Origin of the sequence: Streptomyces sp. NBC_00669 (genome assembly GCF_036226785.1) — a bacterium.
Taxonomy (GTDB): domain Bacteria; phylum Actinomycetota; class Actinomycetes; order Streptomycetales; family Streptomycetaceae; genus Actinacidiphila.
In genome coordinates this window covers 7763025-7819104 of sequence record NZ_CP109018.1, presented here as the reverse complement: position 1 = coordinate 7819104, position 56080 = coordinate 7763025, and the positions used below count along the sequence as shown (strand labels likewise).

Annotated in this window: 50 protein-coding genes, 1 tRNA gene and 2 riboswitches (2 of these 53 only partly in view); of the genes, 20 read left to right on the top strand and 31 right to left on the bottom strand. The window is 73.8% G+C overall.

Features of this window, described 5'->3' with window-relative positions:
- Nucleotides 1–1194: the 3' portion of a glycerol-3-phosphate dehydrogenase/oxidase gene (locus OG896_RS33045; RefSeq protein WP_328461971.1), read on the top strand. Its footprint begins 420 nt before the window's first position; the window shows 1194 of its 1614 coding nt (coding positions 421–1614); the start codon falls outside the window, past its left edge; it ends in the stop codon at nucleotides 1192–1194.
- 15 nt (nucleotides 1195–1209) lie between these two features.
- Here the strand turns inward: OG896_RS33045 and OG896_RS33040 are convergent, their stop codons facing one another.
- On the bottom strand, nucleotides 1210–1998 hold the full coding sequence (locus tag OG896_RS33040) for a nucleotidyltransferase domain-containing protein (protein WP_329371250.1): 789 nt from the start codon (nucleotides 1996–1998) through the stop codon (nucleotides 1210–1212).
- Nucleotides 1995–2591 carry a TIGR03086 family metal-binding protein gene (locus OG896_RS33035; RefSeq protein WP_329371248.1) on the bottom strand — a complete coding sequence of 199 codons (597 nt, stop codon included), beginning with the start codon at nucleotides 2589–2591 and terminating at the stop codon, nucleotides 1995–1997. Before OG896_RS33035 ends, OG896_RS33040 begins: the two co-directional genes overlap by 4 nt.
- A gap of 79 nt (nucleotides 2592–2670) precedes the next feature.
- Here OG896_RS33035 and OG896_RS33030 point away from each other — a divergent pair, with 79 nt between their 5' ends.
- Nucleotides 2671–3465, top strand: coding sequence for an AraC family transcriptional regulator (locus OG896_RS33030; RefSeq protein WP_329371246.1), 795 nt, complete (start codon nucleotides 2671–2673; stop codon nucleotides 3463–3465).
- Nucleotides 3466–3583: 118 nt separating this feature from the next.
- A complete protein-coding gene (locus tag OG896_RS33025) occupies nucleotides 3584–4255 on the top strand; it encodes a FadR/GntR family transcriptional regulator (protein ID WP_329371244.1) in 672 nt (223 codons plus the stop codon).
- A gap of 156 nt (nucleotides 4256–4411) precedes the next feature.
- On the opposite strand, the gene OG896_RS33020 is transcribed toward OG896_RS33025, so the two are convergent.
- The 7 genes from OG896_RS33020 to OG896_RS32990 all read right to left on the bottom strand — a co-directional run bounded on the left by OG896_RS33020 (nucleotide 4412) and on the right by OG896_RS32990 (nucleotide 12294).
- The gene (locus tag OG896_RS33020; protein WP_329371242.1) at nucleotides 4412–5251 is read right to left on the bottom strand and encodes an amidohydrolase family protein; all 840 of its coding nucleotides are present in this window, start codon (nucleotides 5249–5251) and stop codon (nucleotides 4412–4414) included.
- 8 nt (nucleotides 5252–5259) lie between these two features.
- Complete coding sequence (locus OG896_RS33015; RefSeq protein WP_329371240.1) at nucleotides 5260–6237, bottom strand: aldo/keto reductase; 978 nt, start codon at nucleotides 6235–6237, stop codon at nucleotides 5260–5262.
- A 134-nt stretch (nucleotides 6238–6371) separates the two neighbouring features.
- Nucleotides 6372–7409, bottom strand: a complete 1038-nt coding sequence (locus OG896_RS33010) for an ABC transporter permease (protein ID WP_328461978.1) — start codon at nucleotides 7407–7409, stop codon at nucleotides 6372–6374.
- A complete protein-coding gene (locus OG896_RS33005) occupies nucleotides 7406–8980 on the bottom strand; it encodes a sugar ABC transporter ATP-binding protein (RefSeq protein WP_329371237.1) in 1575 nt (524 codons plus the stop codon). Before OG896_RS33005 ends, OG896_RS33010 begins: the two co-directional genes overlap by 4 nt.
- Nucleotides 8981–8983: 3 nt before the next feature.
- Entirely contained in the window at nucleotides 8984–10024 is a 1041-nt protein-coding gene (locus OG896_RS33000; protein ID WP_328461980.1) for a sugar ABC transporter substrate-binding protein, read from the bottom strand.
- Between the two features lie 144 nt (nucleotides 10025–10168).
- Nucleotides 10169–10981 (bottom strand): SDR family NAD(P)-dependent oxidoreductase, encoded by an 813-nt coding sequence (locus tag OG896_RS32995; RefSeq protein ID WP_329371235.1) that lies wholly within the window; start codon nucleotides 10979–10981, stop codon nucleotides 10169–10171.
- Nucleotides 10978–12294, bottom strand: coding sequence for an L-fuconate dehydratase (locus tag OG896_RS32990; RefSeq protein WP_329371233.1), 1317 nt, complete (start codon nucleotides 12292–12294; stop codon nucleotides 10978–10980). Before OG896_RS32990 ends, OG896_RS32995 begins: the two co-directional genes overlap by 4 nt.
- A 154-nt stretch (nucleotides 12295–12448) precedes the next feature.
- Here OG896_RS32990 and OG896_RS32985 point away from each other — a divergent pair, with 154 nt between their 5' ends.
- Nucleotides 12449–13471 (top strand): hypothetical protein, encoded by a 1023-nt coding sequence (locus OG896_RS32985; protein ID WP_329371231.1) that lies wholly within the window; start codon nucleotides 12449–12451, stop codon nucleotides 13469–13471.
- A gap of 92 nt (nucleotides 13472–13563) precedes the next feature.
- Entirely contained in the window at nucleotides 13564–14544 is a 981-nt protein-coding gene (locus OG896_RS32980) for a PAC2 family protein (RefSeq protein ID WP_329371229.1), read from the top strand.
- 81 nt (nucleotides 14545–14625) lie between these two features.
- Here the strand turns inward: OG896_RS32980 and mshC are convergent, their stop codons facing one another.
- The 4 genes from mshC to OG896_RS32960 form a co-directional block, all read right to left on the bottom strand.
- Nucleotides 14626–15855, bottom strand: a complete 1230-nt coding sequence (gene mshC, locus OG896_RS32975) for a cysteine--1-D-myo-inosityl 2-amino-2-deoxy-alpha-D-glucopyranoside ligase (RefSeq protein ID WP_329371227.1) — start codon at nucleotides 15853–15855, stop codon at nucleotides 14626–14628.
- A gap of 105 nt (nucleotides 15856–15960) precedes the next feature.
- Nucleotides 15961–16926 (bottom strand): SCO1664 family protein, encoded by a 966-nt coding sequence (locus tag OG896_RS32970; protein WP_329371225.1) that lies wholly within the window; start codon nucleotides 16924–16926, stop codon nucleotides 15961–15963.
- Nucleotides 16890–17480, bottom strand: coding sequence for a DUF3090 domain-containing protein (locus OG896_RS32965; RefSeq protein ID WP_329371223.1), 591 nt, complete (start codon nucleotides 17478–17480; stop codon nucleotides 16890–16892). Before OG896_RS32965 ends, OG896_RS32970 begins: the two co-directional genes overlap by 37 nt.
- Nucleotides 17481–17618: 138 nt before the next feature.
- Nucleotides 17619–18377: a histidine phosphatase family protein gene (locus OG896_RS32960; protein ID WP_329371221.1), complete on the bottom strand. Its 759-nt coding sequence runs from the start codon at nucleotides 18375–18377 to the stop codon at nucleotides 17619–17621.
- A 460-nt stretch (nucleotides 18378–18837) separates the two neighbouring features.
- Here OG896_RS32960 and OG896_RS32955 point away from each other — a divergent pair, with 460 nt between their 5' ends.
- Nucleotides 18838–19425, top strand: coding sequence for a hypothetical protein (locus tag OG896_RS32955; RefSeq protein ID WP_329371219.1), 588 nt, complete (start codon nucleotides 18838–18840; stop codon nucleotides 19423–19425).
- Nucleotides 19426–19564: 139 nt separating this feature from the next.
- Here the strand turns inward: OG896_RS32955 and OG896_RS32950 are convergent, their stop codons facing one another.
- Nucleotides 19565–20620, bottom strand: a complete 1056-nt coding sequence (locus OG896_RS32950) for an LLM class F420-dependent oxidoreductase (RefSeq protein ID WP_329371217.1) — start codon at nucleotides 20618–20620, stop codon at nucleotides 19565–19567.
- 133 nt (nucleotides 20621–20753) lie between these two features.
- Here OG896_RS32950 and OG896_RS32945 point away from each other — a divergent pair, with 133 nt between their 5' ends.
- Together OG896_RS32945 and OG896_RS32940 are read left to right on the top strand one after the other, a co-directional pair.
- A complete protein-coding gene (locus OG896_RS32945; protein ID WP_329371215.1) occupies nucleotides 20754–21734 on the top strand; it encodes an aldo/keto reductase in 981 nt (326 codons plus the stop codon).
- Nucleotides 21735–21777: 43 nt separating this feature from the next.
- A complete protein-coding gene (locus OG896_RS32940; RefSeq protein WP_443057191.1) occupies nucleotides 21778–24219 on the top strand; it encodes a helix-hairpin-helix domain-containing protein in 2442 nt (813 codons plus the stop codon).
- Between the two features lie 64 nt (nucleotides 24220–24283).
- On the opposite strand, the gene OG896_RS32935 is transcribed toward OG896_RS32940, so the two are convergent.
- A complete protein-coding gene (locus tag OG896_RS32935) occupies nucleotides 24284–24892 on the bottom strand; it encodes a hypothetical protein (protein WP_329371213.1) in 609 nt (202 codons plus the stop codon).
- A 48-nt stretch (nucleotides 24893–24940) separates the two neighbouring features.
- On the opposite strand from OG896_RS32935, the gene OG896_RS32930 reads away from it, so the two are divergent.
- Entirely contained in the window at nucleotides 24941–25129 is a 189-nt protein-coding gene (locus tag OG896_RS32930) for a DUF5703 family protein (RefSeq protein ID WP_328462000.1), read from the top strand.
- Nucleotides 25130–25428: 299 nt separating this feature from the next.
- Here the strand turns inward: OG896_RS32930 and OG896_RS32925 are convergent, their stop codons facing one another.
- The 3 genes from OG896_RS32925 to OG896_RS32915 all read right to left on the bottom strand — a co-directional run bounded on the left by OG896_RS32925 (nucleotide 25429) and on the right by OG896_RS32915 (nucleotide 28109).
- Entirely contained in the window at nucleotides 25429–26067 is a 639-nt protein-coding gene (locus OG896_RS32925; RefSeq protein ID WP_329371210.1) for a chaplin, read from the bottom strand.
- A gap of 184 nt (nucleotides 26068–26251) precedes the next feature.
- The gene (gene chpH / locus OG896_RS32920) at nucleotides 26252–26485 is read right to left on the bottom strand and encodes a chaplin ChpH (protein WP_329371208.1); all 234 of its coding nucleotides are present in this window, start codon (nucleotides 26483–26485) and stop codon (nucleotides 26252–26254) included.
- 286 nt (nucleotides 26486–26771) lie between these two features.
- Nucleotides 26772–28109 carry a M20/M25/M40 family metallo-hydrolase gene (locus tag OG896_RS32915; protein WP_329371206.1) on the bottom strand — a complete coding sequence of 446 codons (1338 nt, stop codon included), beginning with the start codon at nucleotides 28107–28109 and terminating at the stop codon, nucleotides 26772–26774.
- 241 nt (nucleotides 28110–28350) lie between these two features.
- Here OG896_RS32915 and OG896_RS32910 point away from each other — a divergent pair.
- Nucleotides 28351–28438 (top strand) — tRNA-Leu (locus OG896_RS32910).
- Nucleotides 28439–29006: 568 nt separating this feature from the next.
- Here the strand turns inward: OG896_RS32910 and OG896_RS32905 are convergent.
- The gene (locus OG896_RS32905; RefSeq protein WP_329371204.1) at nucleotides 29007–29423 is read right to left on the bottom strand and encodes a helix-turn-helix domain-containing protein; all 417 of its coding nucleotides are present in this window, start codon (nucleotides 29421–29423) and stop codon (nucleotides 29007–29009) included.
- Between the two features lie 374 nt (nucleotides 29424–29797).
- Here OG896_RS32905 and OG896_RS32900 point away from each other — a divergent pair, with 374 nt between their 5' ends.
- A complete protein-coding gene (locus OG896_RS32900; protein ID WP_329371202.1) occupies nucleotides 29798–30982 on the top strand; it encodes a type III polyketide synthase in 1185 nt (394 codons plus the stop codon).
- A 193-nt stretch (nucleotides 30983–31175) separates the two neighbouring features.
- Here OG896_RS32900 and OG896_RS32895 read toward each other — a convergent pair whose 3' ends face one another.
- A complete protein-coding gene (locus tag OG896_RS32895) occupies nucleotides 31176–33338 on the bottom strand; it encodes a SpoIIE family protein phosphatase (protein WP_329371200.1) in 2163 nt (720 codons plus the stop codon).
- 450 nt (nucleotides 33339–33788) lie between these two features.
- Here OG896_RS32895 and efeU point away from each other — a divergent pair, with 450 nt between their 5' ends.
- The 4 genes from efeU to OG896_RS32875 all read left to right on the top strand — a co-directional run bounded on the left by efeU (nucleotide 33789) and on the right by OG896_RS32875 (nucleotide 38856).
- On the top strand, nucleotides 33789–35975 hold the full coding sequence (efeU, locus tag OG896_RS32890) for an iron uptake transporter permease EfeU (RefSeq protein WP_329371198.1): 2187 nt from the start codon (nucleotides 33789–33791) through the stop codon (nucleotides 35973–35975).
- 163 nt (nucleotides 35976–36138) lie between these two features.
- Complete coding sequence (efeB, locus tag OG896_RS32885; protein ID WP_329371196.1) at nucleotides 36139–37425, top strand: iron uptake transporter deferrochelatase/peroxidase subunit; 1287 nt, start codon at nucleotides 36139–36141, stop codon at nucleotides 37423–37425.
- Between the two features lie 106 nt (nucleotides 37426–37531).
- Nucleotides 37532–38347, top strand: coding sequence for a phosphatase PAP2 family protein (locus OG896_RS32880; protein ID WP_329371194.1), 816 nt, complete (start codon nucleotides 37532–37534; stop codon nucleotides 38345–38347).
- An 83-nt stretch (nucleotides 38348–38430) separates the two neighbouring features.
- Nucleotides 38431–38856 carry a DUF6210 family protein gene (locus OG896_RS32875; RefSeq protein WP_329371192.1) on the top strand — a complete coding sequence of 142 codons (426 nt, stop codon included), beginning with the start codon at nucleotides 38431–38433 and terminating at the stop codon, nucleotides 38854–38856.
- Between the two features lie 171 nt (nucleotides 38857–39027).
- Here the strand turns inward: OG896_RS32875 and OG896_RS32870 are convergent, their stop codons facing one another.
- The gene (locus OG896_RS32870; protein WP_329371190.1) at nucleotides 39028–39444 is read right to left on the bottom strand and encodes an SH3 domain-containing protein; all 417 of its coding nucleotides are present in this window, start codon (nucleotides 39442–39444) and stop codon (nucleotides 39028–39030) included.
- Between the two features lie 333 nt (nucleotides 39445–39777).
- Nucleotides 39778–39996, top strand: a riboswitch (cobalamin riboswitch).
- Nucleotides 39997–40159: 163 nt separating this feature from the next.
- On the opposite strand from OG896_RS32870, the gene metE reads away from it, so the two are divergent.
- On the top strand, nucleotides 40160–42478 hold the full coding sequence (gene metE, locus OG896_RS32865; RefSeq protein WP_329371188.1) for a 5-methyltetrahydropteroyltriglutamate--homocysteine S-methyltransferase: 2319 nt from the start codon (nucleotides 40160–40162) through the stop codon (nucleotides 42476–42478).
- 168 nt (nucleotides 42479–42646) lie between these two features.
- Here metE and metF read toward each other — a convergent pair whose 3' ends face one another.
- From metF to OG896_RS32820, 9 genes are all read right to left on the bottom strand, one after another.
- Complete coding sequence (metF, locus tag OG896_RS32860) at nucleotides 42647–43558, bottom strand: methylenetetrahydrofolate reductase [NAD(P)H] (protein WP_329371186.1); 912 nt, start codon at nucleotides 43556–43558, stop codon at nucleotides 42647–42649.
- Between the two features lie 164 nt (nucleotides 43559–43722).
- Entirely contained in the window at nucleotides 43723–44586 is an 864-nt protein-coding gene (cobF, locus tag OG896_RS32855) for a precorrin-6A synthase (deacetylating) (protein WP_329371184.1), read from the bottom strand.
- A gap of 170 nt (nucleotides 44587–44756) precedes the next feature.
- Nucleotides 44757–45593, bottom strand: coding sequence for a DUF1684 domain-containing protein (locus tag OG896_RS32850; protein WP_329371182.1), 837 nt, complete (start codon nucleotides 45591–45593; stop codon nucleotides 44757–44759).
- Nucleotides 45590–46435: a flavin reductase family protein gene (locus OG896_RS32845; RefSeq protein ID WP_329371180.1), complete on the bottom strand. Its 846-nt coding sequence runs from the start codon at nucleotides 46433–46435 to the stop codon at nucleotides 45590–45592. Before OG896_RS32845 ends, OG896_RS32850 begins: the two co-directional genes overlap by 4 nt.
- Nucleotides 46432–47565, bottom strand: coding sequence for an LLM class flavin-dependent oxidoreductase (locus OG896_RS32840; protein WP_329371178.1), 1134 nt, complete (start codon nucleotides 47563–47565; stop codon nucleotides 46432–46434). The genes OG896_RS32845 and OG896_RS32840 overlap by 4 nt, the downstream gene beginning before the upstream one ends.
- Nucleotides 47566–47579: 14 nt before the next feature.
- Nucleotides 47580–48755: an LLM class flavin-dependent oxidoreductase gene (locus OG896_RS32835; RefSeq protein ID WP_329371176.1), complete on the bottom strand. Its 1176-nt coding sequence runs from the start codon at nucleotides 48753–48755 to the stop codon at nucleotides 47580–47582.
- Nucleotides 48752–50137, bottom strand: coding sequence for an NtaA/DmoA family FMN-dependent monooxygenase (locus OG896_RS32830; RefSeq protein WP_329371174.1), 1386 nt, complete (start codon nucleotides 50135–50137; stop codon nucleotides 48752–48754). Before OG896_RS32830 ends, OG896_RS32835 begins: the two co-directional genes overlap by 4 nt.
- 38 nt (nucleotides 50138–50175) lie before the next feature.
- A complete protein-coding gene (locus OG896_RS32825) occupies nucleotides 50176–51381 on the bottom strand; it encodes an LLM class flavin-dependent oxidoreductase (RefSeq protein ID WP_329371172.1) in 1206 nt (401 codons plus the stop codon).
- Between the two features lie 329 nt (nucleotides 51382–51710).
- On the bottom strand, nucleotides 51711–51866 hold the full coding sequence (locus OG896_RS32820; protein WP_328462045.1) for a putative leader peptide: 156 nt from the start codon (nucleotides 51864–51866) through the stop codon (nucleotides 51711–51713).
- Nucleotides 51867–51904: 38 nt separating this feature from the next.
- A riboswitch (SAM riboswitch) is annotated at nucleotides 51905–52020 on the bottom strand.
- Between the two features lie 220 nt (nucleotides 52021–52240).
- Between OG896_RS32820 and OG896_RS32815 the strand changes: the two genes are divergently transcribed.
- From OG896_RS32815 to OG896_RS32800, 4 genes are all read left to right on the top strand, one after another.
- Nucleotides 52241–52369 carry a hypothetical protein gene (locus OG896_RS32815; protein WP_329371169.1) on the top strand — a complete coding sequence of 43 codons (129 nt, stop codon included), beginning with the start codon at nucleotides 52241–52243 and terminating at the stop codon, nucleotides 52367–52369.
- Nucleotides 52370–52833: 464 nt separating this feature from the next.
- Nucleotides 52834–53877, top strand: a complete 1044-nt coding sequence (locus OG896_RS32810) for an amino acid ABC transporter permease (protein ID WP_329371167.1) — start codon at nucleotides 52834–52836, stop codon at nucleotides 53875–53877.
- Nucleotides 53874–54647, top strand: a complete 774-nt coding sequence (locus OG896_RS32805; protein WP_402451716.1) for an amino acid ABC transporter ATP-binding protein — start codon at nucleotides 53874–53876, stop codon at nucleotides 54645–54647. The genes OG896_RS32810 and OG896_RS32805 overlap by 4 nt, the downstream gene beginning before the upstream one ends.
- A gap of 86 nt (nucleotides 54648–54733) precedes the next feature.
- Nucleotides 54734–55741, top strand: a complete 1008-nt coding sequence (locus tag OG896_RS32800) for a transporter substrate-binding domain-containing protein (protein ID WP_329371165.1) — start codon at nucleotides 54734–54736, stop codon at nucleotides 55739–55741.
- 25 nt (nucleotides 55742–55766) lie between these two features.
- Here the strand turns inward: OG896_RS32800 and OG896_RS32795 are convergent, their stop codons facing one another.
- Nucleotides 55767–56080 carry the final stretch of an SMP-30/gluconolactonase/LRE family protein gene (locus tag OG896_RS32795; protein ID WP_329371163.1) on the bottom strand. It continues 538 nt past the right edge of the window, so only the last 314 of its 852 coding nucleotides appear in the window; the start codon falls outside the window, past its right edge; its stop codon occupies nucleotides 55767–55769.

Here is a 56080-nt window from a genome sequence, read left to right as displayed (position 1 = left end):
TCCGCGCTGTCCGCCTTCCGCGACGGCGTCGGGCACGTCATCAGCCCGGCCAGGGCCGCCCGCGACGTGCCCGAACTGCGCACCGACGACCTGCGCGCGGTCGCGGTCTACGAGGACGGGCAGATGAACGACGCCCGGATGGCGCTGATGACGGTGCGGGCCGCGGTCGGCGCGGGCGCGACCGTGCTCAACCACGCCGAGGTCACCGGGCTGCGCTTCACCCGCGGCCGGGTGACCGGCGCGGATCTGCGCGACCGCACCGACGGCACCGAGTTCGGCGTGGACGCGCGGCTGGTGCTCAACGCGACCGGCCCGTGGGTGGACCACCTGCGGCGGATGGAGGACGCGGCCGCGGACCCGTCGATCCGGCTGTCCAAGGGCGCCCACCTGGTGCTGAAGCGGACCTCGCCGTGGCGGGCCGCGCTGGCCACGCCGATCGACAAGTACCGGATCACCTTCGCGCTGCCGTGGGAGGGCATGCTGCTGCTCGGCACGACCGACGAGGCGTACGAAGGTGATCCGGGCGAGGTGGCGGTCACCGAGGCCGACATCGCCCAGATCCTGGACGAGGCGGCCTTCTCGGTCCGGGACCGGCAGCTCACCCGGGACCTGATCACGTACTCCTTCGCCGGGCTGCGGGTGCTGCCCGGCGGCCCCGGCGACACCGCGAAGGCGAAGCGGGAGACGGTGGTCACCGAGGGCCGCGGCGGCATGCTGTCGGTCGCGGGCGGCAAGTGGACGACCTTCCGGCACATCGGCCGCACGGTGCTGGCGAAGCTCGCGGAACTGCCCGGGCACCCGCTCGCCGACGACATGGAGCCGCTGGACCGGCTGCCCAGGCACGCCCCGCTGCCCGGGTTCGCCAGCCCCGGCGCGGTCGCGCACCGGCTGGTCGTGGACGGCATCGCGCCCGGCCCGCGGATGGCCGGCGACACCGCGGGCCACCTCGCCGGGCACTACGGATCGCTCGCCTTCGACATCGCCCGCCTCGCCAACGAGGACCCGGCGCTGGCGACGCGCATCCACCCGGACGCCCCGGAGATCTGGGCGCAGGTGGTCTACGCCCGCGACCACGAGTGGGCGTACGACGTGGACGACGTGCTGCGCCGCCGGACCACCCTCACCATCCGCGGCCTGGACACCCCGGAGGTACGAGCAGGGGTCGAGCGCATCCTGCGGGCGCGCAGGGACTGAGCGCGCGGCCCTCGTTCAGCCGTTGGCGGGCGGGAGCGCGGACCCGGGGGTCAGCAGCGCGTCGAGTTCCGCCAGGAGGGCGGCGGGGCGCGGGTGGCCGATCCGCTCCAGCAGGGTCAGCCAGCGCTCCCGGCCCTCCCGCCACAGGTCGGCGAGGGTGCCGGCGGCGACCGCGTCGACCGTACGGCGCGGCAGTTCGGCCTCGGCGGCGCGGGACGGGGTGAGCCAGTGCGCGGTGCTGTGCTCGGCGAGGCGGGCCATCCACAGCAGGTGGCGGGCGGCGTGCGCGAGGGCGTCCTGGGCGCGCAGCCGCTCGCCGCGGGCGGTGACGTGGGCGGCGAGCACCATCCAGTTCGCGAACCGCCCGCACAGGTCGGCGATCTCGTCGGCCCCGGCGGGCAGTACCGCCTGCTCGGGCAGCCCGGCGAGCACCGGGGTCAGCGCCCCGTCGCGGTCCACCACGACCATCGCGTCGACCGCCGCGCCCCGGGCCGGCCACTCCCCCACCGACGCGATGTCCTCGGTGGTGGCGAAGTGGAACTCGCCGCGCACCGGCCCGGGGAAGAGCGCCACATGGGTGCCGAACTCGTTGCGCAGCACGAGGTGGACCGGGGCGACCTCGGCGCACCAGGCGGCGGGGTCGAGGGCGGCGCGCGCCTTCGGGTCGAGGAACAGCCAGAACTCGACGTCGCTGTGCGGGTCGCCCTCGCCCGCCGCGAAGGAGCCGTACATCAGGGCCGCGCGGATGGTCTCGTCGGCGCGGCACAGCGCCCGCACCCGGTCGATCAGTTCGTACTGGATCACGCGCGCCAGTATGGGTCCCGGCCGGATGCCGCGACAGCGATTTCCAGCGCGGTGGCGCCGGGCCGGGTCGTGGCCGGCTCGGCGAACCCCTTGTACTGGCGGTACATGTCGGCGAACTCCCCGACCACGTCGCGCAGCAGCCGCGCGGTGGCGTCGCCGGCGCGGTAGTCCTGGCCGGTGGCCCTGGCGAGGTCCCAGCCGTGCAGGGCGAGTTCGAGGAAGAGCATGCGCGCGGTGGCGTCGGCCGGCATGGCCGCCTCGCCCATCGGGATCTCGCCCTCCCACGCGGCGGGTTCGGCCCACGCGGCCACCGCGCGGTCGAGCTGCCGCGCGTACGCCGCGGCCCACTCCGGTTCCGCGGTGAAGTCGCGGGTGGCCAGGTCGTCGGGGTGCGGCTCGCGGCGTGCGCGCAGCTCCATGCCGAGGCCGGTGTACGCGACGAGGTGGTTGGCCAGGGCGCGGGTGTCGTACTCGGGGCAGGGCGTGGGGCCGGTGAGCTGCCCGGGCGTGACCGCCGCGGTGATCCGGGCGGCCTCGGCGGCGGCGTCGGCGAGCCGCGGGTGGACGGTGCGGTGCGAGTCGATGGCGTTCATGGCTCCGACGCTAGGACGCGGCGCGCGGCCGGTCTTGAACAAACGCGACAGGCGGCCCGCGGCTTCCTAGGCTGGGGCCATGAGCAGGCACGGGATGGGGCGCGGGGTGCTGCGGCCGGCGACGGCCGCGGCCCACCTCACGGTCCCGCTGCACCCGCCGGCCGCCGCCCTCGCGCCGTACGTCGAGTACTACTGGAACCCGCGCTGGGACCTGCGCGGCCGGCCCGACCATGTGCAGGACGTGCTCGCGCACCCGAACGTGCACCTGGTCTTCGAGGAGCCGGTGCCGCTGGTGTACGGGGTGCAGCGGGCGCTGTACCGGCGGGTGCTGCACGGGCGGGGGCAGGCGTTCGGGGTGCGGTTCCGGGCGGGGGCCTTCCGGCCGTTCGCCCGGGGGCCGGTGGCGGAGCTGGTGGACCGCTCGGTGCCCGCCGCCGAGTACTTCGGGGCCGAGGCGCGGGCGCTGGGCCGGGAGGTGCTGGCGATGGAGGACCTGGACGCGATGTCCGCGGCGGTGGACCGCTTCCTGCTCGGGTTCCTGCCCGCGGTGCCCGATCCCCGGGTCGCGCGGGCGGGCGCGCTCGTGGAGCGCCTCACCGCCGACCCCGGCACCCTGCGGGTGGACGCGGTGGCCCGCGAGTCGGGACTGCCGGTGCGGCGCCTCCAGCGGCTGTTCGCCGAATACGTCGGAGCGTCGCCGAAGTGGGTACTGCGCCGGGCCCGGCTGCACGAAGCCGCCGCGCGGGCCGACGAGGGCACCCGGCTCGACTGGCCGGCGCTCGCCGCCGAGCTCGGCTACGCGGACCAGTCGCACTTCATCCGCGACTTCACCGCTGCCACCGGAGTACCGCCGACGCACTACGCCGGGCGGTGATCCGCGGAACTGGTGGGGGCGACCGTTAGGACGGGGCGGGGTTGTGGCTCATAATGGAGATACATCGGAGGTCTGGCACGGCGTGGTGCCAGGAGATGTGGAACTGGGGAGGGCCCGGATGGCGGTCACGGATGAGGCGATCGAGAAGATCAAGGACATGATCGTCTCGGGGGCGCTGCGGCCGGGAGACCGGTTGCCCAAGGAGAGCGAGCTCGCGGCCGAGTTGGGCCTGTCCCGCAACTCCCTGCGCGAGGCGGTGCGCGCGCTGTCGCTGATCCGCATCCTCGACGTGCGCCAGGGCGACGGCACCTACGTCACCAGCCTCGACCCCCAGCTGCTGCTGGAGGCGCTGAGCTTCGTGGTGGACTTCCACCGGGACGACACGGTGCTGGAGTTCCTCGCGGTGCGGCGCATCCTCGAACCGGCGGCCACCGCGATGGCGGCGGTACGGATCACCCCGGAGGCCCTCGACGTGCTGGAGGGCAAGCTGGACGCCCTCGGCCCCACCCCGTCCGTGGAGCAACTGGTCGCCTCGGACCTGGACTTCCACCGCGGCATCGTGCAGGGCTCCGGCAACTCCGTGCTCTGTTCGCTGCTCGACGGGCTCTCCGGTCCGACCACCCGCGCCCGGGTCTGGCGCGGGCTCACCCAGGAGGACGCGGTCAGCCGCACGCTGCACGAGCACCGGGCGATCCTGGCGGCGCTGCGCGACCGCGACGCCGAGGCGGCGCGGTCCTGGGCAACGGTCCACGTCGCCAGCGTCGAGCAGTGGCTCCGCTCCACCCTGTGAAAGCGGTGCCCCTGATGTGGTGCGGCTCCTTCCGCCGAAGGAGCCGCACCACATCAGGGGCGCGTGGGGGCAGCTCCCGGTGAAGGGGGAGAACCGCGCGACCGGCCACCGCGGACCGCGAGGTCCCCAACGGCGAGGACCGGGCACCCCGGGGGTTCAGGCCAACCCGTACGCACGGATGGCGTTGCCGCCCAGCACCGCCTCGCGTTCCTCCGGGGTCAGGGAGGCCGTCGCCTGCTCCGCGAGCGCGAACACGTCGGAGTAGCGGCCGGCGAGGGTGCACACGGGCCAGTCGGAGCCGAACAGCACCCGGTCGGAGCCGAAGGCCGCCAGCACGTGCCGGGCGTAGGGCAGGACGTCCTGGGGCCGCCAGGAATCCCAGTCGGCCTCGGTGATCAGCCCGGACAGCTTGCACATCGCGTTGGGGTGGTCGGCGATGCCGGCGATCTGCTCGGCCCACGGCTCCCACTCCCCCGCCGCGATCGGCGGCTTGCCGGCGTGGTCCAGCACGAAGCGCACCTCGGGCAGTTCCTCGACGGCGGCGAGCGCCGCGGGCAGTTCGCGCGGGGTGACGAGCAGGTCGTAGGCAAGACCGGCGGCGCCCAGGGCGCGCAGCCCGGCGCGGATGTCGGGCCGGTCCAGCCACTGCGGGTCGGCCTCGTCCTGGATCTGGTGGCGGATGCCGACCAGCGGTCCGGCCGCGGCGAGTTCGGTGAGCACCGCGGGCAGCCCGTCGGGGTCGGCGAGGTCGGCCCAGCCGACCACCCCGGCGATCCGGCCGTGCGAACCGCGGGCGATGGCGAGCAGCTCGCGGGTCTCGTCGAGCGAGGAGCTGGACTGCACGACGACGGTCGCGGCGATGTCGTGGGCGTCGAGCAGCGGCGCCAACTCGGGCAGCGCGAAGGTGCGGTTGATGGGTTCGAGGGCGTCGCCCTTCAGCCAGGGCTGCGGGCGGCGGCCGAGGTCCCACAGGTGGTGGTGCGCGTCGATTCGCATGGGTGCGCTCACTTCCCCGTCAGCGGCAGGGGCACGTCCGCGTCGAGCAGTCCCCGCTCGACGAGCGCGTGCCACAGGTCGTCGGGGATCGCGTGGTCGAACAGGGCCGCGTTGTCCCGGACTTCGGCCTCGTTGGCCGCGCCGACCACCGCGCAGACCACCGAGGGGTGCGCGAAGGGGTAGCGCAGTGCGGCCGCCCGCAGCGGCACCCCGAACTCCGCGCAGACCCGCTGAATGTGCTGGGCCCGCTCGATCAGGTCGGTCGGCGCGGCCTCGTAGTTGTAGTGGGCGCCGGGCCTGGGGTCGGCGAGCAGACCGGAGTTGTAGACGCCGCCGACCACCACCTGGGTGCCGCGCCGCTCGCAGACCGGCAGCAGGTCGTCGTACGCGGTGCGCTCCAGCAGCGTCCAACGGCCCGCGCACAGCACCACGTCGACGTCGAGATCGGCGACGAGGCCGGCCATCACCCCGCTGTAGTTCATGCCGAAGCCGATCGCCTTGACCACGCCCTGGTCGCGCAGGGCGGCGAGCGCCGGGAAGCCGCTGGTGCGGACCTCGCGCAGGTGGTCCTCGACGTCGTGCAGGTAGACGATGTCCACGCTGTCCACGCCGAGGCGCTTCAGCGAGCCCTCCAGGGTGGCGTTGATGCCGTCCGCGGTGAAGTCCCACTCCCGGGCCCGGGCGGGGCTGTCGACGTAGCCCTGCTCGTCCGGGGACTCGCCGGGGCCGAGGTCGCGCAGCCGCCGGCCGACCTTGGTCGACAGCAGGTACGACGCCCGGTCCCGCCCGGCCAGCGCCCGGCCCAGCCGTTCCTCGGAGCGGCCCATGCCGTAGTGCGGCGCGGTGTCGAGGTACGTCACGTCCCCGCCGAAGGTGTCGAACGCCGCCGCGACCGTGGCCTCGGCCTGCTCGTCGGTGATCGCGGTGTAGAGGTTGGCCAGCGGGGCGCAGCCGAGGCCGAGCCGGGGCAGTGCCGGTACGGGCATGGGGTGGGTCTCTCCTTGCGGTGTGCGTCGGTACGGTGCCGGGGCCGGGCGGGGCGGCCGGAAGCGGCCGGGGGCGGCCTGCCCCCGGCCGACTGCTGACTGCTGACTGCTGACTGCTGACTGCTGACTGCGGGCTAGTCCTCCTGTTCCCCGCTCGCGAACCGGGAGATGATCAGGGCGACGATGATGATCGCACCGTAGAGGAACTGGTTCCACAGCGGCGGCACCCCGCCGAGCGTCATCACGTTCACCACGAGTTGGAGGGCGACCACTCCGGTGAGGGCGCCGAAGAGGGTGCCGCGGCCGCCGTTGAGGCTGATCCCGCCGATCACGGTGGCCGCGAAGACCTGGAAGATCCAGTTCTGGCCCTGGGTGGAGGAGATCGCGCCGTAGTGGCCGACGTAGAGGATGCCGGCGAAGGCGGCGAGCAGCGAGGCGATGGCCAGCACCGACCAGGTGATCAGGTCGACCCGGATGCCGGCCGCGCGGGCGGCCTCCTTGTTGCCGCCGATGGCGTACAGCGCACGGCCGTGCCGCAGGTAGCCGAGGGCGAGTCCGCCGGCCACGAACAGCACCAGGCAGATCCAGATCGCCGCGGGGGCGCCGAGCCAGGACGCGCCGCCCAGGTACGAGAAGGACTTGGGCACCTCGACGATGGACTTGCCCTGGGAGATGCCGACTTGCAGCCCGCGCAGCATGGTGAGCATGCCGAGGGTGGCGATGAAGCCGTTGACTCTCAGTTTGAGGATCATGAAGCCGTTGAACCCGCCGACCACGACGCCGACCAGCAGGCAGATCGGGATCGAGGTCCAGCCGGGCAGCAACCCGATGCCGTGGTAGGTCGCCGAGCCGGTCCTGGGCATCACCAGCCACATGGCGATCACCGGGGCCACCCCGATGGTGGACTCCAGCGACAGGTCCATCCGGCCGAGGATCAGGATCATCGCCTCGCCGAGCACCAGCAGGCTCAGCTCGCTGCACTGCTGGAGGACGCCGATCAGGTTGTCGGAGGTCAGGAAGGTGGGCGAGACGATGAATCCGACCACGCCCACGATGAAGATCACCGGGATCAGGGACAGGTCGCGGTAGTTGGCGACCCTGAGCCGCGCCACGGCCCGCTTCGGCTGGTCCGGGGCGGCCGCTTCCGCGGTCAACTGGCTCACGTCACTCATTCCTCGGTCTCCTCGTGGCCGCCCGCGGGCAGCCCTTCCATCGCCGAGACCAGGTCCCGGTCGCTCCATCCGCTGCCGAACTCGGCGATCACCCGCCCGTGGAAGAGCGCGATCACCCGGTCGCAGACCCGCAGGTCGTCCAGTTCGTCGGAGACGATGACGGCCGCGTCGCCGCGGTCGGCGACCCCCCGCACCACGCCGAGCAGCGCGTCCTTGGACTTCACGTCGACGCCGGCGGTGGGCCGGATCGCCACCAGCACCCGCGGCTCGCGGGCCATCGCGCGGGCGATGACGACCTTCTGCTGGTTGCCGCCGGACAGGTCGGAGACCGGCTGGGCCGGCCCCGAGGTCTTGATGTCCAGCGAGTTGATCATGCGCTGGGCGAAGGCCCTGGTCCGGCCGGGCAACACCGTTCCGTACGGGCCGAGTTGGTCGGTCACCGACAGCGTGGCGTTCTCCGCGACGCTGCGGTTCAGGACCAGGCCCTGGCGGTGCCGGTCCTCCGGTACGTAGCCGATGCCGGCGCCCAGCGCGTGCGGGACGCTGCCGGGCTTGACCGGCTTGCCGCCGACCAGGGTGCGGCCCGTGGTGGCCTTGCGCAGCCCGACCAGGGTCTCGCCGAGCGCGGTGTTGCCGCTCGCGGTGGCCCCGGCCAGGCCCAGCACCTCGCCCGGGCGGACCGCGAAGTCGACCGGCTCGAAGGCGTCCGCCAGGGACAGGCCGTCGGCCCGCAGCACGGCGCCGTCGCCGTCACCGCCACCTTCGCCGCCGCGGCCGTCCTTGCCGGAGACGGCCCCGGACGGTGCCGACTTCGCGTGCCAGGACGCCGCGTTGCCGCCGGGCGCCTCCCCGGTCATCGCCTCCACCAGCGCGTCCTTGCCGAGCTCCGCGACCGGCGCGGTCAGCACGTGCCGCGCGTCGCGGTAGACGGTGACCGTGGTGCACAGGTCGTAGACCTCTTGCAGGTGGTGCGAGATGAAGAGGAACGCCACGCCCTGCCGCTGGAGTTCGCGCAGCTTGGTGAAGAGCCGGTCGATGCCGGCCGCGTCGAGCTGCGCGGTGGGCTCGTCGAGGATGATGAAGCGGGCGCCGAAGGACAGCGCCCGGGCGATCTCCACGAACTGGCCCTGCTCCACGGTGAGATCGCCGGCCCGGGCGTTGGGATCGACGTCGACGCCGTACTCGCCCAGCAGGTCGCGGGCCCGGGTGCGCAGCGCCGACCACCTGATCCGCCCGCCGCCGAAGCGGTTGAGGAACAGGTTCTCCGCGACGGTCAGGTCCGGGACCACCATGGACTTCTGGTAGACGCACGCCACCTTCGCCTGCCAGCCGGCGGTGTCGCCGGCCGCGGGTGCCGGCTCGCCCTGGAACCGGACCTGGCCGGCGTCCGGGTGCTGAAGCCCGGTCAGCACGGACACGAGGGTGGACTTCCCGGCGCCGTTGCGGCCGACGAGCGCGTGCGAGTCGCCGGCCGCGACGGTGATGCCCACCTGGTCGAGGGCCACGGTGGCCCCGAACCGTTTGACGATGCCCTCCGCGTGGACCGCGGCGGGCGGTACGGCCTCGGCCATGGGTCAGCTCTTCCCGAGCTGGTTGGCCCACAGGCTGGGGTCGTCCACGTTGGCCTTGGTCACCAGCGGCGCCGGCAGCTGGTCCTCCAGGCCGTTCGGGATCTTGATGATGTTCGAGCCGTGGTCGGTCGGGCCGGGCTTGAAGGTCTTGCCCGCCATGGCCGCCTTCGCGTAGTACAGCGCGTACTTGGCGTAGGTGTCGGCGGGCTGGGAGATCGTCGCGTCGATCTGGCCGGCCTTGATCGCCTTGAACTCCTCCGGGATGCCGTCGTTGGAGATGATGGTGATGTGGCCCGCGGTACCGGCCGGCTTGAGCAGGCCCTTCTGCTTCAGCAGCGCGAGGGTGGGCTGCAGGAAGACGCCGCCGGCCTGCATGTAGAGGCCGTTGAGGTCCGGGTTGGAGGCCAGCGTGGTCTGCAGCTTGGCCGACGCGGTCGCGCCGTCCCAGTTGGTGACGAGCGGGATCACCTTGATGCCGGGGAAGTTGGTCTTCATGCAGGAGGCGAACGCCTCCGAGCGGTCCCGGCCGTTGATGGAGGACAGGTCGCCCTCGAACTCGGCCACCTTGCCCTTGCCCTTGAGCTGCGCGCCCAGGTACTTGCAGGCGTTCGTGCCGTACGCCTTGTTGTCGGCGCGCACCACCATGTACACCTGCCCCTTGTCCGGGCGGGTGTCGACGCTGATCACCGGTATCTTCTTCTTCGCCATCTGGTCGAGGGTGGAGGCGATCGCACCGGTGTCCTGCGGGGCCATCACGATCGCCTTGGCGCCCTCGTTGGCAAAGCTCTGCACGTTGGCGACGAGCTTGCCGATGTCGTTCTGCGAGTTGGTGCGCGGCAGCGCGGAGACCGCGCCGGCCTTGATGTCCTTCTCGATGTAGCCGTTGTACGAGTTCCAGAAGTCGCTGTCCGAGCGCGGCAGGTCGATACCCACCTTGCCCGAACTTCCTCCTGCCTTGCTTTCGCTGCCTCTGTTGCAGCCCGCGAGCGCGGTGACCGCGAGCAGCGCGGCACAGGCGGCCACGGTCGTCGTGCGCAGTCTCATCGTCGAGTCCTGCCCTTCCGGGTGTGGGTGATGTCGGCTCTGCGAAGGGTGGAGCGGGCGGAGCTGGTGGAGCGGGTCGTGCGGGTCGTGCGGATTGTGCGGATGGAGCGGGTCATGCGGGTGGTGCGAGTGGCGCTGGTGGCGCTAGTCGGCCGCCGGGCGCAGCCGCAGCCCCTGCATGCCGCCGTCCACGGCGAGGGAGGCTCCGGTGACGCTCGCCGCCGCCGGGCTCGCCAGGTAGACGATCGCGGCGGCGACCTCGTCGGCGCTGACCAGCCGGCCCATCGGCTGCCGGGCGTTGAGAGCGGCCCGCTCGGCGCCCGGGTCGTCGGCCTGGTCGAGCAGCCGGCCGACCCACGGGGTGTCCGCGGTGCCGGGGTTGACGCAGTTGACCCGTACGCCCTCGCGCACGTGGTCGGCGGCCATCGCCAGGGTCAGCGAGAGCACGGCGCCCTTGCTGGCGCTGTACAGGGCCCGTTGGGGCAGGCCCGCGGTGGCCGCGATGGAGCAGGTGTGGGTGATCGAGGCGCTGCCGGGCCGCGCCACGGCGGCCTTGCGCAGGTGCGGCAGCGCGGCGCGCGCGGCCCGCACCAGGCCGAGGACGTTGATGTCCATGACCCGCTGCCACTCGTCGTCGGCGTTGTCCTCGACGGTGCCGACGGCGCCGATCCCGGCGTTGCCGACGAGGATGTGCAGGCTGCCCAGCTCCCCCACCGCCTCGGCCACCGCCGCCTGGACCGCCTGGTCGGAGCTGACGTCGGCACGGACCGGGACGGTGCCCTCGGGCGCGCCGGAGGGGTCGCGGTCCAGGACGGCGACCCGCGCGCCGCGGGCGGTCAGCAGCCGGGCGGTGGCGGCCCCGATGCCGGAGGCGCCGCCGGTGACCAGGGCGGTCAGCCCGGCCAGGTCCTGCGGGTGGAGGGCGGTCGCGGTCTCGTGGGAGGGGGTGTCGGTCATCGGGCGAGCTCCTGTCGGGCCACCCAGACCGGGCCGTCCGGGTAGCGGTAGTCGGTGAGGGTCTCGGGGACCATGCGGGCGGAGAAGCCGGGGGCGGTGGGCGCCTGGTACCGGCCGTTCTCCATCACCACCGGGTCGGTGAAGTGCTCGTGCAGGTGGGGAACGTACTCGATGATGCGGTCGTCCCAACTGCCGGAGACGGCTACGTAGTCGAACATCGAGAGGTGCTGGACGAGTTCGCACAGGCCGACCCCGCCGGCGTGCGGGCAGACCGGCACGCCGAACTTGGCGGCGAGCAGCAGGATCGCCACGTTCTCGTTGACGCCGGCCACCCGGGCCGCGTCGATCTGCACGAAGTCCACGGCGCCGGCCTGGAGCAGCTGCTTGAACACCACCCGGTTGGCGACGTGTTCGCCGGTGGCGACCCGGATCGGCTGGCCGGCCCGCACGGCGGCGTGCGCGAGCACGTCGTCGGGGCTGGTCGGCTCCTCGATCCAGTACGGCTCGAACGGCGCGAGCGCCCGCATCCAGTCGACGGCCTCGGCCACGTCCCAGCGCTGGTTGGCGTCGACCGCGATCCGGATGCCGGGGCCGACCGCCTCCCGGGCCAGCCGCATCCGCCGCAGGTCGTCGTCGAGGTCGGCGCCGACCTTCAGCTTGATCTGGGTGAAGCCGGCCGCCACCGCCTCCTTCGCCAGCCGGGTCAGCTTCTCGTCGGAGTAGCCGAGCCAGCCGGGCTCCGTGGTGTAGGCGGGGTAGCCGCGGCGGCGCAGCTCCTCGGCCCGCGCGGCGCGGCCGGGTTCGGCGCGGCGGAGGATCTCCAGCGCCTCGTCCCTGGTCAGCGCGTCGCTCAGATACCGGAAGTCGACCAGGTCGACGATCTCCTCCGGGGTCATCCCGGCCAGCAACTCCCAGACCGGGCGGCCGGCCTGGCGGGCGGCCAGGTCCCAGGCGGCGTTGACGACCGCGCCGGCCGCCATGTGCATCACGCCCTTCTCCGGGCCGAGCCAGCGCAGTTGCGAGTCGTGGGTGAGCAGCCGGTAGAAGGCGCCGAGATCGCCGGTGACACTGTCCACCGTGCGCCCGACCACATAGGGTCGGAGCGTCGCGATCGCCGCGGCGACGACGTCGTTGCCGCGCCCGATCGTGAAGCACAGGCCGTATCCCGCCAGGCCCCCGGGCGCGTCGGTACGGAGTACCACGTAAGCGGCGGAGTAGTCGGGGTCGGGGTTCATGGCGTCCGAGCCGTCGAGCTGCTCCGAGGTCGGAAAGCGGATGTCGTACACGTCGACCTCGGTGATGGTCGGACTCATGCACACTCCCGTCGCGAGACATCGGATCTTTTTTCGATGATCCGATGTATAGCCGTGCGCGGTGGGGTTCGTCCAGGGGGGAGCGCGAATTTTGTCGATTACAGATCGGATGTCTCAACGCGCGCGGCCGCTGGCGTCGTGGCTGGTGAGACGCATGCCGACCCGGCGTACGGCGCTGCGGTGGCTCCGACGTGCGGTGATCGGCGGCACCGCGCTGGCCGTACTGGCGATGCTCGGCGCGGGCGGCGCGCTGCGGGCGCAGTACGCCGGCGACCCGTCCGCCGCCGGCCGCACCCGCGGCAACGACGCGGTCTGGCTCGGCCACGCCTGGGTGGACGGCACCCGCACACCGGCCGAACTCGCCCTGCTGCGCGACCGGGTGCGCGGCAGCGGCATCCACGACCTGTACGTCCACACCGGTCCGCTCTCGGCCGACGGGAGCCTCGACCCGGCCCTGTACCCCACCGCGGCCGCGTTCCTCGCCGACGTGCGCCGCGAACTGCCCGGCGTACGCGTCCAGGCGTGGCTCGGCGACACCGTCGCCCACGGCGGCACGCCCGGGCTGCGTCTGGACGACAGCGCGGTCCGCGCCCGTATCCGCGACTCGGCGCGGCAGGTGCTCGACGCCGGCTTCGCGGGCGTCCACCTCGACCTGGAGCCGGTGCCGTCCGGCGACGGCGGCTTTCTGCGCACCCTCGACACGGTGCGGGCGCTCACCGTCGCCCGCGGGGTGCCGCTGTCCGCCGCGGTGCCCCAGATCGACCCGCTGCCCGGCCTGCACACCGTCTCCCACCTGCCGTTCAGCCACCCGAAGTGGTGGTCCCAGCGGTACTTCGGGCAGGTCGCCGGGCGGGTCGACCAGATCGCGGTGATGGCCTACGACACCGCGCTGCCCGCCTCGTCGCTGTTCGGCGGCTACATCGCGCAGCAGACCTCCCTCGCGTTGCAGGTCACCCCGAAGGCCACCAACCTCCTGATCGGGCTGCCCGGTTACCACACCGAGGCCATCGGCCACCACGGCTACGCCGAGACCGTCCCGGCCGCGGTGCGCGGCGCCCGGGTGGCGCTCGCCCGCACCGACCGCGACCGCGCCGCCTTCGGCCTCGCGCTGTACGTCGACTTCGCCGCCGACCCCGCCGACTGGGCGGCGTACCGGGCCGGCTGGGGCACGCCGTGACGAGCAGCGGTCACGGCGCGGGCTGCGGCGCACCGTCCGTTACGCCGTAGGCTGGTTCCCGCACGCAGGAGTACGCCGGAAGGAGAAGCTGGGTGATCGAGCTGGAGGGTGTTCCCGAGCTGATCGATCCGGTCATGGTGGCCGCGTTCGAGGGCTGGAACGACGCCGGGGACGCGGCCTCCACCGCGGTCGACCACCTCGACCGGGAGTTCAAGGGCGAGGTCTTCGCCGCGCTCGACGCCGAGGACTACTACGACTTCCAGGTCAACCGGCCCACGGTCTGGATGGACGGCGGCACCCGCAAGATCACCTGGCCGACCACCCGGCTGTCGGTGGTCCGCATCCAGTCGCCCAAGCCGCGCGACCTGGTGCTGGTGCGCGGGATCGAGCCCAGCATGCGGTGGCGCTCGTTCTGCAACGAGATCCTGGGCTTCGCGCACGAACTCGGCGTCGAGATGGTCGTCATCCTCGGCGCGCTGCTCGGCGACACCCCGCACACCCGTCCGGTCCCGGTCTCCGGCGTCACCTCCGACGCCGAACTGGCCACCACCATGAACCTGGAGGAGTCCCGGTACGAAGGCCCCACCGGCATCGTCGGCATCCTCCAGGAGGCGTGCACGCACGCCGGCATCCCCGCGGTGAGCCTGTGGGCCGCGGTGCCGCACTACGTCTCCCAGCCGCCCAACCCCAAGGCCACGCTGGCCCTGCTCAACCGCCTGGAGGACCTGCTCGACCTGCGCATCCCGCAGGGCGAGCTCCCCGAGGACGCCCGCGCCTGGCAGGTCGGCGTCGACCAGCTCGCCTCGGAGGACAGCGAGGTCGCGGAGTACGTCCAGACGCTGGAGGAGGCGCGGGACACCGCGGAGTTGCCGGAGGCGTCCGGCGAGGCCATCGCGAAGGAGTTCGAGCGGTATCTGAGGCGGCGGGACCCCGGGGACTACGCGTCCAGCGAAGGCACTGACGGCGTCCCCCACTTCCGCGGCAAACCCGCGCCCCGGGAGGACCCGAACCCCTCGTCCTCCTCCTCGGACAAGGACGAGGACGAGGACGACGGCGAGGACGACAGCGAGTAAGAGGCCGACGGCGCGTAAGAGGGGCCGCGCCCTGGGGGGTGACCGCCTTCCCGGACGGCGGTCACCCCCGCGCACGCGGTCCTAGAGGGCCACGCCCAGCAGCGCGTCCACCGCGCGGGAGACGAGCCCGGGTGCGCCCGGGTCCGTGCCGCCCTCCGACGCCTGGGTGACCGCCCAGGCGTCGACGGCGGCGAGCGCGCGCGGCGCGTCGAGGTCGTCCGCGAGAGCGGCTCGCACCTCGTCGAGCAGCGCGTCGGCGGACGGCCCGTCGGGGCGGGAGACGGCCTCGCGCCAGCGGCCGAGGCGGGCCACGGCGTCGGCGAGGACGTCGTCGGTCCACTCCCAGTCCGCCCGGTAGTGGTGCGCGAGGAGCGCCAGCCGGATCGCGGCCGGGTCGACGCCGGCCCGGCGCAGCGCGGAGACGAAGACGAGGTTGCCCTTGGACTTGGACATCTTCTCGCCGTCCAGGGCGACCATCCCGGCGTGGACGTACGCCTTGGCGTACGGGTACTCCCCGGTGAGCACCTGGGCGTGCGACGCGCCCATCTCGTGGTGCGGGAAGGCGAGATCGGAGCCGCCGCCCTGGACGTCGAAGCCCATCCCGAGGTGGTCCAGCGCGATCGCGACGCACTCGATGTGCCAGCCGGGGCGCCCGCGCCCGAGGGACGCGCCGTCCCAGCTCGGCTCGCCGTCCCGCTCGGCACGCCACAGCATCGGGTCGAGCGGGTTCTTCTTGCCCGGCCGCTCCGGGTCGCCGCCGCGCTCGGCGGCGAGCAGCCGCATCGCGGCGGCGTCGAGCCCGGACACCGCGCCGAAGTGCGGGTCGCACTCGACCGAGAAGTACACGTCGCCGTCCACGTCGTACGCGGCGCCGGTCTCCCGCAGCCGCTCGATCAGCGGCACGATGCCGGGTATGGCCTCGACGGCCCCGATGTAGTGGGCCGGGGGCAGCAGCCGCAGCGCGGTCATGTCCTCGCGGAACAGCGCGGTCTCGCGCTCGGCGAGCGCGGTCCAGTCGTCGCCGGTGTCCGCCGCGCGCTCCAGCAGCGGGTCGTCCACGTCCGTGACGTTCTGCACGTACTCGACCTGGCGCTTCGTGTCGAGCCACACCCGCTGCACGAGGTCGAACGCGTTGTAGGTCGCCGCGTGCCCCATGTGGGTGGCGTCGTACGGGGTGATCCCGCAGACATAGAGGCGGGCGACCGGACCGGGCTCGATGGGGACGAGTCCACCGGTCGACGTGTCGTGCAGACGAAGAGGGCGTCCGGTGCCCGGAAGGGCGGGGACGTCGGAAGCTGGCCAGGCATGCATGAGACGAGGGTAACCGGGCCGGTGGTCGACCACTTCCGCTGGGATGGGTGCCTTTCCGGCACGGCCGTACCGGGCGGGACGGCGCACCCCCGGGTGGGGAGTCCGTCAGACCGGCGGCCAGGGGATCGAGGGCCAGTCGCCGGACGGGGCCGGGTGGACGCCGGTTTCCAGCAGCCGGTCGACCCGGGAGCGCAGCGCGGCCGTCTCCGCGGGGGTGATCAGGGTGCCCAGCCGCTCGCCGAGGGCGCCGGAGAGGTCCACGGCGAGCCGGGTGAGGACCGCTACCGCCTCGGCCGGCAGGGGCTCGCCCGCCCATCCCCACAGCAGCGTCCGCAACTTGTCGTCGGTGTGGAAGGTCACGCCGTGGTCGATGCCGTAGAGCCGCCCGTCGGCGGCGGGCAGGAGGTGGCCGCCCTTGCGGTCGGCGTTGTTCACCACCGCGTCGAGGACGGCCAGCCGGCGCAGGCGTATGTCGTCGGCGTGCACGAGCAGCGCGGTGCCGCCGCCTTCGAGTCGGGCCTCGACGACGGCCTTCCAGCCCGGCGCCGGCTCGGTGTCCTCGGTCAGCGCGAGCAGCGCGCCCGGCCCGTCCTGGCCGTCGTCGTCATCGCCGTCGGCCCCGTCCTCGCCACTGCCGTCCTCGTTCCCGCCGTCGGCCGCGGACTCGATCCACAGCTGCACCATGCCCTCGCCGTACGGCCCGTCGCGCAGCACCGTGGGCGGGACCAGGCCCCAGCCGGTGGCCTCGGAGACGAGGTAGGTGGCGACCTCGCGCTGGGCGAGGGTGCCGTCGGGGAAGTCCCACAGCGGCCGCTCACCGCGGACCGGCTTGTAGACGCAGGCGACGGTGCGGCCCTGGTGCGTGCTCTCGCAGAGCAGCACGGCGTTGGAGGCGTCACGGATCTGGCCGCGTACGGCCAGTTCGCCGTGGCGCAGCGCCTCGATGTCGCGTGGATCGACCCCGGTGCCGGTGTCCGTACCCGGGGCGGCGGTCGCGTCCGCGCCCACGGCGGCCCGCGGGTCCGTGCCGGTGCTCAGGCCGACCTCCGGTACCCGTTCTGGCGCGGGCATACGTGTCCTTCCGGGTCCAGGGGGAGGCTGCACAGCGGGCAGGGCGGGCGGCCGGCGGAGACCACGTCGAGCGCGCGCTTGGCGAAGGAACGGGCCTGGGCGCCGGTCAGCAGCACCCGCAGCAGCGGCGGGCCGTTCTCGTCGTCCTGGAGCAGTTCCTCCTCGGCGGCCTCCAGGTCCTCCTCGTCCTCGCCGGCCAGTTCGACCAGGGCCTGCGCCTCGATGACCATCCGCTCATGGGCGCCGTCCCACGCCAGCGCCATGGTGCCGACCCGGAACTCCTCGTCCACCGGCACCTCCAGCGGAGCGGCGTCCAGCATCTCGGTCGGGGCGACGGCGGGGACCGAGGCGTTTCCACCGGTCCTGCGCACCACCTCGTCGAGGAGTTCGTCGATCCGCTCGGCGAGCGCGGCCACCTGCGTCTTCTCCAGGGCCACGCTCGTGGTCCGGCCCAACGCGGTGGCCTGGAGGAAGAACGTCCGCTGTCCGGGCTGACCGACGGTCCCGGCGACGAAGCGTTCCGGGTGTTCGTAGAAGAAGACCTGGCGGGGCACGTCCTGCTCCGTTTGCTCGGCTTGATCGACTGTGCTGGTGCTTGACTGCTGCTCGGCTGCTGTGACGGCTGTGCCGCGCCGCGCGTGCGGCGTGTCAGGGCACGGGCCACCGGGCATCCACCCTACTGCGGAAGCCGATCACGAGGTGCCGGTCGAACCGCCGACCACGGCGTCCCCCGGGTCCAGCCGGCCCTTGGAGCGGGCGGCGTCGGCCGAGCCTCCGCCGGGCGTGCTGTCCGCGGCGCCCTCGGCCGGCGGCGGGGGGATCAGCGCGGTGAGGTCGCCGGTGTCGCCGAGCCGCAGCAGGAACGGGCGGTGCGGGGTGTAGCGGACGACGGTGACCGAGCAGGGATCGGCGTTGATCCGCTGGAAGAGGTCGAGGTGCGTGCCGAGGGCGTCGGCGACCAGCGCCTTGATGACGTCGCCGTGCGAGCAGACCAGGTACAGCGCGTCCGCGCCGTGCTCGGCCTCGATCCGCGCGTTCCAGTCGCGTACGGCGTCGACCGCGCGGGCCTGCATCGCGCGCAGCGACTCGCCCTCGGCGCCGGGGAAGACGGCGGCGGAGGGGTGCCGCTGGACGGTGGCCCACAGCGGCTCCTCCGCCAACTCGCGGATCTTCCGCCCGGTCCAGTCGCCGTAGTGGCACTCGCCGACCCGGTCGTCGGTGTGCAGGGGCAGTTCGGGCCGGGTGGCGAGCAGCGGTCCGACCGTCTCCTGGCAGCGCTGCAGCGGGCTGCTCACCACGGCGGCCAGCGGAAGGGCGGCGAGCCGGGCGGCGAGCGCGGTGGCCTGGGCACGGCCGGTGTCGTCGAGGGCGACGCCGGGGCTCCAGCCGGCCAGCACTCCGTCGGTGTTGGCGGTCGAACGGCCATGCCGGACGAGGATCACGGTGGGCATGTCCGCCACCGTAACCCCTTCCGGGGACGCGCGTTGTGCTGGGTGACGGCCGTGGCGGGGAAGATCCCCCCGAGCCCCCACCACGGCCGCGAACGTCACCGGCCGGTCCACGTGCCGAGCCGGGGGCCTGGCGGGCGGGCGGCAGTCGGGCCACGCGAGGGCCGCGGAAGGGCGGGAAGGCCCCGGGAGGCGGCCGCACCCGCCGGGTCCCGCTTTCCGAGCGCGTTTGCTCACCACTTCCGGCGTTTTGCTCGTACCTGACGGCCCGTTGTCTCCGCTTTACATGCAGGGCGAGAGCCGTGCGTCCGGCGGCCGCTTACGGTTTGCTTGTCCTTGCGGTCAGGTCCCGGCCTGTCACTCCCCGTGGGTAGGGTGCAGCAGGGGTCGAGTCGAGACGGCCCGACGTGTCGGGACCGCGAAGCAGGTGGAGATGTTCAGCAAGGCGACGAGGAGCCGCCCGATGACCGAGCCGGGCGTGGGTACCGCGGGAGCGGACTGGTCTCCTTACGCCCGGCTGCAGGACGCGGCGGGGGCGTACTTCCTGCACCCGGACATCGCGATGGACGCGATCACGGGGGTGCTCGGCCGGCGCCGGGTGCGGGGTTTCACGCTGGAGCGCGTGGTGGACCTCACCGAGGCCGGCGCGTCGGTGTGGCAGGAGGCGGCGGTCTGCGACGGGCGGCGGCTGATCCTGTGGCACAGCGAGGAGTTGGCCGACGCGAACGCGCCCGGCGGGACCGTGCTGGACTCCTCCGTGCAAGTGCTCCCGCTGGACGCGATCGGCCACGTCGGCATGCGCACGCTCGTCGGGCGCGACGAGCGCGGGCGCCGCATCGACCGCGGGGTCTACCTGGTCCTCGCCACCGTGATGCCCCACGAACTCACCGCGGCCCAGGCCGATCCGGACTCTCCGCTGCCGGTCGCCTCCGCGAAGATCCGGCCCGAGTCCTTCCGCTTCAGCAAGTCCCTCGACGACGGCGGCCCCGGCCAGATAGCCCGCCTCATCGACTTCGGCCGCCTCCTGGGCCGCCTCGTCCCGGCGGGGTAACGGCAACGGAGAGCGGGAGCCGGCAAGGGGCGCGTGGGGGCACCTCCCAGGCGAAGCTCCGGGGGGACGACCGCGCGACCAGCGCAGCACCGACAGGTGGTCCGGGCACTTCCGCAACCATGCCCCCCGGGCGGTCGCGTTACCCCAGCCCCGCCAGCGAAAGAGCCTCGATCCCCGCCCGCAACCCCGCGACCCGCTCATCGAGGCTGAACCCGGAAGGCGCCAGCGAGAGCGTGGTCACGCCCGCGGCGGCGTACTCCTTCATGCGGTCCGCGATCCGCTCCACCGGCCCCAACAGGCAAGTGGAGTCGATGAGTTCCTGCGGCACCGCCGCCGCGGCGGCGTCCTTCTCCCCGGCCAGGTACTTGTCCTGGATGTCCGCGGCCTGCCGCTCGTACCCCATGCGCTGAGCCAGCTGGTTGTAGAAGTTCTGCTTGCGGCTCCCCATCCCGCCGACGTACAGCGCGGTGTACGGCCGGAAGGTGTCCGCGAGCTTCGGCAGATCCGCCACGGAGCCGAGCGCCAGCGGCAGCGTCGGGCACACGTCGAACCCGTCCATCGTCAGCCCGGCCTTCTCCCGGCCGGCCCGCAGCGGGCGGATCGCGGTGTCCTCCAGGTGCGCGGCGGACGGGAAGATCAGCAGCGCGCCGTCGGCGATCTCGCCGGTCTGCTCCAGGTTCTTCGGGCCGATCGCCGCGATGTACAGCGGGATGTGCTCGCGCTGCGGGTGCACGGTCAGCCGCAGCGCCTTCCCGGGGCCGCCGGGCAGCGGCAGCGTCCAGTGCTCGCCCTCGTATGACAGCCGCTCGCGGGACATCGCCTTGCGGACGATCTCGACGTACTCGCGGGTGCGGGCCAGCGGCTTGTCGAACTTGACGCCGTACCAGCCCTCGGAGACCTGCGGCCCGGAGACGCCGAGGCCCAGCCGGAACCGGCCGCCGGTCAGGGAGTCCAGGGTGGCGGCGGTCATCGCGGTCATCGCCGGGGTGCGGGCCGGGATCTGGAGGATCGCCGAGCCCACGTCGATCCGCTCGGTCTGCGCGGCCACCCACGACAGCACGCTCGGCGCGTCGGAGCCGTACGCCTCGGCGGCCCAGCAGACGGAGTAGCCGAGGCGGTCGGCCTCCTGGGCGACGGCGAGGTTGTCCGCGTCCATGCCGGCGCCCCAGTAGCCGAGGTTGATCCCGAGCCGCATACCGCTCCCCTTAGTACGTACTGGCCAGTAACGTCGTTGTCCCCCCGGACTTTAGCGCCTTGTCCGGCCGAACGCGCCTGTCGGGTACGTCACTGCTCCCCATTTGGAGGGCCGGGCGCTAGCCTCAGCGGTCATGGAGCACAGGCATCTCGGCCGCACCGGCCTGCGCGTGTCCCGGCTCGGACTCGGCACGCTCACCTGGGGGCGCGACACGGGCGAGCGGGACGCCGCCGACCAGCTCAAGTCCTTCTGGGAGGCGGGCGGCTCGCTGGTCGACACCGCGGACGTGTACGCGGACGGAGGCGCGGAGTACCTGCTCGGGCGGCTGATCGAGGACCTGGTGCCGCGCTCCGACCTGGTGATCGCCACGAAGGCGGGCAGCGTGCCCGACCCCGACCGGCGCTTCGACACCTCCCGCGGGCACCTGCTCGCCGCCCTCGACGCCTCGCTCCAGCGGCTCGGCACGGACCACGTCGACCTGTGGCAGGTGCACGCGTACGACCCGGGCACGCCGATGGAGGAGACGCTCCAGGCCCTGGACATCGCGGTCAGCAGCGGCCGGGCCCGCTATGTCGGGGTCTCCAACTTCTGCGGCTGGCAGCTCGCCAAGGCCGCGTCCTGGCAGCTCGCCACGCCCGGCCGCACCCCGCTGGCCAGCACGCAGATGGAGTACTCGCTGCTCCAGCGCGGCGTCGAACGCGAGGTGCTGCCCGCGGCCGTCGACCTCGGCGTGGGCCTGCTTCCGTCGTCGCCGCTCGGGCGCGGGGTGCTCACCGGGAAGTACCGGCACGGCGTCCCCGCGGACTCGCGCGGCGGCTCCTCCGGCATGGCCGCCTTCGTCGCGCCGTACCTCGACGACACCGCCCGCCTGATCGTGGACGCGCTGGCCATAGCGGCCGACGGCCTGGCCGTGTCGCCGCTGCAGGTCGCGCTCGCCTGGGTGCGGGACCGGCCGGGCGTCACCGCGCCCATCCTCGGCGCGCGCAACGCCGCGCAGCTCGGCGCCGCTCTGTCGGTGGAGGGCCTTACGCTGCCGGAAGAGATCTGCTCGGCCCTTGACGACGTCTCGGCGCCGTTGCACCGCTACCCGGACCACGACTGGACCACTCTCTGAGTCCTGCGAGTCGCGGCCGTTCCGCTCCACGGAGGCTTCCAGCGTGACCACCCCCACCCCGCCCGACGACTCCACCGCTCCCGCCGCGCAGGCCGCCGCTCCGACGGCTGCCGGGACTCCCGCGGCCCTCGCGGACGGCGGCGCCGTGCCCGCCGCGCGCCCCGGCCCGGCCGGGAAGCCGGATCTGGCGAGCCTGGCGGCGGCGATGCGGTCCATCGAGCGCGGCGACAACCCGGCGGCGCCCGCCCCGCGCGGCGACGCGGCCGAGGCCCGCCGCAAGCGCCGCGAGGCGATGGCGGAGGAGGCGGCCCGGCTCCAGGCCCTGGAAGCGGCCGAGATGGTGGGCGGGACCACGCCGGGCGCGACCGCGGAGCAGGGCGAGGCGGCGTCCGAGGGCGGGTCCGGCGACGGGCCGGCCGAGCCGGCGGACGCGGGGGGCGAGGGCGAGGCGGGAGACGCGCCGGAGCCGACCGACGGGCCGGAGCCCGGCGACGCGCCCGAGCCCGGCGACGCCGATCTGCCCTCCACCGCGGCGGGTACGACCGGTGAGGCGGGCGCCGAACCCGGCAACGGCCCGGCCGGGCAGGTGACTTCGGCGCAAGGCGGGCCCGCCGGCGTGCGTCCGGCCCGCGCGGAACGCCCGGCCGCGGCGCCCGCGAGCGCCACCCGGGCACCGCTCGACGCCACCGCCGTGGACGCGGCCCGGCAGGTGCTCGCGGGCGGCGGAGCGCCCGGGGAACTGGCCGAGCCGGTCGTACGGGCGCTGGGCGAGGGCGCGGCCGCGCTGGTGCGGGAGGACCCGTGGGGGGTGCTCGGTCTGCCGGGGGTGCGGGTCGGGGTGGAGCAGGTGGACGCGTTCGCCCGGGCGGTGCTGGGCGGGGCGGTCGGCCCGGGCGACGAGCGGCGGGTGCGGGCGCTGGTGGGCCACGTACTGGACCGGGCCGCCGAGCAGGGCCACACCGCTCTCGACGGGGACGCGCTGCGGACCGCCCTGGCGCGCTACTCCGTACCCGACCCGGACACCGCGATCGCCGCCGCCGTCGAGGAGGGCCGGGTGCTGGTCTTCCGCGCGGAACCCGAAGGCGCGGCCGGGGCCCCGGAGGACGACGAGGACGCCGAACCGGCGCCCGTACCCCTGCTGTTCGGCCTGGACCGGTACGCCCTGGCCGAGGAGAGCCTCGCGGACGGCTGTGTACGGCTGCTGCGCTCCTTCGAGGGCGCCCCGGGCGGCGCGGGTGCCGCGGCCGGCGCCGAAGGCGCAGAGGACGGCTCAGGGGACGCCGCGGGGGGTTCGGCGGGCGGGTCGGCGGGGAGTTCGGCGCCCGACTGGGAGGCCGCCGCGGCTGCCGCCCCTTCCCCCTCCGCCGCCGAGCTGATCCGCGCGGCCGCCGGCAGCGGGCTGGTGCTGCACACCGGCGGCGAGGCGGCCCGGGCCGAACCGGCCGCGCTGGTCGCGGCCGCCCGTGCGGCGGGCCTGCGGGCGTACGCCGCCGCCTACACCGACAGCGGCAGGCGGCGGCTGGCCGCGGTCCCCGGGATCGGCGAGGACGGCGCGCTGACCGTCGCGGGCCTGCTGGCGGGCGGCCGGGCCGCCGACGGCAGCCTCCCGCTCGACCTGCTCGCGGTGCTGGACGCGCCCCAACTGTCCGTCGAGGAGGCCGCCACGCTGGTCGAGGCGGTCCCGGACGGCGCGCGGCTGGTGCTCAGCGGCGACCCGCACGCGCTGTGGTCGGCCGGGCCCGGCCGCGCGTTCGCCGACCTGCTGGCCGCGAAGGCGTGCCCCCGGGTCACCTCGCGCACCCCCGACCCGGGGCCGATCGGCGAGCTGACCTCCTGCGTGGCCATCGGCGAGCTCACCCCGGTCGACGCGCCGGACAAGGAGGTCGTGGTGGTCCCGGTGCGCGCGCCGGGCGAGGCGGTGCACCGCGCGGTGCAGCTGGTCGCGGACTCGGTGCCGCGGGCGTTCGGGGTGCCGCCGGAGCAGACCCAGGTGATCACGCTCGCGCACGGCGGCCCGGTCGGCACCCGCGCGCTCAACGCGGCCCTCAAGGAGCGGCTGAACCCCGGCCCCGGCCGGTTCGGCGGCTTCGACCCGGGCGACCGGGTGGTACACGTGCCGGCCCCCGGCCGTACGCACCCGGCCACGGTGGTCGGCGCCGAGCCGGACGGGCTGCGGCTCGCGGGCGAGGACGGCCCGGTGCTGGTGCCGCGCGCGGAGGTCGCCGCGACCGTACGGCACGGGTGGGCGGTCACCGGCCACCAGGCGGCCGGCATCCGCTGGCCCGCGGCGGTCGTGGTGGTGCCCGGCGACGCCGGCCCGCTGCTCACCCGCGGCTGGGTCTACACCGCCTTCGGCCGCGGTGAGCGGCACCTGTCGGTCGTGCAGGGCGCGGACCAGGCGCTGGCCGCCGCCGTGGCCGGGCCGGTGGCGAAGGAGCGTACGACCCGGCTGGCGGCGGTGCTGCGGGAGCTGGCGGCGGAGTAGGCGGGGCGGCGGTACGGCTGCGCGAGCCGCGGCGGGGGCCGTGTGGCGGCCCCCGCCGCCCGGCTCACTCCGGGTCGAGCGCGCCGCCCAGCTCGTCCTCGAAGACCAGGCTCATGTCGAAGCGGCACAGCGCGAGCTGCGGGTCGGCCTGGTCGAACGGCGCGTCCAGCCACTCCCCCGGCTCGGTGGGCTCGGCGGCGCACACCCACAGCGTCGAGTCGCCCTCCTCCAGCCCGAACTCCTTGTGCCGCTGGGCGATCTCGTCGGGTTCGTACTCGCCGAAGACCGCCGCGACGGCCGCGTTGACCGACTCACCGGCCTCCGCGTCGCCCTCCGCGGCCCGCCGGGCCTGGGCGAGCAGCCGCTCCGGCTCGACCACGGTGTAGTCGCGCCGGATCAGGACGCTGATCGCCTCCGGGTCCTCGGGGCCGCGGTACTCCGGCGCCCCGTCGCCCGCGGGCACCTCGAACGGGGTCACCTCGTCGTACCTGTCGTACAGCAGCTCGTCGTACGACTCGGCGGCCGAGGCCAGAGCTTCGAACGCCGCGTAGACGGACGGGTCGTCGTCCCCGGCACGGTTCTCGATCGCGTCGAGGTGGCGGTCGAGCGCGGCTTTGAGCGCTTCTACCGCGGCACGGACCTCGGCAACGGTGGGCTGCACGTCATCAGACATGGAGCAGACGCTATCCGCACAGGGGCGTTGCCCGCACAATAGATTGCGATGCCGGAATACGAATTCAGAGAGATGTACGTGCCGCGCGGTACCTCGCGCAAGGACGCGGCACGTCTGCTGACCGACGAAGCCGAGTACAGGCACTGGGAGCTGGACCGGGTGCGGTTGTACCCGGACGGCAGCCGAAGAGTGCGGTTGCGCCGCCGGATCATCCGCCAGGTGCGGGCCACGTGGTGAGAAGTCCGGGGTGTCAGGTGACGGGACCGCCCGGGTAGCCACGCCCCGTGGATCGCCGGACCTCGCGGTCCGTGGACGGTTGCTCGCTTGGTTCTCCCCCCGCGCCCCTGTGCAACCGCGGCCCGCCGCGTGCTTGCCCCGGGGGCGCCCGCGCTGCCCGCCCTGCCCGCGCTGATCAAGGGGCGCGTGGGGGTGCTTCCCAGGGCCGTCAGGCCCTGGGGGGAGAACGGGGCGAGGGACCACCCACGGACCGCGAGGTCCGGGCTCTGCTGACAGGGGCTGGGCTTGCCGTCCCCCGCTCAGCGCGCGGCGCGTCCGCGGCGGAAGAGCAGGGCACCGCCGAGGAGCAGCGCGCCGGCCGCGCCCGCGATCATTCCCATGTCGTCCGCGCCGGTCTGGGCGAGGGTGGGGGTGGCCGCGCCGGCGGGGGTGCCGGTCTGCGACACGGGGGTGGCTCCGCCCGGGGTGCCCGGGTTCGTCGGGGTGCCCGGGTTCGTCGAGGTGCCCGGGTTCGTCGAGGTGCCGGGATTCCCGGGGGTACCGGGGTTGCCCGGCTTCCCCGGGCGGCTCGGCGTACCCGGGTGACCGGGGTGGCCGGGGTGGCCGGGGTGTCCGGGGTGTCCGGGCTTCCCCGGGTGGCTCGGCGTACCGGGGTGGCCGGGCGTACCCGGGGTGCCCGGCGTGCCCGTACCCGTGTCGCTGTTCCCGCACTCGTTGCCGAACGCCGGGTTCAGCAGGGCCAGCACGTCGACCGTGTTGCCGCAGACGTTCACCGGCACCTGCACCGGGGCCTGGACGGTGTTGCCCGACAGCACGCCGGGCGAGCCGACCGCCGCACCGCCCGCACCCGCGTCCGCGTGGGCGAGCCCGCCGGCCGCGGCGAGCACCCCGCCCGTGGCGACCGCGGTGAGCAGGCCCTTCTTCGTGACCTGACGCATGGATTCGTTCCTACCTTCTTGCGACTCTTCACCGAGCGGTAGGGAACATCCATGCCCCGCACCCCCCGGAAATGGCGAGCGGCCCCGGAGCGCCGTGAGCGGCGTCCGGGGCCGGCCTCCCCCACGCCGTCGGGCATGGGAGGGTTCCCGAACCGCGGCCGGGTGGCGGCCGCGGAGGGTCCTGCTAGCTGTTGACGCAGGTGTTCCCGAAGGCGGGGTTGAGCAGCCCGACCACGTTGACCGTGTTGCCGCACAGGTTGACCGGCACGTGCACCGGGATCTGGACGACGTTGCCCGACAGCACGCCCGGGGACTGCACGGCGGCACCCTGGGCGCCGGCGTCGGCGACCGCCAGACCCGCGCCGGCGAGCACCAGACCACCGGTGGCAGCCGCAGTGGCGACGACCTTCTTGAGCATTTGTTTCCTCCTGGATGGGACCAACGTGGCCCCAGAGCCGCGGACCACACCCGTCGTAACGACGCGGAGGAAACGGGGCTACGAACGAACCCGGTCATTCACTCGTACTGGCGATCCGGGCCGGGGGTACGGGCACAGACGAGCGAGCGTTCGACCGCCGTACGGCCGTGGGTGAGGTGGGCGTGGTGGCCGCCGCCGTACGGCCGCGGGCGGGCGGCTGGCGGGGCCGTGTCCACCGGCCGCCGCCCGCCACCCGCCCGCGCGCTGCTCGATCTCCCGCTGTCGCTCAGCAGTTGTCGATGAAGTGGTCCAGCACCCGCACCCCGAACTTCAGGCCCTCGGTCGGGACCCGCTCGTCCACGCCGTGGAACATCCCGGCGAAGTCCAGCTCGGGCGGCAGCTGCAACGGGGCGAAGCCGAAGCAGCGGATGCCCAGGTCGGAGAAGGACTTGGCGTCGGTGCCGCCGGAGAGCATGTACGGCACGGTGTGGGAGATCGGGTCCTCCGCCTTCAGCGCGGCCCGCATCGCGTCGACCAGCGAGCCGTCGAAGTCGGTCTCCAGCGCCTTGTCGGTGTGGAGCGTCTCGCGCTTCACCCGGGGGCCGAGCACCCGGTCGAGGTCGGCGAGGAACTCCTCCTCGTACCCGGGCAGGAAGCGCCCGTCCACGTGGGCGGTGGCCTGGCCGGGGATGACGTTCACCTTGTAGCCGGCGCCGAGCATGGTCGGGGCGGCGGTGTTGCGCAGGGTGGTGCCGATCATCCGGGCGATGCCGCCGAGCCGGGCGAGGGTCTCGTCCATGTCCTCCGGGTCGAGTTCGACCCCGAACGCGTCGGACAGCTCGTCGAGGAAACCGCGCACCGACTTGGTCAGCCGGACCGGGAACTGGTGCCGGCCCAGCCGCCCGACCGCCTCGCACAGCTCGGTGATGGCGTTGTCCTTGTTGGTCATCGAGCCGTGGCCGGCGGTGCCGTCCACGGTGAGCCGCATCCAGTGCATGCCCTTCTCGGCGGTCTCCACCAGGTACAGCCGCAGGTTCTCGTTGACGGTGAACGAGAAGCCGCCGACCTCGCCGATCGCCTCGGTGACGCCCTCGAAGAGCCCGGGGTGGTTGTCCACCAGGTGCCGGGCGCCGTAGGTGCCGCCGGCCTCCTCGTCGGCGAGGAACGCCAGCACGATGTCCCGCGGGGGCTTGCGCCCGCTGCGCACCCGGTCGCGGATGACCGCGAGGGTCATCGCGTCCATGTCCTTCATGTCGACCGCGCCGCGGCCCCACACGCAGCCGTCGACCACCTCGCCGCCGAAGGGGTGCTGGCTCCAGTCGTCGGCGTTCGCCGGGACCACGTCCGTGTGGCCGTGGATCAGCAGCCCGGGCCGGCTGCGGTCCTCGCCCTCGATCCGCACCACGGTGGACGCCCGGCCCGGGTGCGACTCGAAGATCTCCGGCGCGAGACCCACGTCGGCCAGCTTCTCCGCCACGTACTCGGCGGCGGCGCGCTCCCCCGGGCCCGAGTGGTCGCCGTAGTTGCTCGTGTCGATCCGGATCAGCTCGGCACACAGGTCGACGACCTCGTCCTCGCCCGCGATCCTCCCGCTGTCCGCCCTTGCGGGCCCCGACTCACTCACGCTGTCTCCTCGCTCGTTCCCCGCCGCGGCGACCGCGACCGATGCGTCTCCCATCCTCCCTCGCCGCCCGGCGTCTTCCCACCCCCGCCTGCCTCGGCTCCTCCCGCTCCCCCTCCCGCGCACCCTCACCGCCCCGTCAACGCGCCCTCCCGGCCCCGGCCTCCGGCCGTGATTTCCCGGTCTGGATCTTTGCTATGGTTTACCTCGTCGCCCCGGCCCCGTCGCCGCGGTGACACACCCCGTCCGGGTGGCGGAATGGCAGACGCGCTAGCTTGAGGTGCTAGTGCCCTTTATCGGGCGTGGGGGTTCAAGTCCCCCCTCGGACACCATCACCGACGAAGACCCCTGTTCGTCAGGGGTCGTCGTCGTTTTACGACGGTGGTGTGACAGACGGCACGGCGACTCGTCGCCCGGGTCGGGCCGGGGATGACCGGCCGCATCGGCCCGCCCCGGAGGCTGCCGACCGACGCGCTCCGTCGTCACCCGCCAACACGTGGGACGGGTCGTCCGGCCAAGGGACTTGACGGTCAGCCGAAACGGCGCGGCCGAACCGATGGAAACCGGGTCGCCCCCGCTCCTGCCACCAGCGGAACCCCGCCTCCACCTCGAGAGTCGTGCACGGGCGGTCGGCATGGGCATCCATACGTTCGCTCGTCTCGCGGGCAAGGCCGATACGGTGCCGCGCTTCCTCGTTGTTCCCGGCGCGCGCCGAACCCACTGCCGAACTCACTGCCGCGCGACGTCGCAGGGAACCCCGTGTACGCAGGGCGAGTTGGTCTCCGATGCCGCGCTCGCGCCGGATGGCCGAAAGCGACATGTCGAGGAAGGCGTTCGCGTCGGACCAATCAGCGGTGGCCCACATGTCCCAAGCCCGGAGGCTGTTGGCCACCGCAGGCATCATGGCGTCACCGGACGCGGCCGCAGAGCACGCGGCGCGCTCACAGGCCATGGCGACCAGCTCGGGATGGCCGAGAGCGTGGGCGGCGTCGTGGGCGGTCTTGCAGGAGATCGTGTCGATGGCGAACGCCTCCTCGCGCTCGCGCCCGCCGGCGAGCGGCGCGGGGTGCCGTCGAACACCGGTGCCAGGTCGTACCGTCGAAGCTCTCGCTCGATCGACGCGGCAGAGGTGCGCCAACCGCTTTCGGCTCCCCTGGTCGCGTGAGGCCGTGCCGTCAAGTCCTTCGGATGGCAGTGCAGGGCCGCGGCCAACTCGTCGATCGTGCCTGCCCGATCACGCTCCACGCGCTCGTTCCCGACCTTGGAGACCCGCCCTTGGGTACGCCGCACGGCGGCGGCGAGGTCCGCCTGCGCCATCCGCAGACGAAGGCACCGGCGTCGCACCCTTCGTCCCACCGTCTCGCCCTCGTGCCGCATGCGTCGATGCCGGCACGACGGCGGCAGCCTGCCGACGGAAACGTCAACCAAGGGCGGGGCATCGGGAAACCGCGCGCGGGCCGTCGGGCGGGCGAACCGCCCGTGGTGTGCCCCGGCTCACACGGGGCTCGGCGTGGCGCGGTGATTGCAGTGGCATCGGCCACAGAAAGGCGTTCTCCCGGGCCCATCCCTTCGAAATCGGGTTATAACTTCCGAAGTGGTGCGCAATGGGAGTTACTTGATCATCACTGGCGAAGTGACCGATTTCATACGCTTCGCGGCATTTCATCGTCCTGCGTAGAAAGGTGCGTATTGTGGCCGCTTACCTCTGCCCGCCCGCGGTGATACACGGCGAGCACGCCGTGCAGACCGGCCAGATCCTGGCCGAAGTTCGCGACCGGCACCCCCACGCACCGTGGCTGTCGCGGATCGAGGGCATCGCGGACTCCACAGGGATCGCCTCCCGCGGGTGGATGCTGCCGCTGAGCGCCGCGGTCGCGCCCAGCGCCGAGGGCGGCCTGCGGACGCCGGGCGTCGCCCCGGCCCGGGAGGCGCTGGCCCGCGACGGGTTCGCCGAGCAGGACGTGGACCGGGCGATCGCCGCGCTCGAAGCGATACCCGCACCGCAGACCGTGCAGGAGCGCACCGCGCCCGCCTGGGAGGCCGTGCAGGCGTACGGCGAGCGGGCCGCGCGCGGGGCCCTGCAGAGCGCCGGCCTCGACGCCTCCGACGTCGACTGCCTGATCACCAGCAACTCCACCACCCCGGCGCTCCCGGGCCTGGACGTCACGCTGGCCAACCGGCTGCCGCTGCGCGACGACGTGCTGCTGCTGCCGGCCGCGCAGTGGGCGTGCATCGCCGGCACCCGCTCGCTCGCGCTGGCCGCCGACCTGGTCGCCGCCGACCCCGAACGCGTGGTGCTGGTCGTGATCTCGGAGGCGCTGAGCACCACCTACCAGCCCGCGGACGACACGCTGGAATCCCTGATCGTCCGCCTGCTGTTCGCGGACACCGCCGTCGCCGTGGTGGTGACCGGCCGGCAGCGGCCGCAGTCCGTACTGCGGCTCGACGCCGCCTGGCACCACACGCTGCCCGGCACCCAGGACCTGCACCGGCTGGACACGCGCAGCGACGGCACGCACTTCGTGATGGACCGGCGCGGGCCGCGCGCGGTGCAGAGCACCGTCACCGCGATGTGGGAGTGGCTGGGTCGCCGCCACCAGAACGACGCCACCCCCTGGCACCCCGACCTGCTGCTCGCGCACCCCGGCGGGACCCGGGTGCTGGAGTACATGGAGCAGACGATGCCCGAGGAGTGGCCGGAGGGGATGCTGACCTACAGCCGGGACAGCTACACCACCGGCAACCGCGGGGGCGCGGCCGTGTTCGACATCCTTCGGCGCGCGCACGACGCCGGCCAGAAGCCGGGCAGCCGTACGGTGCTGTACGCGGCGGCGCCGGGGCTCACCGCCACGGCCGTGGAAGGCGAGTGGCTGTAGCGCACGGACGCCCTCCGCGCGGGTCCGCTGCCGATCGGCTGTAGCGCGCGGACGCCTTCCGCGCGGGTCCGGCACCGAGCGGCGCGGGTCGGCTGCCGAGCCACCTGTCCCGTGGCGAGCCCGCGCTCCCCGTACCGAGCCGCGCGTCCGGCGCCACCCGCACCCCGCCCGGCCCTCGCCCCAACCGCCCCCGCTACCAGGCGAGTTCGGCCCAGACGACCTTGCCGGTGTCGGTCCACCGCACCCCCCAGTGCGTGGTGACCTTGTGCACGACGTACAGGCCGCGGCCGCTGTCGTCGAGCAGCCCGGTGCGGCCCAGCCGCGGCCGGCCGTTGCCGGTGTCGCCCACCTCGCACAGCAGGCCGTGACCGTCCTTGATCAGCCGTACGGTGATGGGCCCGGTGGCGAAGCGGCCGGCGTTGGTCACCAACTCGCTGATCAGCAGCAGCGCGTTGTCCCGGGTCTCGTCCTTGGCCTGCCACTGCCGCAGCCGCGTGGTGGCCAGGGCGCGGGCCTGGGCCGCGGCGTCGGCGCGGGCCGGCAGCCGCCAGGTCGCGATGTCCCGCTTGCGACGGCCGGTCATCCGGGCGATCAGCAGCGTCATGTCGTCGCGCAGCCGGCTGCGCGTGGTGAGCTCGGTCACCAGCCGCCGCGTGGCCTGCTGGAGGTCGTCCCACGGGTGCACCCTGCTGACTGTCTCCGCCAGCCGGTCGATGCCCTCGTCGATCGACACCGCCGGGTCCTCCACCAGCCCGTCGGTGTAGAGGGCGATCAGTGATCCGGGGGGCGCGGCGAACGTGTGCGTGACGAACGGCTCGCGCAGGGCGAACTCGGTGCCCAGGCCGGGGTGGGGCGGCACCGCGAGGATCTCCGGGGTCCCGTCGGGCAGCACGAGCACCGGCGGGAGGTGGCCCGCGCTGGACATCACCACCTGGTGGCCGACCGGGTCGTACACGGCGATGCAGCAGGTCGAGCCGAGGGCGCTGTAGCCGGCCGCCAGGCCCGCCTCCGCGTCGTCCAGGAGCGTGACCGTCTCGTCCAGGTGCTCCAGCACCTCGTCCGGCGCCAGCCCCGCCGACAGCAGCGCCCGGGCCTCCATGCTCAGCTGTCCCATCGCCGCCGCGGCCGCCAGCCCGTGCCCCACGACGTCGCCGACCACCAGCGCGGTACGGCCGCCCGGCAGCGGAAAGCTGTTCACCCAGTCGCCGCCGACGCCCGCGCTGTCCGGGGTGGTGGGCTGGTAGACGCTGGCGACTTCGATGGTGTCGCTCCCGGCGCGCGGCAGCAGCCGGCGCTGAAGGGCCAGCACCTGGGCGTGCTCGCGCTGGTGCTGGCGGGCCAGGTCGACGTGGTGGGCGGTCCTGGCCGCCAGTTCCTGCAGGTCGAGCAGTTCGCTCTCCCGGAACGGCCGGTCCGGCCGGCGCCATATCTCCGCCACGCCCAGCACGATGGGCGGCTTGCCGCCCTGGCCCTCCAGGACCAGGGGTATGCACACCAGGCTGGCGGGCCGGTCGCCGGGCACCAGGGCGCGCACCAGCCGCGGATCGCGGAGCGCCCGCTCGATCACCTCGCGGTCGGGGATGACGATCGGCCGCGCGACGTCCTGGCGCCGGACCGCGATGGCCAGCAGGCGGCTCGCCTCGCCGGGGAGGTTGTCGCCGGGCGTCAGGTAGCCGTCCGGCCACGCCCGGTCCGGCACCAGGGCCGCCCGCCGCAGCCGGATACGCCCCAGCGGCTGCTCGGTGACGGCCTCGCCGGTCCACACGGCGTAGTCGAGGTCGACCGCGGCGACGTCCGCCCAGGCCAGCAGGGACTGGGCCAGGGACTGCGCGGTCTCGCCGATGTCCAGCGAGGTCCCGATGGCGGTCTCCGAGGCGTACAGGTGCAGCCGCTTGGCCATGGCGATCAGGGAGACGGTCAGCCCCTCCTGGGGCGCCGCGGCGGGCAGGATGCTCATGGAGACCACCAGCTCCGTGCCGTCGTCCCTGCGCAGCCGCTGGACCCGGGCGACGTGCGGCTCCCGGGTCTCCATCACCTGCCGCAGCCGCCGGGTGACCGTCGGGATGTCCCCGGGGGGCAGCAGGTCGGAGAAGGGCCGGCCGGCAGCCACCGTCAGCCCCTCGAAAGCGGGGGCCTCCAGGTTGCAGCGGGTGATGTTCAGGTCCCGGTCGACGTCGACGGAGCCGAGGATCTGCTCCTGGCTCTCGGTGGCGGGCTCGGCACCGTCGGGCCCTCCCGCGCTCTGCGAAGCGGCAGGACCGACCGCCGTCCGGCCGCCCTGCGGGCCGTAGTTCCCCAGGGCGCGGCTGACCTGATCGGACGGCAACGAAGACGAGGGGGATGGTGTCGAGTCCATACGGCTCTCTCAGCTCGCTCGCCAGCCCCCGGCGCATGACCGGAGGCATACCCGAGTTTCCACGTGCGAAGAAGCCCCGAGATCCCCTACCGCACACCCATTGAATAACACTCGAAGCCGCTCTGCTCGCAAGATCGATCACGCAGCGAAAGCGCGTGGTCACGCCATGCGCGCCGCGCCGCAAAATCCCCGGAGTGGCGCCCGTGAACGCGCCGCGGAATCGGAGGTCGGACCGGTCCGGTCGGGGCCCCGGGTCCACCGGATCGACCCAGCCGACCGGGCTCACCCGGACTCACCCGGACTACCCGGACCACCGGGACCGCCCGGCTCCGGGGCACCGGCGGAACCCACCCGACTACAGGCGTGTAGACGTAAGAGCCTCGTTCTGACTAAGGTATGCCTTCGCTAAGAACGGTCGGACCCGCCGGTCCGCTACGAGGAGCGAGACACATGTGGGACGACGCGTTCCCGAGCTTTCTGATCGGGCTGCGTGAGGGACTGGAGGCGGGCCTGATCGTCTCGATCCTGATCGCCACCCTGGTGCGCGCCGACGCGCGAGCGCGGCTGCCGCAGGTGTGGACGGGAGTGCTGGCCGCGGTCGCCCTGGCGATGAGTTTCGGCGCGGTCCTCACCTTCACCGCCGCCGGCCTGTCGGCCACCGCGCAGGAGGCGTTCGGCGGCACGCTGAGCGTCCTGGCCGTCGCGTTCGTCACGGCGATGGTCTTCTGGATGCGCCGCTCCGCACGGCATCTGTCCGGGGAGATCAGGGAGAAGGTCACCGCCGCGCTCGCCATGGGCTCGGGCATGCTGGTGGTCACCTCCTTCCTCGCGGTGGGCCGCGAGGGCCTGGAGACCGCGCTCTTCCTGTGGACGACGGCGCGCGCCGCGGGCGAGTCCACCGGGCCGATGCTGGGCGCCGGCATCGGTCTGGTCATCGCCGCCGGCCTGTGCTGGGGCCTGTACCGCCGGGTGCTGAAGATCAACCTCACCCGGTTCTTCACCGCGACCGGCGCCGTCCTGATCGTGATCGCCGCCGGGGTGCTGGGCTACGGCCTTCGCGACCTCCAGGAGGGCCGGGTGCTGCCGGGCCGCACCGCGTACGCCGTCGACCTGAGCGGCCACGTCGACGCCGGTTCCTGGTACGCCACCCTCGTCCAGGGCGTGCTGAATCTGACCCCCACCATGACATGGCTCCAAGTCGCCGCCTACGTCGTGTACTTGGCGGTGGTGATGACGCTCTTCGTCCGAGGAGTCAGAGCGCCCCGCGCACCGGCCGAACGGCCGCACGCCGCCGCCGGGTCCACCGCCGCGCCCTCCACCGGCGGCTCCGCTCCCTCCACCGGCGCCTCGCCGCAGCCGAAGGGCGCGAACGCGCCGGAGGAGGCGGGCGCACCGGCCGCCGGCCCCTCCCCCGCCGCCACGGGCCGAACGCGGCGGCGCCCCGCCTGGGCCGTTCCCGTCACGGTGATCGCCGTGCCCACGCTGGTCGCCGGCCTGGTCGTCGCCCTCAGCGACGGCAAGCCCGCCGGCGCCCAGACCGTCGCCGTCTCCGAGTCGGACTGCGGCAAGGGCTTCACCGCGCCCGGGACCGGCCGCCGGACGTTCCAGATGCACAACACCGGCGGCAGGACGTCCGAGGTCTACCTCGTCGACCCGGCCACCAACGCGGTCTACGGCGAGATCGAGGGGCTGGCCCCCGGCACCACCCGGGACCTGGTCGCCACCGTCGGCGCCGGCACCTACGCCTGGCGCTGCGTGCCGACCGGCGGCAAGGCCGTCACCTCGGCCTCGGTACGGGTCAGCGGCAGCGGTACCTCCCGGGCCGTGCTCCCGCTCGCCGAGTCCGACCTGCGACCGCCCCTCGCGGCCTACAAGGCGTACGTGGCCGCCGGTCTCACCACCCTCGTCCGCCAGACGGACACGCTCACGGCCGACGTCCGGGGCGGGCGGCTCGCCGCGGCACGCGCGGACTGGCTCACCGCCCACCGCACCTACGCGTCCCTCGGCGCCGCGTACGGCACGTTCGCCGACTTCGACGGGCAGATCGACGGCCGTCCCGACGGGCTGTCGGGCGGGATCGGAGACCCGCGCTTCACCGGTTTCCACCGGATCGAGTACGGGCTGTGGCACGGCGAGTCGGCGGCCGGCCTGATGCCGTACGTGCAACGGCTCGGCAGCGACGTCCGCGAGCTGCGTACGGCCTTCCCCGGACAGGACTTCGACCCGTCGGACCTGCCGCTGCGCTGCCACGAGATCCTGGAGAACACCCTCCAGTTCGAGCTGACCGGTGCCACGGACCAGGGCAGCGGCACCAACCTGGCCACCGCGGACGCCGACCTCGCGGGCACGAAGGAGTTGCTGCGCGTGCTGCGTCCGCTGATCTCCGCGCGCGATCCGCGGCTGCCGGCGACCGTGGACGCCGATGTCGCGCGCCTGCAGGCGCTGCTGGACGCGGCCCACCAGGGCGCCTCGGGCAAGAGCGCCTCGGGCAAGAGCGGTTCCGGAAACAGCGGCGGATGGACTCCGGTGGAGTCGCTCGACCCGACCGCCCGGGCGCGGATCAACGGGGCCACCGGACAGCTCCTGGAAGACCTCGCCCCGATCCCCGATCTGCTCGAAGTCCGCAAGTCCGGCTGATCCGGGGCCCCTTCGGCGTCCCGCCGACCCGCGCGCCGCCGTCGGCACGACCGCGTCCGTACCCGTACCACCGCATCCGTACGACCGACCACCCCCGTATGACCACATCCGTGGACCGCTCGACCGGCAGCGCCGCTCGGGAGGTCCGGAAGGGACGCCGTCCATGCCCGACTCCGCTCACCCCGAGCCCTCCCAGGGGGGCTGCCCGAGGGACGCCGGCCGCCGGTCGTTCGTGAGGACGGCGCTCGGTGTCGGGGCCGGGGCCACCGCCCTGGCCGGCGGCGGCGCCGCCGTCACCACGGCGCTCGGTGGCGACAGCGCGCACGCGGCCGAGCCCGGCCGGGCGGCACCGGTCGCCTTCCACGGTGCCCACCAGGCCGGCATCACCACGCCGACGCCGGCCGCCGCGGCCTTCGTGTCGTTCGACGTCATCGCCGACACCAGGGCCGAACTCGCCGGCCTGCTCCGCACGATCACCGACCGCGCCCGTTTCCTGACCGCCGGCGGCGCCCCGGCCGACCTCGGCGTCGGCGCCCCGCCCTCCGACAACGGCATCCTCGGCCCCACGGTCCCCGCGGACGCGCTGACGGTGACCGTGGGCGTCGGGTCGTCCCTGTTCGACGACCGCTACGGCCTGTCCGCCGCGAAGCCGCGCCGGCTCGCGCCCATGCGCACCTTCCCCAACGACAACCTCCAGGCGGCGGAGAGCCACGGCGACCTGAGCCTGCAGATCTGCGCCGGCAGCACCGACACCGTGCTGCACGCCCTGCGGGACATCGCCCGGCACACGCGGGGCGCCATGCAGGTCAAGTGGCGTGTCGACGGTTTCCACAGCGCGCCCCGGCCGACCGGGACCCCGCGCAACCTGCTCGGCTTCAAGGACGGCATCGCCAATCCCGACGTGGCGTCCGGGCGGGAGATGGACCGGCTCGTCTGGGTCACCGACGCGCTCGGCGAACCTGCCTGGGCCCGCGGCGGCAGCTACCAGGTGATCCGGATCATCCGGATGCTGGTCGAGTTCTGGGACCGGGTCTCCCTCACCGAGCAGGAGAAGATGTTCGGCCGCCGCAAGGACACCGGAGCCCCGCTCGACGGCGCCCAGGAAGGCGACACGCCGCAGTACGCCAAGGACCCGCACGGCAACGCGATCCCGCTCGACGCGCACATCCGGCTGGCCAATCCGCGCACCGCGCGCAGCGACGACTCCCGCATCCTGCGCCGCGGCTTCAACTACGACCGCGGCATCGACGCGGTGGGCGATCTCGACATGGGCCTGGTCTTCTGCTGCTACCAGCAGGACGTGGTCCGGCAGTTCGAGGCCACCCAGACCAGGCTCGTCGACGAGCCGCTGGTCGACTACACCTCGCCGGTCGGCGGCGGGTACTTCTTCGCGCTGCCGGGCGTACGCGACGCGAAGGACTGGCTCGGACGCGGACTTCTCGGCGCCTGACGCGCGCCCCTCGCTGTCCACCGCCGCGCCGAACGTCTACAGTGCTGTAGACATTCGGGTCCGCCGGAGCGGCCCGACCCGGCAACGGATGCGGAGCGGCAGCGCGATGATCCCAGCGTCCACCGTCAGCGGGGCCTCGCCCCGGCACCGGCGCGGCCTGTGGCCACGCCGTACGCGGGTCGCGGTCGCCCTGTGCGGATGCGCCCCGCACCGCGGCGGCTCGCCGTGCGGCCGGACCGGTTCCGGGCCGCGGCCCGGCCGGGTCCGCCGGGCCGGGCCGGCGCTCGCCCTGTTCGCGCTGTTCGCGGCCCTGTTCGGGCTGCTGCTGTGGGCGCTGAGCGCGCGCGACGGCGCACCGATCGGACCCGACCGGGTCCTGCACCACTGGGCGGTGGCCCATCGGTCGGCCGATCTCACCGCGGTCGCCCACCTGCTGGACTCGACCGGGGCCGGCCCGCTGCCGTACATCGCGGTGATGCTGGCCGGCTGGACCGGGTGCGCGCACCGGACGGCTTCGCGGCGGGAGGTGTCGGCGGCCCTCGGCGCGGTGGTCATCCTGCTGACCGGGCAGGCGGTCCGCCTCGCGGTCGTCTTCGCGCTGGCCCGGCCCCGACCGCCGGTGACCGACTGGGCGGTGCTCAGCACCGACTGGGCGTTCCCCTCCGGGTACGCCACGACGTCCGTGCTCACCGCGGGACTTCTCGCCTGGGCGGTCCTGCGCAGCGACGCGCCCCGCGGGGCGGTCCGGTTCGACGTGCTGGCCTGCCTGCTGTGGGCGGCCGCCATCAGCGCCACCCGGATCTACCTCGGCGTGCAGTGGCCCACCGACGAGCTGGGCGGCTGGCTGCTGGGCACGGCGTGGCTCGCGCTGACGCTGCCGATCCTGTCCAGACTCGCCGGACCCGCCGGCCGGAGCCTCTGACGCGCCTCGCCCGTCGGCCGTGCCGACTCGCCTCGCGGGAAACGCCGTTGAGCGCGCGGGCGCCGGCCCGGGAGACTGCCGTCATGGGCTCCCGGCGCTTCGTCTTCCTCGACCCCGACGGCAGCGCCGGCGGATGGCTGTACGCGGTCGTCGAGGCGGCGACGGGAGTGGTCTACCAGCAGCAGTACGGCGGGACCGCCTGCCGGCAGGGGCAGGTCGAGGGTTTCCTGGTGCCGCTCTTCGAGCCGGACGGGCTGGACGCGCTGCGCGAGCTGTTCGAGCGGGACTTCCGCGGTGCGGGCACCCGGCACAGCACCTGGCCGGACGCCAGGCGGGAGCGGCTTCGCGGCATCATCGGGACTCTCCGCTACTGGGTGTCCGACGGGACCAGCGAGGAGCCGTACCCCCTGCGGCTGGACGACAGCCGGTTCGGTGCGGCCGACGAGGCATGGGTACCGGTGATCACACCGGACGGCCCCGCGATGCTGGTGTGGCTGAACTCCGACTGACCGGCCGCCGCCAGGGCTCCCGGCAGCGGGCTCGGGTACGCGGGGAGCGCGGGGAACTCGGGGAATGCGGCGAACGCGGCGAACGCGGGGACTCGGGGAATCCGACGTGGCGGCCCGGAGCCGCGCGCGGGACCTGCCGCGGCTCCGGGATGCCCGTACACCGTGGGACGGTCAGCCCTTGGCGCCCTTCGGCACCGCGTTCATCACGGCGGTGCTGCTGCGCAGGACGTCCTTGCACAGAGAGACGGTGCCGGTGTTGTCCACGTACTTGGCCGAGACCCAGTTGGAGTTGTCGCGCAGCAGGTACCAGATGTCGTTGCCCGCGATGTTCTGGGCGTGGACCTTGCAGCGCAGGCCGACCTGCTGGTGGTACGCGAGGGAGCCCTTCACGGACGAGTCCGTGCTGGGGAACTGGCGCTGGACGACGCCGTCACCGGCGACGACGGTGCCGTACGGGCGGGCCGGGGTGGCGGCCTGGGCGGCCGTCGCGCCGAGCAGCGTGGTGCCGAGCGCCACAGCGGTGGTCAGCGCGCTCGCGCCGACGATGATGCGGCTGCGGAGAGTGGGAAGAGCAGCGGATGTCGCCAAAGGACTTCTCCTGTTCCAGATGTGCGGGGAGACGCATGGGCACCGCCGAACGTACGCCGCACAATATCCAACAACTAGGATAAATCGCCGTGTTGGGCCGAACGTGCGAGGCACTCACCCGTCTGCGGGTACCGGCGCCGCCCGGAAGGGGGCGGTGGTGCGGGAGGGGCGCCTCCTGGCTGGTGGGCAGGCGCGGCCCCCGACGCCTTCCGTCCGCCGGGGGGAGAGCCCGACCCGGCGAGGAGCCGACGGAGACGGTGTGCCGGGAACCGGATCACCTCTGACACGTTCCGGGATGTGGGCGGTGCCGAGCCAAAGGCACCCGGGCGATCTAGGCTGGCGGGTGCAGCTGGTTCGCCCTGCCCGCCAGGCAGGCGCGTCGTAAGAGGGAACCCGGTGGGAATCCGGGACTGCCCCGCAGCGGTAAGTGGGAACGATCGCCGCCATCAGCACTGGGTCCGCGGCGCGGACCTGGGAAGCGACGGCCAGTAGGTGCCTGCCCCGGCAGGCGTGCCCACGAGTCCGAAGACCTGCCCGTTGCCCGTACGCGACCGATCGCGTGCGGATGTCCCGGTGACCTCGTGGGCGGGTCGGCGCACATGTCAGGCGGTGGAGCGTCCTCGAACCGGGCGTGTTCGGTCCGTCCTGTTCGCCGCCTTCGCGTCCGCGTCCCGTCTCCGGGATGCCAGGGAGACATCTCGCGAAGGAGATTTCCGTGTCAGCAAAGCCCGCAGCCGCGGCAGCACGGGCCACCGTGTACGGCTACCCCCGCCAGGGACAGCACCGGGAACTGAAGAAGGCCGTCGAGGGCTACTGGAAGGGCCGGGTCACCGCGGACGCCCTCCGGGAGACGGCGGCCGGACTGCGCCGCGCCAACTGGCGGCAACTCGCCGAGGCCGGCGTCCACGAGGTGCCCACCGGCGACTTCTCGTACTACGACCACGTCCTGGACACCAGCGTCATGGTCGGCGCCGTCCCCGAGCGGCACCGTGCCGCCGTCGGTGCCGACCCGCTCAACAGCTACTTCGCGATGGCCCGCGGCACCCAGGACGTGGCGCCGCTGGAGATGACGAAGTGGTTCGACACCAACTACCACTACCTGGTCCCCGAGTTGGGCCCGGACACGGTCTTCGCCGCCGACTCCGCAAAGCAGGTCGGCGAGCTGCGGGAGGCCCTCGCGCTCGGGCACACCCCGCGGCCGGTGCTGGTCGGCCCCGTCACCTACCTGCTGCTCGCCAAGCCCGCCCCCGGGGTGCCGGCCGACTTCGAGCCGCTGACCCTGCTGGACCGGCTGCTGCCGGTGTACGCCGAGGTGCTCGCCGACCTGCGGGCCGCCGGCGCCCGGTGGGTGCAGCTCGACGAGCCCGCCCTGGTCCAGGACCGTACGCCCGCCGAGCTGGACGCCGCCGCCCGCGCCTACCGCGCGCTGGGCACTCTCACCGACCGGCCGAAGCTGCTCGTCGCCTCCTACTTCGACCGGCTCGGCGAGGCGCTGCCGATCCTGGTGAAGGCCCCGATCGACGGCCTGGCCGTCGACTTCACCGGCGCGGCCGCCGCCAACCTCGACGACCTCGCCGCCGTCGGCGGGCTGCCCGGCAAGCGGCTGGTGGCCGGCGTCGTCAACGGCCGCAACATCTGGATCAACGACTACGAGACGTCGCTGGCCACCCTGGCCACCCTGCTCGGCCTCGCCGGCCAGGTCGACGTGGCCGCCTCCTGCTCCCTGCTGCACGTGCCGCTGGACACCGCGCCCGAACAGGACATCGACCCGCAGGTGCTGCGCTGGCTCGCCTTCGCCCGGCAGAAGACCGCCGAGATCGTCACGCTCGCCAAGGGCCTGGCGCAGGGCACCGACGCCATCGCCGCGCAGATCGCCGCCAACCGGGCCGACCTGGCCTCCCGCGCGGCCTCGCCGATCACCCGCGACCCGGCGGTACGCGCCAGGGTCGCGGCCGTCACCGACGCCGACGGCCGCCGCGCCCAGGCGTACCCGCAGCGCGCCGCCGCCCAGCGCGCCCACCTCGGGCTGCCGCTGCTGCCGACGACCACCATCGGGTCGTTCCCGCAGACCGGCGAACTGCGCGCCGCCCGCGCCGACCTGCGGGCCGGCCGGATCGACCGGGCCGGCTACGAGGAGCGGATCAGGACCGAGATCGGCGAGGTGATCGCCTTCCAGGAGCAGACCGGCCTCGACGTCCTGGTGCACGGCGAGCCCGAACGCAACGACATGGTGCAGTACTTCGCCGAGCAGCTCACCGGCTACCTCGCCACCCAGCACGGCTGGGTGCAGTCCTACGGCACCCGCTACGTCCGCCCGCCGATCCTGGCCGGCGACATCTCCCGGCCCGAGCCGATGACCGTGCGCTGGACGAGCTACGCCCAGTCGCTCACCTCGCGCCCGGTCAAGGGCATGCTCACCGGGCCGGTCACCATGCTCGCCTGGTCCTTCGTCCGCGACGACCAGCCGCTCGGCGACACCGCCCGCCAGGTCGCCCTCGCGCTGCGCGACGAGGTCACCGACCTGGAGGCGGCCGGCACTTCGGTGATCCAGGTCGACGAGCCCGCGCTGCGCGAGACCCTGCCGCTGCGGGCCGCCGACCGTCCCGCGTACCTGGCCTGGGCCACCGAGTCCTTCCGGCTGACCACCGGCGCGGCGGGCGCGGCCACCCAGATCCACACCCACATGTGCTACGCCGAGTTCGGCGACATCGTGCAGGCCATCGACGACCTCGACGCGGACGTGATCAGCCTGGAGGCCGCCCGCTCCCACATGCAGGTGGCCGACGAACTGGCCGGCCACGGCTACCCGCGGGAGGCCGGCCCCGGCGTCTACGACATCCACTCCCCCCGGGTGCCCGGCGCGGACGAGGCGGCCACGCTGCTGCGCAAGGGCCTGGAGGCGATCCCCGCGGAACGCCTGTGGGTCAACCCGGACTGCGGGCTGAAGACCCGCGGCTGGCCCGAGACCAAGGCGTCGCTGGAGAACCTGGTCGCCGCCGCCCGCACGGTCCGCGCGGAACTGCCCACCGCCTGAGCCCCGGTGGGCCGGGAGGGAGCCGCGCGGTTCCCTCCCGGCCCGCCCGGCGCGGGGGTCGCCGGCGCGGCCACCGGAAGGGCGCGGGCTCTACGGGTGCCGGCGGCTTTACGGACTCCGGCTTTACGGGTGCCGGCCTTACGAGCTCCGGCCTTATGGGCGCCGGCCCTACGGGCGCAGGTCGAGGTTCTGGTAGATCTCCGTGGTCGCCTTGGAGAAGTTCATCGTCATGAAGTGCAGGCCCGGGACGTCCTCGGCGATCAGCCGGCGGCACATCTCGGTCGCGTGCTCGATGCCGATCGCCCTGACGGCCCGCGGGTCGTCCTCGGCCGCGAGCATCCGCTCGGCGAGCCCGGGCGGGAAGGCGGCGGTGCTCAGGCTCGGGATGCGGCGCAGCGAGCGGATCGTGGTGACCGGCATGATCTCCGGGATGATCGGCGTCGCGCACCCGGCGGCCGCCACCCGGTCGCGCAGGCGCAGGTAGGCGTCCACGTCGAAGAACATCTGGGTGATCGCGTAGTCGGCGCCGGCCCGGCACTTGGCCACGAAGTGGCGGATGTCGCTGTCCCAGTCGGGCGAGCGCGGGTGCCGCTCGGGGAAGGCCGCGACGCCGACGCAGAAGTTGCCGGACTCCTTGACCAGTTCCACCAGTTCGGCCGCGTACGCCACGCCCTGCGGGTGCTTCACCCACGGGCCGAGCGGGGCGCCGGGCGGATCGCCGCGCAGCGCCAGCACGTTGCGGACGCCCTGGTCGGCGTACTGGCCCAGGACGTGGCGCAGTTCGGCGACGCTGTGGTCGACGGCGGTGAGGTGGGCGACCGGGGTGAGCGTGGTCTCCTGCGCGATCCGCCCGGTGATGTTGACGGTACGGCCGCGCGTGGAGCCGCCCGCGCCGTAGGTCACCGACACGAAGGTCGGCGCCAGCGCCTCCAGCCGGCGGATCGCCGTCCACAGGCCGGCCTCCGCGGCGGCGCTGCGCGGGGGCATGAACTCGAACGAGTAGGAACGGCCGCCCGCCGCGAGGAGATCGCGGATGGACGGTGCGTGTTCCGCCTGCGTGCTGGGCACCCCGTAAGCCATACGTGCAGGTTAACGGCCTGGCGGCGGCCTCCGGCGGACCGTCCACGTGGTGATATCGGGGTCGCGGCGGGACCCGGGTGGCGGTCCTGGGCGGCGGTGCTGGGCACGGTCGCGGGCCGGCGGTCGCTCGGCCGCGGCCGGTGGGTCAGGCGCGGCCCGGTGGGTCAGGCGCGGCTGTCCTCGGTGCGGCCGGTGCGGCGCAGCAGGTAGGTGTCCATGATCCAGCCGTGCCGGGCGCGGGCCTCCGCGCGGACCTGCCGGATGCGGTCGGCGACGTCGGCGAGCCGCCCGGAGACCAGGAGCTCGTCGGGCGTGCCGATGTAGGCGCCCCAGTAGATCCACACGTCGTCGCCCTCGATCCGGGTGAACGACTCGTGGGCGTCGAGCATCACGACGACGTCGCCGTCGCCCTGGCGGTCACCGCCGCCGCTGGCGGTTCCCTCGCCGGCTCCGTCGCCGACCGCGTCGCCTTCGCCGGTCGGGAAGAGCTCGGCCAGCCGGCGCGCGGGCGTGATGTGGACGGGCCGGCCGACCTGGTTGAGGCTGGTGCGGTGCCGGGCCGCCAGCGCGGAGACGCTGCTGATCCCGGGCACCACCTCGACGTCGAAGCCGACCGTGCCGCGCGCCGCGATCTCGTCCAGCATGCTCAGCGTGCCGTCGTACAGCGCCGGGTCGCCCCAGACCAGGAACGCGCCGGCCTGGCCGGGCGCCAACTCGTCCCGGATCAGGCGCTCGCAGGCGTCGGCGCGCCGGGTCCGCCAGTCGTGGACCGCGGCGGTGTACGCCTCGCGGCCCGCCGCCGACCGGTCGCGCGGCGGGTCGTCCAGCTCGACGACGCGGTGCGGCCCGTCCGTGTGCTCGTCGATCACGCTGCGCCGGAAGTCCGTCAACGACGACTTCGCCGGGCCCTTGCCGATGAGGAAGAAGACGTCGGTACGGCGGATGGCCCGCACCGCCCCGAGCGTCAGGTGGTCGGGGTCGCCGGCTCCGATGCCGATGACGAGGAGGTGGCGCTGCTCCGTGCTCATCTGCGGGCTTTCCAGGTGGGTGGTCGAAAGGCCGCTGGTCCGCGGCTGTCACGCACCCGGCAGGGGCGCGCTGCACGAAGCGTACGCTGCCCCGCGCGCGGGCCGGCCGGTGGTATCCCGCCCGCGGACGACCCGCCGGCGCCGGGCGGCGCCGGCGGGTCGTCCGCGGGTCAGGACGAGGCGTGGCCGGGCGCCGCGCCGGTCGGGGTCTTCTCGCCGGCCTCGATCGCCACCGGTAGCCGGTTCTCGGCCGGCGGCAGCGGGCAGGTGGCCAGGTCGGTGTAGGCGCAGGGCAGGTTGGCGGCCCGGTTGAAGTCGACCAGCACGGTGCCGTCGGCGTCGGGCGCGGCCACCGTCAGCGAGCGGTTCGCCGCGTACGTGGTCACCCCCGAGGTGGCGTCGGTGAACAGGACGAGCAGGCTGCCGGGGGTCCGGCCGTTGAAGGCGGTCAGCCGGTGGGTGGTGCCGTCCAGTGCGAACTCGACCTCGCCCGGGGCGTCGTAGACGTGCTGGAGGCCCTCGACGACGGCGCCGACGGTCGTCGGGCGCGGGGTGTCGAACGGCAGGTAGCGGCCGGTGCGGGCCCAGCGCGGGTCGGGGGCGTAGGCGGGGGTGCCGGTGAAGGCGGTCAGCAGGGCGTTGTCGGGGTGGCGGGGGCGCAGGATGTCGTGGCCGCCGCGCTTGGCGACCTCGATCACCGCGTCCCCGGCGGCGGGGAACAGGCCGCCGCGCTCGGCGATCACCCCGAAGTCGTGGCGGCCGCGCAGCACTTGGCCGTCGAGGGTCAGTTCCTCGCCGTCGTCCAGTTCCACCACCACGCCGTCATGGGTGCTGGACCAGGCGCCGGGCGCGTCCGGGAAGCGGGTGGGGGTCGCGTCCAGCCAGCGCAGGCTGGTGATGGCGAGGAAGCCGTGCGGATCGGCGAGCACCCGCTCGTGTGCGGCGTGCCACTCCTCCCACTCCCGGGCGAAGCTCGCGCGGTCGGTCTCTTCGGCTTGTGCGGTCATTTCGGCTCCTTGGCTTCGACGGGGAGGGCGGGGAGGGCGGCACGGTCGGGGTGGTCGGCGCGGTCGGAGGGAAGGGAGTGCGCGGTGTGGCCCGGGCGGGCCTGCGGGGCGGGGCCGGCCGGGGGCGTGACGCCGGCCGGGGCTTCCGCGCCGGCGGGGGCTTCCGCGCCGGCGGGGGCTTCCGCGCCGGCGGGGGCTTCGGCGCCGGCGGCGGCCTCTTCGAGCCGCCGGAACCGGCTGGCGTGGAAGACCAGCGGCGGCGCGTCGTGGTCGGCGTCCAGCGCGTGTACCCGCAGCAGCACGATGTCGTGGTCGCCGGCCCGGATGTGCTGCTCGATGGAGCAGTCGAACCAGGCGCTGCCGCGGTCCAGCAGCACGGCGCCGTCGGCGGTGGCGTGCCAGTCGAGGCCGGCGAACCGGTCGGTGCCCCGCGCGGCGAGCTGGGCGCAGTCGCGTTCCTGGTCGGCGCCGAGCACCGTGACGCCGATCCGGGTGCGGTCGGACAGCGCCGGCCAGGTGGTGGAGGTGTGCGCCACGCAGACCGACAGCAGCGGGGGGTCGAGGGAGACCGTCGTGAAGGAGTTGGCCGCCAGGCCCACGGGCGCGCCGTCCACCAGGGCCGCGATCGCGGTCACGCCGGTCGGGAACGCGCCGAACACCCGCCGGAGTTCGGTGGAGGCGAACGCGCCTTCCTCGGAGGGCAGTCGGCGCTCAGGCCGGGCGGCCACCGGCGTCCGTCCGGTGCCCTCGGCCCGGTGCGCGGCGGCGGGCGGCCGGACCGGCTGCCGCGGGCTGTGCGTCTCGCGCCGCTCGTCCCTGCACTGCGCCCTGGTCGTCGTCATCGTCGCTTCCACTCCTCGGCCAGCAGTTGGTAGGAACGCACCCGGTCGGCGTGGTCGTGGGTGATGGTGGTGATCACCAGCTCGTCGGCGCCGGTGGCGTCGCGCAACGTCTCCAGCTGGTCGGCGACCTGCTGCGGGGTGCCGACGAACTGCGTCTCGACCCGGTCCGCCACCAGGGCCCGGTCCTCCTCGCTCCAGGCGCGGGCGCGGGCCTCGTCGGGGGTGGGGAACCGGATGGCGCCCGCGCCGGTGCGGATGCTGTGCACCCAGGGGCCGTAGCCGGTGGCCAACTCCCGTGCGGTCCCCTCGTCCTCGGCCACCACGACGTCGGCGGACACGCTCACGTAGGGCCGGTCCAGCTCCGCCGACGGCACGAACGCCGCCCGGTAACCCTCCGTCGCCTCCAGTACGGTGGCCGGGCTGACGTGGTAGTTCGCCGCGAACCGGAGGCCGTGGGCGCCCGCGGTCTGGGCGCTGATGCCGGCGCTGCTGCCGAGTATCCACACCTGGAGGTCGGCGCCCTCGCCGGGCACGATGTGCGCGGCGGCCCCGTTGTCCGCGATGTAGCTGCCGGCCAGCAGCGCGAGGATGTCGGCGATCTGCTCGTCGTACGGCTGCGGTTCGGCGCCCGGCTGGGCCAGCAGCTTCTGGTGGAGCACGAAGCGGGGCGAGGTGAGCAGCCGCTCGAAGGAGAACCGGGCGGGTATCCGCAGGCCGTTCGGGGTGCGGCCGTCGACCACCGGGGTGGTGGCGGTCAGCGCCGGCTGCCGGGCGGCGGCCGGCGGGGTCTTCCCGCCGGAGCGGCCCAGGCCCAGGTCGAACCGGCCCGGGTGCAGGGCGTCCAGCAGCCCGAACTCCTCGACCGTGGACAGGGCGGTGCGGTGGCCGAGCTGCACCGCGCCGGCGCCGAGCCGGATGGTGCTGGTGGCGGCGGCGGTCAGGGCGAGCACGACGGCCGGGGAGGTGCCCGCGACGCCGGGGTTGAGGTGGTGCTCGGCGAACCAGTAGCGGGTGTAGCCGAGGCGCTCGGCGTGCTGGGCCAGGTCGATGCTGTTGCGCAGCGCCTGGCCGGCGGTGGAACCGGAGGAGATCGGCACGAGGTCCAGGACCGCGAGCGGGGTGTGTGCCACGGTGGTGCTCCTTGTCAGGCGGTGGCGGCGGAGGAGGCTGCGGTACCGGTTGCGGCGCCGGCTGCCGAAGTGGCTTCCCGAGCGCCTGCCGAGGTGGCTTCCGGGGTGGCTTCCGGAGCGCCGGCGGCGGCCTCGACGCCGACCGGGCCCCAGGTCCACGGCGGGTCGGGGATGTCCCGGCGCAGGGTGGGGGCGATGTCGGACTGGAAGAGGGCGAGCGCGTCGCGGTGCTGGGCGTCGGTCAGGCCGTCGGCGTCGGCGTGCAGGTGGAGCACGGAGTGGCCGAACTGCTCGTGGTAGCGGTGGACCTTGTCGATGATCTGCTGCGGGCTGCCGATCAGCGCCGAGCTGCGTTCGACGAAGTCCTCCAGGGTGGGGAAGACCGGTTCCACGCCGAGCTGCTTCTGGAAGGCGAGCCGGCCCTCGAAGACCGGGCGGTACGCGGCGATCGCCTGTTGCGAGGTGCGGGCCGCGTAGTAGCCGGCGCTGCCCGCGCCGACGGTGGCCAGCGCCGGATCGTGGCCGTAGTGCTGCCACCGCTCCCGGTAGTAGCGGACCAGTTCGGCGTAGGGCTCGATGGGGTTGGTGACGTTGGCGGAGAAGAGCGGGTCGCCGTAGCGGGCGGCCAGGTCGACCGACTCCCGGCTGGTGGCGCTGCCGTGCCAGACCCGGATCGGCTGCTGGAGGGGGCGCGGCCACACCTCGGCGTCGTCCAGCTCGGGCCGGAACCGCGGGCGGGCGGTGGTGCGGTCCTGCCGCCAGATGGTGCGGAAGAGTTCGTAGCTCTCGGCGTTGCGGTCCCACTGGTCGTCGGTGCTGACGTGGAACAGCTCGCGCTGGGCGGAGCCGTTGCCCTTGCCGACGATCAACTCCAGCCGTCCGTCGGAGAGATGGTCGAGCGTCGCGTAGTCCTCGTAGGCCCGCACCGGGTCGAGCAGGCTGAGCGTGGTGACCGCGGTGAACAGCCGGATGCGCGAGGTGAGGGCGGCGATGTGGCTGAGCACCACCGGCGGCGAGGAGGAGATGAACGGGCGCTCGTGGCGTTCCCCGACGCCGAACCCGTCGAAGCCCAACTCCTCTGCCAGCAGGGCGTTGTCGACGACCTCGCGGAACCGGTCGCGGGTGGAGGTGCGCACGCCGGTGACCGGGTGGGGCGCGTGCACGATCAGGGTGATGGCGAGGAACTTCACGACGCCGCCTTCGTCCGGCCCGCGGTGACCGGCCGGCCCGGGTGGGCCAGGCCCAGGTGGTCGCGGAGCGTCTCACCCTCGTACTCGGTGCGGAAGACGCCGCGTTCCTGGAGCAGCGGCACCACGGTGTCGGCGAACTCGTCGATGCCGCCGGGGGTCAGGTGCGGGGCGAGGATGAAGCCGTCGCTCGCGTCGGCCTGCACGAACGCGTCGAGTTCCTGGGCCACTTGGGACGGGGTGCCGATGAAGGACTGCCGCCCGGTCAGCTCGATGACCAGCTCGCGCAGCGAGAGCTTCTTCTCCTCGGCGACGGCCCGCCAGCGGGCGACGGTCTCCCGGCGGTCGTCCCGGTTGGCGTCGGCCCGGCCGCGCACGATCGGCTCCGCGCTGTCGTCGTAGCGCGGCTCCACCTCCGGCAGCGGCCCGTCCGGGTCGTACGCACTCAGGTCGCGGTTCCACAGGCGTTCCACGAAGGTGATCGCCGTGGCCCCGCTGACCTGCTGGTGCCGGATCACGTCGGCCTTCTCGCGCGCGTCGGCCTCGGTGTCGCCGAGCACGAAGGTCACGCCGGGCAGGATCAGCAGTTGCTCGGGCGACCGGCCGTACTTCGCCAGCCGGCCCTTGACGTCGGCGTAGAACGCCTTGCCGGCCTCCAGGGTGCCGTGCCGGGTGAAGATGGCGTCGGCGGCCGAGGCCGCGAACTCCCGGCCCTGCTCGGAGTCGCCGGCCTGGAAGACGACCGGGTGGCCCTGCGGGCTGCGCGGCACGTTGAAGTGGCCGCCGATGTCGAACTGGTCGACGCGGTGGTCGAACCGGCCGGGCCCGGGAGCGCGGAGGAAGGTGCCGTCCGCCTGGTCCGCGACGATCTCGTCGCCCTGCCAGGAGTCCAGCAACTCCCTTACCGCGGTGAGGAACTGGCGGGCGCGCTCGTAGCGGTCCTCGCGGGCCAGGTAGCCGCCGCGGCGGAAGTTCTGCCCGGTGAACTCGTCCCACGAGGTGACCACGTTCCAGGCGGCGCGGCCTGCGGACAGGTGGTCGAGGGAGGCGAACTGCCTTGCCACCTCGTACGGTTCGTTGAAGGTGGAGTTGATGGTGCCGGCCAGGCCCAGCCGGTCGGTGACCCCGGCGAGCGCCGCGAGCACGGTGAACGTGTCCGGCCGGCCGACCACGTCCAGGTCGTGGATGCGGCCGCCCTGCTCGCGCAGCCGCAGCCCCTCGGCCAGGAACAGGAAGTCGAACTTGGCGCGTTCCGCGGTCTGCGCCAGATGGACGAAGGAGCTGAAGTCGATCTGGCTGCCGGCCGCCGGATCGCTCCACACGGTGGTGTTGTTGACGCCGGGGAAGTGTGCGGCGAGATGGATCTGCTTGGGCGTGCTGCTCATGCGGGGTCTGCCTCCTGGGGCTTCGCGCGGGGTGGGGCTCAGGCGGGGGCGTAGCGGTTGGCCGGGCGCGGCAGTCCGAGCAGGCCGCGCAGGGTGTCGGCCTGGTACGCCTCGCGGAAGGCCCCGCGGCGCTGGAGTTCGGGCACCAGGTCGCGGCTGATCCGCGCCAGGTCGTACGGCAGGGTGGCCGGCCGCAGCCGGAACCCGGTCAGCCCGGACCGGGCGAACTCCTCCAGCTGGTCGGCGAGTTCGGCGGAGGTGCCGGCGAAGACCAGGGCGTCGCCGGCGTACGGCGCGTCCAGCCGGGCGTCCAGCCGGGCCCGGCGCTCGGCGGCGCGGCCGGGTTCCTCGTCGAGCAGGACCACCAGGTCCGCGAAGACGTGAACGGTCTCGCCGGCCCGGCCGGCCCGCTCCTGCGCCTCGCGGATCTCGGTGACGATCGCCGTCGCCTGGCCGGTGTCGTGCGGGGTGGTGAAGCCGAGGTCGGCCGATCCGGCGACCAGCCGGAACGGCTCGGTGCGGTGCGCGAGCGCGGCCACCACCGGCTGGCCCTGCGGCGGGCGCGGCGTGATGGAGGGGCCCTTGACGCTGAAGTGCGGGCCCTCGAAGTCGATGTAGTGCAGCTTGTCGCGGTCGATGAAGCGGCCGGTGGCCACGTCGCGGATCTCCGCGTCGTCCTCCCAGCTGTCCCACAGCCGGCGCACCACCTCGACGTAGTCGGCGGCCTCGCCGAAGAGTTCCGCCAGCAGCGCGCGTCCGGCGGGCGAGTCCAGTTCGGTGACCGGCAGCCGCGGCAGGCTGCGCCGGCCGAAGTGCGCGGCCTCGTCCGCCCGGGCGGAGACCCGCACCTGCACTCCGGCCCGGCCGCCGCTGACGTAGTCGAGGGTGGCGACGGCCTTCGACAGGTGGAACGGCTCAGTGTGGGTGACCACCGCGACCGGCAGCAGGCCGATGTGCCGGGTCAGCGGCGCGATCCGGGCCGCGGTCAGTACGGCGTCCAGCCGGCCGCGCACCTGGTCGGTGCGCTCGTCGGGGCCGGTGAGCAGGGTGGACTGCAGGCCGAGCGAGTCCTCGATGGTGACCAGGTCCAGCAGGCCGCGTTCGGCCTCGGCGGCCAGGTCGGCCCAGTACGACGCGGTGAACAGGTCGGCGGGCCGGGCCTCGGGCTCCCGCCAGGCCGCGGGGTGCCAGCCGGCGCCGTCGAGGGCGACGGCCAGGTGGAGGGGGGTGGTGGATCGGGACATGGACGTACCGCTTCCTGCTCGGACGGCCGCGGGCGCGTGGCCGGGACGTGGAGGTCGGGGCGTGAGGTGGGCGGGGCGTACGGCGTGGGCGTACGACGGGGGTGTACGCCGTACGGCACTGGACGGAGTACGTGATGCGCGGGGCCGACGGGACCGTGCGGGGCGTGCGGAGTGCGGGGTGCGGCGGGCACGGCATGCGCGGCGTGCTGCGTGCCGCGTACGACGAGGGCAGGCCGAACGGGTACCGGACGGGGCCCGCGCCGGGAACGGGGTCCCCGGGTGGGTCGGCGGAAGGGAGGGGTGCGCGCGGAGCGCGGGGTGCGGAAGGGTCAGCCGGCCTGACGCGGCGGCCGGACCGTCGACGCGCCCGGACACAGGGCGCCGGCGACACGTTGCAGGTCGATGTGGCGCCGTGAGTACGTGACGATGCCGGAGGCGGTGACGGGGGCGTTGCCGGACATCAACTGCTCGCTGCTGCCGCGCACTTCGCCACCTCCCACCTCGATCGGCTCACGCCTGTTCGAGCTCGCGCTTGCCGAGCCGTCTTCGGCTCCGCCGGGTCGTCACCTGGAGCACCCCACCGCGACAGGAGGGTTGCCGGTCAGCCGGCCAGGGCCTTGGTTGCTGACGCTCATGACCTGCAAGCACGGTAACTCCGTCGCGCGGTCGAACACAATCCCCTCCCGGCGGGAGTGACCTCCGTCGCTCCGGACGGCGTGCGGCACCGAGGGGGATTGTCTGACCGCCGCCCTGCGGTTAACGTGCTGTGGACACGGGTGCTGTCAACAGGCCCGATGCGACCGACACGACCGGCCGGGACACCCGACGCCGGCGGCACCGCGAGAGCGAGGGGACGGGCATGGACGCACATCGACGCGACCTCGCGCTCTGCCCCCGCGGCTTCGCCCAGACCCGGGTGGTCCGGCGGCACGTCGATCTGCTCCGGGTCTGCAGCGCGCTGTGTCCGGGAACGCTCGCGGTCCGCTGACCGCTGCCGGCACTGGGAAAACCGCTGTCCGAACGCTGGTTGAAAGCTGCCGGCTGACATCCGCTGATCGCTGGGGCGAGGCAACGCCGCCCGCCTGAGCGTGGACCCGCGGGACCCGCGGAACCGCCGTCCGTCCGCGTACGGCGCCCCTCCCCCGCATCCGGGTCGGCCCGGCCGACGTACGGCCCTGCCCGCCCCACCCCGAACTCCCTTCCACTGCACCGCGGATGACGTGGCGTCCGTGATCGACGCGCGGTCGGACCGCGTGCGCCGTCTTCCTTCGCGGCGGGCGCCTTCCCCGAGTTCCTTCCCGACTTTCCCTGACTTTCCCCGACTTCCCTCGACTTCAGCCGACTTCCTCCCCTCCCTCCCGGTGGCCCGCTGCGGCAGACCGGCCCCCGCGCGGGGCCGTCGCGTCCGCACGCGCCGTCGCCGCGGTCCCCGACGAGACGGGAACACCGACGATGCCCCAGCACGACACCTCAGGTCCGGCCACGGCCGCGCCCGATCATCCCCCGCCCGTAACCGACAGTTCCGCTCGGGCACTTGGGCCCCGGCCCCTGGACACCCGCCCGGACGACCGGGAGTTGCTCGCCGCACGGCTGGTGCCGCTGCGCCGCCCGGGGCAGTGGATCTCCGCGGCCGTGCTGCTCGTCCTGTTCGCGATGCTCGTGCACACCCTGGTGACCAACCCCCGCTTCCAATGGCACGTGGTCGGCCACTACTTCCTGAGCGGCTCGATCCTGCACGGGCTCGAACTCACCTTGTGGCTCACCGGCGCGGTGATGGCCAGCGGCTACCTGCTCGGCGTCGGCGTCGCCGCGATGCGGCTGTCGCGCAACCCGGTGCTGCGCACCCTGAGTTTCGGCTACGTCTGGCTGGTGCGCTCGGTCCCGCCGCTGGTGCAACTGCTCTTCTGGTACGAACTGGCCTCGCTCTACCCGCGGTTGTCGGTGGGGGTGCCGTTCGGACCGGAGTTCGCGGACGTGAAGACCGCGCACCTGTTCAGCGGCATCCTGGCCGCGTACGTCGGGCTCACCCTCGACGTGGCCGCGCTCTCCGCGGAGATCGTCAGGGGCGGCATCCTGTCGGTCGACCCCGGACAGCGCGAGGCCGCACGGGCGTTGGGGCTGGGCGAGGGACGGATCTTCCGCCGGATCGTGCTGCCGCAGGCCATGCCCGCGATCATCCCGGCCTCCGGCAACCTGCTGATCGGCATGCTCAAGGCGACCTCGATCGTCAGCGTCATCGCCGTACAGGACCTGCTCTACTCCAGCCAGTTGATCTACAACCAGAACTTCCTGATCATGCCGCTGCTGCTGGTCGCCACCATCTGGTACATCATCCTGACCACGCTGCTGTCGATCGGGCAGTTCTACGTCGAGCGCCACTACGCCCGCGGCAACAACCGGTCCGGCGGCAGGCCGCCGCGCGGCTTCTGGCAGGTGGCCCGCGCCAACATCCCGCTGTTCGGCCCGGCCAAGTCCCCCGTGGTGGGGCTGTCATGAGCGACGACGAGCGGCCCCTGGTGCGCGTCCGGGGCCTGCGCAAGAGCTACGGCGCGAACGTCGTGCTGGACGGCGTCGACCTCGACGTGCGCGAGGGCGAGGTGACCGTCCTGCTCGGCCCGTCCGGCTCCGGCAAGTCCACGCTGCTGCGCTGCGTGAACCACCTGGAGAAGCCGGACGCCGGCTTCGTGGAGATCGGCGGCGACCTCGTCGGCTACCGGCACGACGGCGGGCGGCTGCACGAACTGCGGGCCCGGGCGATCACCCGGCAGCGGGCCGATGTCGGCATGGTCTTCCAGCAGTTCAACCTCTTCCCACACCTGACGGTGCTCGACAACATCACCGAGGCGCCGGTCGCGGTGCGCGGCGTGCCGAGGAAGCAGGCCGCCGCACGGGCCCGTGAACTGCTCGAACGGGTCGGCCTGGCCGGCCGGGAGGACTCGTATCCCCGGCAGATGTCCGGCGGCCAGCAGCAGCGGGTGGCGATCGCCCGCGCCCTGGCCATGGAGCCGCGGCTGCTGCTCTTCGACGAGCCGACCAGCGCGCTCGACCCCGAACTCGTCGGCGAGGTCCTCGCGGTGATCCAGGACCTGGCGCTCAGCGGCATGACGATGATCGTCGTCACGCACGAGATCGGCTTCGCCCGGAAGGTCGCCGACACGGTGGTCTTCCTCGACGGCGGAAGGATCATCGAGTCCGGCGCCCCCGCGGACGTGCTGAGCGATCCGCGCCACGAACGGGCCCGGTCCTTCCTGGCCGCGGTGCTCTGAACCGGCGCCCGCGGGTGCGCGCTCCCGCTCCGGCTCCCCCTGGTCCCCCTGGTCCCCCGCAGCTCCCCCTTGTGAAAGGCACTCCCGTGACCACCGAACGCCGTTCCCACCGCCGCGCCCCGAGACTCGCCGTCGCCACTGTCGCCGCCGGCGCCGGGCTGGCCCTGCTCGTCGCCTGCGGCGGTTCCTCCGACGACTCCTCTTCCGGCGCGCCGGCCGCCACGGGTGCCGGAGCCGCCGCCAAGCCGAACGCGGGCGGCGCGGGTTCGACCGCCATCCCCACCCAGGACGTGGTGTCCGCGATCACCGCCGACCCGAAACTGAAGGCGGAACTGCCCGCCAAGATCCGCAGCAGCGGCACCCTCACGCTGGGCACCACCCGGCAGCCCGGCGTGCAGGGCCTGCCGCACGCCGGCGAGCAGAACGGCACCCCCGTCGGCCTCGACGTGGACCTGCGCAACGCCGTCGCCAAGGTACTCGGCGTCAAGTGGGACGTGCAGTACGGCACCTTCCCCACCGTCATCCCCGGCGTGCAGAACGGCCGTTACGATGTCGGCCAGGACAACTTCGGCGCCACCAAGGCCCGCGAGCAGGTGGTCGACTTCGCCTCGTACCTCGACGACGGGCAGGCGTTCCTCGGCTCCCGGAACGTCTCCGTCGACTCCGTCAAGAAGCTCACCGACCTGTGCGGCCTGACCATCGCCACCTCCCCCGGCTCGACGTTCCAGCAGATCCTCACCGACGGCGCCGGCGACTGCGCCAAGATCGGCAAGAAGCCCTACAAGGTGCAGTACTTCGCCGACTCCGCCCCGATCTTCCTCGGGCTGTCCAACGGCAAGGTCGACGTCATGTTCGGCCCGACGCTGGGCCTGAAGTACGACGCGACCCGCATCCCGGGCACCAAGTTCCTCGGCGAGATCAGCACCACCACGGTCGGCTTCGTCACCGCGAAGAAGTCGCCGCTGGCCCCGGCGCTGCGCGACGCGGTCAACAAGCTGATCGCCGACGGCGACTACGCAAAAATCTTCGCCAAGTGGGGGGTGCCCGGCACCGGGATCAGCACCTCCCAGCTCAACCCGGCCACCACCTTCTGACGCCGGGCTCCGCGGCCCTCCCGGCTCAGCGGCTGACGCCGTTCCACGCCGGGAGGGCCGCGCCGCGCGCGCCCGGGCGCGCGGCGAACAGGCCGCCGTCGGGGCCGCCCGCGGTGATCAGCAAGGTGGCGAGGTCCGGCCCGGCGAAGGCCACGCCGGCGGCGTACGCAGCGGGGACCCGGACGGTGGCCAGGTGCCGTGCGGCCGGCGAGTAGCAGCGCACCTCGCCCGCGCCCCACACCGCCAGCCACAGATTGCCGTCGCGGTCCGCGCACAGGCCGTCCGGCAGACCGCCGTCGACCGCGAGGAAGTCGCGGCGCTCGCCGGCCCGGCCGTCCG

What these genes read in the sequence shown, in the direction of transcription:
- OG896_RS33035 (WP_329371248.1), bottom strand. Translation starts at nt 2,591, where the DNA reads ATGAACGCCATCGACTCGCACCGCACCGTCCACCCGCGGCTCGCCGAC.
- OG896_RS33030 (WP_329371246.1), top strand. Translation starts at nt 2,671, where the DNA reads ATGAGCAGGCACGGGATGGGGCGCGGGGTGCTGCGGCCGGCGACGGCC.
- OG896_RS33025 (WP_329371244.1), top strand. Translation starts at nt 3,584, where the DNA reads ATGGCGGTCACGGATGAGGCGATCGAGAAGATCAAGGACATGATCGTC.
- OG896_RS33020 (WP_329371242.1), bottom strand. Translation starts at nt 5,251, where the DNA reads ATGCGAATCGACGCGCACCACCACCTGTGGGACCTCGGCCGCCGCCCG.
- OG896_RS33015 (WP_329371240.1), bottom strand. Translation starts at nt 6,237, where the DNA reads ATGCCCGTACCGGCACTGCCCCGGCTCGGCCTCGGCTGCGCCCCGCTG.
- OG896_RS33010 (WP_328461978.1), bottom strand. Translation starts at nt 7,409, where the DNA reads ATGAGTGACGTGAGCCAGTTGACCGCGGAAGCGGCCGCCCCGGACCAG.
- OG896_RS33005 (WP_329371237.1), bottom strand. Translation starts at nt 8,980, where the DNA reads ATGGCCGAGGCCGTACCGCCCGCCGCGGTCCACGCGGAGGGCATCGTC.
- OG896_RS33000 (WP_328461980.1), bottom strand. Translation starts at nt 10,024, where the DNA reads ATGAGACTGCGCACGACGACCGTGGCCGCCTGTGCCGCGCTGCTCGCG.
- OG896_RS32995 (WP_329371235.1), bottom strand. Translation starts at nt 10,981, where the DNA reads ATGACCGACACCCCCTCCCACGAGACCGCGACCGCCCTCCACCCGCAG.
- OG896_RS32990 (WP_329371233.1), bottom strand. Translation starts at nt 12,294, where the DNA reads ATGAGTCCGACCATCACCGAGGTCGACGTGTACGACATCCGCTTTCCG.
- OG896_RS32985 (WP_329371231.1), top strand. Translation starts at nt 12,449, where the DNA reads ATGCCGACCCGGCGTACGGCGCTGCGGTGGCTCCGACGTGCGGTGATC.
- mshC (WP_329371227.1), bottom strand. Translation starts at nt 15,855, where the DNA reads ATGCATGCCTGGCCAGCTTCCGACGTCCCCGCCCTTCCGGGCACCGGA.
- OG896_RS32970 (WP_329371225.1), bottom strand. Translation starts at nt 16,926, where the DNA reads ATGCCCGCGCCAGAACGGGTACCGGAGGTCGGCCTGAGCACCGGCACG.
- OG896_RS32960 (WP_329371221.1), bottom strand. Translation starts at nt 18,377, where the DNA reads ATGCCCACCGTGATCCTCGTCCGGCATGGCCGTTCGACCGCCAACACC.
- OG896_RS32955 (WP_329371219.1), top strand. Translation starts at nt 18,838, where the DNA reads ATGACCGAGCCGGGCGTGGGTACCGCGGGAGCGGACTGGTCTCCTTAC.
- OG896_RS32950 (WP_329371217.1), bottom strand. Translation starts at nt 20,620, where the DNA reads ATGCGGCTCGGGATCAACCTCGGCTACTGGGGCGCCGGCATGGACGCG.
- OG896_RS32945 (WP_329371215.1), top strand. Translation starts at nt 20,754, where the DNA reads ATGGAGCACAGGCATCTCGGCCGCACCGGCCTGCGCGTGTCCCGGCTC.
- OG896_RS32935 (WP_329371213.1), bottom strand. Translation starts at nt 24,892, where the DNA reads ATGTCTGATGACGTGCAGCCCACCGTTGCCGAGGTCCGTGCCGCGGTA.
- OG896_RS32930 (WP_328462000.1), top strand. Translation starts at nt 24,941, where the DNA reads ATGCCGGAATACGAATTCAGAGAGATGTACGTGCCGCGCGGTACCTCG.
- OG896_RS32925 (WP_329371210.1), bottom strand. Translation starts at nt 26,067, where the DNA reads ATGCGTCAGGTCACGAAGAAGGGCCTGCTCACCGCGGTCGCCACGGGC.
- chpH (WP_329371208.1), bottom strand. Translation starts at nt 26,485, where the DNA reads ATGCTCAAGAAGGTCGTCGCCACTGCGGCTGCCACCGGTGGTCTGGTG.
- OG896_RS32905 (WP_329371204.1), bottom strand. Translation starts at nt 29,423, where the DNA reads ATGGCGCAGGCGGACCTCGCCGCCGCCGTGCGGCGTACCCAAGGGCGG.
- OG896_RS32895 (WP_329371200.1), bottom strand. Translation starts at nt 33,338, where the DNA reads ATGGACTCGACACCATCCCCCTCGTCTTCGTTGCCGTCCGATCAGGTC.
- efeU (WP_329371198.1), top strand. Translation starts at nt 33,789, where the DNA reads ATGTGGGACGACGCGTTCCCGAGCTTTCTGATCGGGCTGCGTGAGGGA.
- efeB (WP_329371196.1), top strand. Translation starts at nt 36,139, where the DNA reads ATGCCCGACTCCGCTCACCCCGAGCCCTCCCAGGGGGGCTGCCCGAGG.
- OG896_RS32880 (WP_329371194.1), top strand. Translation starts at nt 37,532, where the DNA reads ATGATCCCAGCGTCCACCGTCAGCGGGGCCTCGCCCCGGCACCGGCGC.
- OG896_RS32875 (WP_329371192.1), top strand. Translation starts at nt 38,431, where the DNA reads ATGGGCTCCCGGCGCTTCGTCTTCCTCGACCCCGACGGCAGCGCCGGC.
- metF (WP_329371186.1), bottom strand. Translation starts at nt 43,558, where the DNA reads ATGGCTTACGGGGTGCCCAGCACGCAGGCGGAACACGCACCGTCCATC.
- cobF (WP_329371184.1), bottom strand. Translation starts at nt 44,586, where the DNA reads ATGAGCACGGAGCAGCGCCACCTCCTCGTCATCGGCATCGGAGCCGGC.
- OG896_RS32850 (WP_329371182.1), bottom strand. Translation starts at nt 45,593, where the DNA reads ATGACCGCACAAGCCGAAGAGACCGACCGCGCGAGCTTCGCCCGGGAG.
- OG896_RS32845 (WP_329371180.1), bottom strand. Translation starts at nt 46,435, where the DNA reads ATGACGACGACCAGGGCGCAGTGCAGGGACGAGCGGCGCGAGACGCAC.
- OG896_RS32830 (WP_329371174.1), bottom strand. Translation starts at nt 50,137, where the DNA reads ATGAGCAGCACGCCCAAGCAGATCCATCTCGCCGCACACTTCCCCGGC.
- OG896_RS32825 (WP_329371172.1), bottom strand. Translation starts at nt 51,381, where the DNA reads ATGTCCCGATCCACCACCCCCCTCCACCTGGCCGTCGCCCTCGACGGC.
- OG896_RS32815 (WP_329371169.1), top strand. Translation starts at nt 52,241, where the DNA reads ATGGACGCACATCGACGCGACCTCGCGCTCTGCCCCCGCGGCTTCGCC.
- OG896_RS32810 (WP_329371167.1), top strand. Translation starts at nt 52,834, where the DNA reads ATGCCCCAGCACGACACCTCAGGTCCGGCCACGGCCGCGCCCGATCAT.
- OG896_RS32805 (WP_402451716.1), top strand. Translation starts at nt 53,874, where the DNA reads ATGAGCGACGACGAGCGGCCCCTGGTGCGCGTCCGGGGCCTGCGCAAG.